The sequence below is a fragment of the Paenibacillus sp. sgz302164 genome, assembly GCF_056120505.1.
The window spans coordinates 1-56,340 of sequence record NZ_JBVYOL010000023.1 but is presented as its reverse complement, the minus strand read 5'-3'; the positions used below and the strand labels follow the sequence as shown (position 1 = coordinate 56,340).

Below are 56,340 nucleotides of genomic sequence, written 5' to 3'. Positions count from 1 at the left end.
CTCCGCCCCCTACCAAACAAACGTGCCAGAGCCACGTTGTCATAATTGTTCCCCCCTGCTGCGAAAAGATTGACCCAGCCGGCTTCCCAGCCAGGCCAGGGCGAGTCCCCCCCATAAGCTGACGTTAGTATACAGGAAAGCCTGCAGTACATGACCCGTCCGCAGCATATCGACCGTTTCGTAGCTAAAGGTGGAAAACGTCGTGAAAGAGCCGATGAACCCAACCGTAATTGAAGCCCGCAAACTGTCGGGCAGCATAAGCTTAGCGGCGAAGGCAAAAAAACCGAGCATCAGGCACCCCGCGAAATTGCACAGCAAAGTTCCCCATGGAAACGATTCCGGCAAAGCCGGATTCCATGAAAGTGAAATCGCGTAGCGGGTCAGCGCCCCCAAAATGCCGGCTATACCGATATAGACCGAAGTCAATCGAACTCCCCCCGTTTGTATCGAATTGGCATTTCCCGCGGTTTGACAACCAACCGCTTTCTTCCTATCATTAAAGCTAGGGTGGGACTTCTTCCCAGCTATTACGACATGCGGAGGTCTTACATGGATACGATTGTACCGTCCGAAATCAAAAAACGCCTGGAACAGGGCGAACAGCTTACGATTATCGATGTTCGCGAAGACGAGGAAGTTGCCGCAGGCATGATTCCCGGAGCGAAGCATATCCCTCTCGGCGAGCTGCCGGAAAGGCACGCCGAAATTCCGCAGGCTAGCGAAATTATTCTCGTATGCCGCAGCGGAAACCGCAGCGGCAAGGCGCTGGGCTACCTCGAATCGCTCGGATACAAAGGCCTTAAAAATATGACCGGCGGCATGCTGGAGTGGCCTAACTAGGAGTCTGTCCGACGGAGTTGGTTTAGTGCATACCTTCTACGTGGTTCATCGGACAGACTCCTAGGCGTTAACTTCGGTCGGCACCCTTAAGCCCTGCTTTTTCCATAATCAGATCGGCAATTAGATCGGGGTCCAGCTCGGAGGTATCGATCGCCAGATGCGCGAAATCGTAAGCGTGTCTGCGCTGCTCCAGCAGCGTATGAACCCGCTCTTCCAAATTGCCCTGCAGCAAAGGACGGCTTTGGTCGCTGCTCACTCTTTGAATAATTACTTCAGGAGAAGCTTTGAGCGCGACAACGAAGCCGTTTTGCTGCATGCAGGCCCGGTTTTTGCCGGCAAGCACGGCTCCGCCGCCGGTCGCCAAAATTTGATTGCTTTGCGATAATATATCGGATAATGCCTGACTCTCCAACTCCCGAAAGTACGGCTCTCCATGTATCCGAAACAGTTCAGACACCGTCGTCTGACTCTGCTGTTCGATGACGGTATCCGAATCGAGAAACGTCCAGCCCAAGCGTGCGGCGAGACTTTTTCCAACCGTCGATTTGCCTGTACCCATAAATCCTACCAGAACGATATTGCTCGTACTCACGCCAATCCCCTTTTCCGAATCGCTTTTTTGCGCAAACTTACCCAATATCATACCATAAACCGGGCTGCGATGAATACATGATGTCAAAAAAACATATAGTAATGTGAATATATTCCAGCATGAACAGTAAAGATGGAACTACAGACCATAAATCTGCAAGGAGAGATGGAGCTTTGAACGTAACTTCCACCTATACCAATCACACCAAAGGCAAACTGGAACAGATTTTACACCCCGGTTATCCGCTGTGCAAAGATGACGTCATCTGGATATTGGAGTTTATTAAGAAAAAAGTGGCTGAAGAAGACCCGCAAATGCTGGATCTTAGTCAACCACGCCTGATGAAAAATTTTCGTTATTTTGCTGAAGTCGCGATGATGCTCATTCACCGCCGCAACGGGTTCGACCAAGAAGCCGACCGCCTGAAAATGTGGCTGCGGGAAGCGGCATACGGCTTGCAGGAAGATACTTCAAAATAGCCCTGCAAGTGCGGCCCCTCTCCCCGCCGCCCGCCGATTAGTTCTCCATCCAGTTGAAATGGAAGGAGCCTTCTTTGTCCACACGCTGGAACGTATGTGCGCCGAAGTAATCGCGCTGCGCCTGCAGCAGGTTGGCAGGCAATCTTTCCGTGCGGTAGCTGTCGTAGTATGCAAGCGCGGAAGCGAACGCAGGCACTGCAATACCACGGGTTACAGCCTCAGCGACGACTTGTCTCCACGATTGTTGATATTTATCGACCACACCTTGGAAGTATGAATCCAGCAGCAAGTTTTTCAGCTCGGAATCGCGGTCGTACGCGTCCTTGATGTTTTGCAGGAATCTTGCGCGAATGATGCAGCCGCCTCTGAAGATCATTGCGATGCTGCCGTATTTCAGGTTCCAGTTGTACTCCTCGGAAGCGGCTCTCATCTGTGCGAAGCCTTGCGCGTAAGAGCAGATTTTGCTTGCGTACAGCGCCTGTCTAACCGCTTCGATAAACGCTTTGCGATCGCCGGTATAAGCTGGGGCCGCAGGTCCTTTCAGCACTTTGCTGGCCGCGACGCGCTCGGCTTTCATCGCCGAAATGAAGCGGGAGAAGACGGATTCCGTAATGATGGAAAGCGGAACGCCAAGATCCAGTGCGCTTTGGCTTGTCCATTTGCCCGTTCCTTTTTGGCCTGCGGAATCGAGAATGACGTCGACCATCGGCTTGCCGGTTTCCGGATCGTATTTCGTGAAAATATCTTTCGTAATTTCAATCAGATAGCTGTCCAGCTCTCCGTTATTCCACTCCGTGAAAATCTCGTGAAGCTCTTCCGTACTCACATTCAGCACGTCTTTCAACAGTTGGTAAGCTTCGCAAATCAGCTGCATGTCGCCGTACTCGATACCGTTGTGCACCATTTTCACATAGTGGCCGGCACCGTCGGGACCGATGTACGTACAGCAAGGATCGCCGCCCACTTTGGCGGAAATCGCCGTCAGAATAGGCTCGACAAGCTTATAAGCGTCCTCTTGGCCCCCTGGCATAATCGACGGCCCTTTCAATGCGCCCTCTTCGCCGCCGGAAACGCCTGTGCCGACAAAACGGATGCCGTGCGCTTCAAGCTCTTTGTTGCGGCGCTGCGTATCGGGGAAGAAAGCATTGCCTCCGTCGATCAAAATATCGCCTTTGGACAAATGAGGCAGCAGTTGGTTGATCGTATCGTCAGTAGGGCCGCCCGCTTTGACCATGATCAAAATTTTGCGCGGCACTTCCAGAGATTGCACAAATTCTTCAATGCTGTATGTACCTGTCAGTTTCTTGCCGGGCGCTTCTTCCAGAAGCTCTTTTGTTTTTTCCGGGGAACGGTTATAGACCGATACGCTGAAACCTCTGCTTTCAATGTTCAGCGCCAGGTTTTTCCCCATGACCGCAAGACCGACGACACCAATTTGTTGTTTGGACATGTCTCTCATACACCCTTCCGATTAAATATGTTTTAAATCGTCATCGCGCCAAAACCGCCATCCACTCTTAAGACAGCACCGGTTACGAAGCTGGATGCCTGCTCCGAAGCGAGGAATACGGCCGCTCCCTGCAGTTCTTCCGCTTCGCCGAAACGATTCATCGGCGTGTGCCGCATGATCGATTCCACCCGTTCCGGGGACAAGATCTTACGATTTTGCTCCGCTGGGAAAAAGCCCGGAATGATCGCATTGACACGCACCCGGCTCGGAGCGAACTCGCGGGCCAGATTTTGTGTAATATTGTTGACGGCCGCCTTGGAGGCTGAGTAAGTGAAAACACGGGAAAGCGGCGGATCGGAAGAAACGGACGATATGTTGATAATGCTTCCGCCCTCTCCTTGGTCGATCATATGTTTCCCGAACACCTGGCAGGCTAACACGACGCTTTTCAAATTAACCTCCATAATAGAATCCCATTCTTCCATGGAAATGTCAAAGAAAGGCGTAGCGCTGTTTTTGCCCGGACAATTCATCAAAATATCGACACGGCCGGTCCACGCCAAAACTTCCTTGAGCAGCAGCTCCAAATCTTCGCGTTTGGTGGCGTCCGCCGGAAAGCACTTCGCTTCTCCGCCGGAGCTTTCGATCCGCTGACGCACCTGCTCGCTCTTCTCCTGATTGCGGCCGACGACCGCGACTTTCGCGCCGTGTCCGCCCAGAGCTGTCGCCATGACGCCTCCAAGCGTGCTGTTTCCGCCGATGATTACGGCTGTTTTCCCAGTAAGATCAAATAAGTTCATTGTCTTTGCCCTCCTCAATAGTGAAAAGCTGTTTTATATTTTTGCAGGAGGGCTCAGGAGGTTCTGCTGTTGAAAAGCGGTAATCGCATCGAATTGATCTTTTAATTGATGATATACGCTTGTATAAATAGATGTCAATTGCTTATATACGCGATAATCGCTTTCATTCACCTCATGAGCCCTGCCTACCCGAATCCAGTTATGCGCATAGGACAAATCCTCGATTTCTCCCATCGCCAAAAGCCCCAGCAAAGCGGCTCCGATACCCGAGCTCTCGATCGAATCGGGCACGACGACCTGCGTGCCCGTCATATCGGCAAGCATCTGCCGCCAAAACGCCGAGCGCGCAAAGCCGCCAGATGCGCGGATTTCCGCGGCGGGTCCCATCAGCCCTTCCAGGGAAGCGGCTACGGAGTTGATGCTGAACATGACGCCTTCCAAAGCGGCGCGGATCATATGCTTTTTTTCGTGGCTGAGCGTCAGCCCGAAGTAAACACCACGCGCGTTCGCGTTCCAGTAAGGCGCCCGCTCTCCCGAAAGCAGCGGCAGGAAAAGCAGGCCGCCTGAGCCCGGCTGCACCTGAGCGGCCAGCTCGGTCAGCTTGTCGTATGGATCGCCGCCGCTCCGCCGGCCTTCCTCCGCTTCCAGCGTGGCCAGCTGGTCCCTGACCCAGCGGAACACAATGCCGCCGTTGTTGATCGGGCCGCCGACGACCCAGAAATTTTCGGTCAGGGCGTAGCAGAACAGCCTGCCCTCAGGATCGGTCACAGGCCGCGGCACGACGCTGCGGACGGCGCCGCTCGTGCCGATCGTAACCGCAACGACGCCCGGCTCGAAGGCGCCGACGCCCAGATTCGCCAGCACGCCGTCGGAAGCGCCGATAATAAACGGCGTCTCCGGCGACAGTCCCATCGCTTCGGCGTATTCCGCTTTCATCCCTTCCACCCGGTATGTCGTAGGCACAAGCTCAGACAGCTGCTCCCCCGTCACGCCCGCCAGCCCGAGCGCTTCCTCGTCCCAGTCCAGCCGTTCCAAATTGAACAGTCCCGTGGCGCTGGCGAGCGAGTGGTCGATCAGAAAACGGCCGAACAGCTTGGCGAAGACATATTCTTTAATGCCGACGAACTTGTATGTCCGGCTGACCAGTTCAGGCTCGTGGTCGCGAAACCACATCAATTTAAATAGCGGCGACATCGGATGAATCGGCGTGCCCGTCCGGGAATATACAGCTTGCCCCAGGCCGTTTCGCTTCAGCTCCTCCGCATAGCCGGCGCTGCGGTTATCGGCCCAGGTGATGCAGGGCGTAAGCGGCTCCGCCTGCCGGTCGACCGCAATAAAGCTGTGCATGGCAGAACTGAAAGAAACGCAGAGCACTTCCTCAGCGCGAATGCCCAGCTTGCTGACCACAGCTCCGATCCCTGTGACAACCGCATCGAAAATTTGCCGCGGATCCTGCTCCGCACGGTCGGGGGCAGGCGTAAACAGCGGGTATTCGATCGAATGCGATGCTCTCACCTTGCCCTCTCTGTCAATGATGAGCGTCTTCGTGCTGGTCGTGCCGATATCCGCCGCTAAAATATACGGCTTCGCTGCTGAAAGCTGACTCATTTGCTAATATTCCCTTCTGCGTCAAATACAAGATCGTAAGGCTCAGTCAGCACCTCGATATCGGGATGCCACTTCGCCTCTTCAAGCAAGTTGACCGAAATTTCGATTTCCCCCAAATGCAGGGTGTCCTGAATGCGAACAAGCTTGCACTTCATGTAATCCAAAATGTTGCATGTTTTAACCGCCGCTTTAATCGCATAGTAGTCGTTCTCGAGGGTAGTCGCCAGCTTCGTCGGCGCACACACGGTCGAAGTCAACCCATTCGCATAGGTCGCGGCCAAATCGGTCTTGTCGACAAGCCGCTGCGTCGTAAAATCGGCGGTTCCTACACCGTTGGCGTTCCCTTTTGTCTCCGGAGTAAGGTCCAGAACGACCATTTTGGCTACTTCCGGCCCGCCGTGCGCATAAGGCGTCGGGTAACGTCCGGTCACGTTCGGGTCCATGCCGTCGCCGCTGATGTTTTTGCCGATATAATCGATAAGAAGGACGTCAATTTCGTCAAATAAAATTTTCGGCAGCCGCGCCTTCGCTTCGACCAGCAGGCCTTCTTCTCTCGCCTCGATCTCGGCGGCTGGCAGCACCTCCACCCTGCACGTCTGATCGTAGGCGTTCTCGACAAGCGCTACGCCGAATACGATCGGCAGCTTGTCGATCATAATTCTCGCCATCGCCGGCACGTTCTCGGCCATGTACTTGAAGCCGAGCTGGTGGCACGCTTCGGCGCCTTTTTGCTTGCCCAGGCCGATCGCGATCATCTTCATGATGCCGCTTTCGATCCGTCCGCGAAACGCCGTATGCGGCTTCACGCGGTTAATGACGACGATCGCGTCCGCTTCCGAAGCGATGCTGTCCACATACACAGGCAGGCCGTTCGGCAGTTGGTCGATTTGCACGACTTCCATCGAGGAGCGGATCGGCGCTCCCATCGTTTCTTCGGAGATGCCCAGGTGATGCAGCACCTCCGCCTGGCCGGCCGCCGTCGCCCCGCCGTGGCTGCCCATGCAGGGCACGATGAACGGGTGCGCGCCGCGCTCTTTGATCGCATCGAGCGTCGTTTTGGTGAATCCCGCGATATTGGCGATTCCCCGGCTTCCGACGGCTACGGCGACCTGCTGTCCAGGCTGGATCGTGTCCAGCACTCCGCTCTCATACAGCTTGCCGCGGAGCTCGAGCTCCGGGTTTTCCAGCCGCGCGCCGTCGAATTTTTGACGGATTTTTACCATTTGCGGAATGGGTATGTCTTTTAATAATTCTCTTAATATGCTCATCCTTATTCCCCTCTCTTACGCCTTCTGCACCCTGCGAACGGATTCTCTCACAATCAGTTCGGTTTTTAAAAACAGCGCGGCGGTCTCGGACTGCTTGTGCTCGATCATGTCGATGATCCGGACGGCGCCTTCCTTGCTTATTTGTTCGATCGGTCTGCGAACGGTAGTGAGCGCCGGAGTCACGTAAGCCGCAAACTCCGTATCGTCAAAGCCGAGCACGGAAATGTCGTCAGGCACGCGCAGCCCAGCTTCCGATACAGCTTTCATAGCCCCGAGAGCCATCTGGTCGTTGCAGCAAAATACCGCCGTAGGACGCTCTTCCAGCTCAAGAAACCGCTTCATGGCTTGGTGACCGCTTTCCAGATCGTACAGCCCCGGAAACTTGTAATTCGGATTATCCGGAATCCGGTAATGCCGCATCGCCTTTTCAAAACCCGCCTGGCGGTTTTCCGCCGATTTAAAGCCTGCGCGCCCTTCGATCAAGGCAATGCGCTCATGCCCCTGCTCAATCAGATAGGAAACGGCATGAAAAGAGCCCTGCTCTTCATCGGAAAGCACGTTGAGCACGCCGGGAGTGTCGACCGGCCGGTTCAACACGACGATCGGGATGCCTTTGCCTGACGCGTGCTCGATCAATCGCTGATCGTCATCGCTTTGGCTGACTACGATAATGCCGTCGAAATTGCGGCGCGTAATCGTATGGAAGCTCGTGTAATCGTCAATCCCTTTGACGATCAATTGATACCGGTCCTGAATGACACTGTTCACCCCGCGAATCGCTTCATAAAAAAATCCGGCGGAAGTTCCCTGGCTAAGCGTCGTAAAAAAGAGCCCCAAATTATAAGACCGGTCCAGCACTAAACTTTTCGCGCTAAAATTCGGCGAATACCCCATCTGCTCAGCCATCGCGCGAATCCGTTCCTTCGTCTCCTCATTGATGAGCGGACTGTCGTTCAGCGCTCTGGAAACCGTCGTATGGGAAACGCCTGCAAGACGAGCAATATCTTTGATCGTAACGCTCATTCGCTCACCTCTGACTCCAGCATAGCACATCCATGCACACGTTAACAATACCTATTTCACGCGGAAAATTCCGCTGTTTCCCGGAATGCAAACAAGCGCCTGTCTCAAGTGGACCATGCGCTTATTGGGGCATGTTGAACGCAGGTGCCGTGCGCGACCGCGCCTCTCGCGAAGCCTGCGAAAGCGCTTGAAAGTGCACGCTTTACAGCCTGGCGAGCCGCCCGCTCGGAAAGCCGGCAAAAGCACTTGAAAGTGCACGCTTTACAGCCTGGCTTGAGCGCCAGCTCGGAAAGCCCGCGAAAGTGCTTGAAAGTGCAGGCTTTGCAGCCTGGCGAGCCGCCCCCGCTGGAAAACCTGCAAAAGTGCAGGCTTTTTCGATGGAAACGGCTCGTTTGGGCGAAAAGCCTGCAATTGTGCAGGAATTTCCGGGAAAATCGGGCCAAGCCCTGCATATTAACGGAAAAGCCTGCAGATTTGCAGAAATTTCCCACCGCAGGCGCATCAAAGAGCAAAAACCTGCACTTTTGCAGGTTTTCTGTGCCTAACCCACGAGGCACCGGCGCTCAAGCAGGGGAGCCTTCCGACTGAGCAAGTTTTCCCGCCCGCAGATGCGAATTTGCTATGGGCAAGTTCTCCCGCTCGCGGAGAAACCAATTGGCTATGAGCAGGTTTTCCCACTCCAGGAGATGCCGATTGGCTTTGGGCAGATATTCCCGCCCGCAGATGCCGATTTGCAGTGGACAGGTTTCCCCGCCCCCGCAGATGCGAATTTGCTGTAGGCAGGCTTTCCCACACGCAGATACAGATATGCTGCGGGCAAGCTTTCCCGCCCCCAGATGCGAATTTGCTGTAGGCAGGCTTCCCCACACGCAGATACAGATTTGCTCCCGGCAGGCGGACGCAGCCGGCTGCAGGTGGGCAACTTTCAGCGGGTCGCGGCTCATTTTTCAAACGCAAAAGGAGAACCCGCATCTTCCAGATACAGGCTCTCCCATCATGTGCTTCCTATATTCATCGTCACATCTCCAGCAAAATCATCTCTTGTCTCATTTCCGCAAGCTTCGCCTTGCTCTCCATCGCCGTCTTTTGATCGCCGGAAGCCATGGCGTCAAACAGCGTCGCCAGCTCGTAATCCATTTCCATGCGCAGGACCGGGATTCTCTCATCCGTTCGTTTGGATCGCAGCGCCTGCATCACTTCTTCCACCGTGACGACAGGTTCTTTTTGATACAGCACTTTATGCTCGATGCCGCTGATCTCCACCATGCGGATGATTTCGCCGAACATGATGTTTTCAATCAATATTTGTCTGTCTTTAAACCGCTTCACTACGGCATGCCCGCGGGTGTCCCCGATCAGCTTCTCCATCATTTCAGCAAGCTTCTCATCCTTAAAGGAGTAGTTCCCTACAATTTTATACTTCTCCCCGATTCGCTCGAATTTCAGCTTGATCAGTTTGCGTCCCGTACGAATCGATATGATGAACTGCAGTTCACTTTCATTCCAGTAGAGCGAATATCCTTCCTGAATAAGCGCTTTGATAAAATTCCGGATTAGCCGGCGATCAAATCGTAACTCTAGGTTGCAGTATTCTACTTCATGACTCTTGCTCACGGCAATCCCCTCCATATTTTATTGGCACGTCTTTGACTAAATATTCAGACAACTTATCCTCTTATCTTTATCTTATTATGAATTCTATGTTTTAGCAACTTGGATTATTGACATTTTTTTAAGGCAAAACGTACAAAAATTAATAAGGCCCGCCCGATAATCGGACAGGCCCGTTATTCAGCTTGCTTCCCCGCCGCCAGGCCGCAAAATCGCCGCCCTGACGCCAAACAAAATCAGGCAAACAGCGCCGGCACTCCCATGTGCAGCCGCATATCGCCGAGGGTTTGCCCGGAGGCTATTCGTTCAATGGCGTCAATGGCCCGCTTTTGCGGCATGAAATTCGAAAATCTTTTGCCTCCATATTCGGGCATAAAGCCGCCGATCAGCCGGGCTCGAGAGCACCCTGGTCCCGGTTGACATATTCGATCTAGACGGTCTTCGGTTTCGGTGCCCATATTTTGATACGCCGGGTCCGTCAATTAAGCTTGGAAGCCTGAATATCTTCTTTGGACGTGCTTCCTACGGTATACGCCTTGGAACTGTTAATTTCAATCGTCTTCGTCAGTTTGAGCTTGGTGCGGAAAAAATGCCCGTTCTCGCTCATTAAAAAGTCATACGTATTTTCTTCGGGGAGGGCATCGATAATAATCGGCGTCGTCGAATACGACACCTTGTTTATTTCGTAATTCCGGATGCCCTCGATGTAATCGGAAATGGCTTTGCGCTTAAGGTCGTCCTCCTCTTCGGTGAAGACAACCGGCTCCGGCACGTACGCAGGCTGCGGCGTTTCCTGCCACTTCGGTTTCAGTTCTTTTTCGTTCACGTAAAAATCCCCGGTATACTTCTCTTTGGCCAGATGAAGCCCGCCGACGTCAACGCCCATTCTTTTCACATCTTTTAACCGGTAAAAGTAGCCTTGATCCGTCATGTTGATCAAAACGGGATATTGTGCGCCCAAATAAGTGAAATATTGCGCATAAGGGCTCATCAGCACGATTTCAGTATACTGCGTATCGGTTCCGTCCGTTGTCTGCTCAGGGTATTTGCGGCTGTTGACGTAGATCGTTTTGTTGCTTTCCTTCCAATTTACGATCGCGCCCAAATACGTTCCCAATTCTTTCACCGGCAAGTAGCTCGTATTGTTATAAATCAAAGGGGGATTTGCCAGCGCCACCTGCTTCCCGTCTACGACAACTTGAAAATCCTTGCGCAAATAAGCGTCCACCCGCTCCAAAACATCCTGGGCATACACGCCCGCCGTAAAACAGGTGCCCATCAAAGTACCGACAACCGCAAATTTCGTCCATTTGCTTACTCTCATAGCATTAGCTTCTCCTGTCTGCAAAGTAATGAAATGTCTGGAAATAATTCGCCATAAATCGCCATTCTCCTGCTTTTTCCAACAAAATAGCTCCAAAACGCCAGTGACTTTCCCCGGGCAATGCTTCAAACGTCCCTGGAGTCTGACGGGTGAACTCTGTTGAAGTTATGTACAAAAGCAGCTCCGACTGCAGGGCTCCTATTGCTTGCGAAGCGGCCGCCAAGGCGCTCCGCGGCCTATGCATGAGCTATGTACGGATCATTGCAGGAATTGGCAATTTGCATTAGAATGAGTGAAAAAAGTGTCAACAGGAGAGGAATACACGATGAATTTCAGCGGATTTACGGAGCACGATTTCGATACATTTGCCATTGCCGGCCTGGACGGCCGAATGGAGGCCATTCGCGAGCGGGTTCAGCCCAAATTCAAGGCGCTGGGCGACTCCTTGTGCGAGGATCTGTCCCTGCTGTCCGGCACGGAGATGTTTTTGCATATAGCCAAGCACGCGCGGCGCACCGTCAATCCGCCTGTCGATACATGGCTGGCGATTTGCCCGAACAAACGGGGCTACAAGCAGGTGCCGCATTTTCAGGTCGGCCTGTTTGACGACCGGCTTTTCATTTGGCTCGCGCTCATTTACGAGCTTCCGAACAAAGACAAAATCGCCGAGCGTTATTTGGGGCAGCTGGACCGGCTGCAAAAAGAAGTGCCGAGCGATTTCGTATTGTCTTTCGATCATATGAAAAAAGATACGGTAGCCGTGTCGCAATTGGACCGCAGTGAATGGACAGCAGCGCTAAGCCGCTTCCGCGATGTGAAAAAGGCCGAGCTGCTGATCGGACGCAATCTTGCCGCGAGCGAACCGGTTCTGAAGCGGCCTGTCGAGCTGGAACAGCTGATCAAGCAAACTTTTGAAAGCCTCATTCCGCTCTACCGGACTGCCGTCCAAGCCTGACAAAATTTAAGTTAGATTAAGGTTCCATTCAAGTAAAATTTATCCTTTCTGTACAGACTAAGTGCTGTAATTCCGATTTCCGTACAGAAAGGAGGTATTCCGACCGATGAAACAAGCTTTTATGAAAAAGCTGATCGTCGGCTCCATCGCCTGCTCCGTGATGTTCGCCGCAAGCACGGTCTATGCCGAAGGCCGCACAGTCAGCGCGCAGACGGAAGCGGCCCCGGCTGCGAAGGCGGCGGGCGACGAGCGCAAAGATGAGACCGCACACCACAGGCACGGGAAAAAGTGGCCGATCGTGGAAGAGGCCGCTTCCTTGATCGGGGTCAATAAAGAAACCATGATCAAATTGCTGCAAAGCGGCAAAAGCATTGCCGAGGTGGCCGCGGCCAAAGGCATCAGCGAAGCCGATCTGACCGCCAAGCTGCAGACGCTGCGCTCCGGCAAAATCGATGCCGCGGTCAAGGACGGCAAGATGACGGCCGACCAGGGCGAGCATATGAAGCAAAAGCTCCCCGAGCATCTGAAATCCATCTTGAACGAGAAGCATTTGTTCGACAAGATGAACGATCACGGCAAATGGCACATGCACGGCATGATGAAGCCGGACTCCGAGAAGCTCGCCCTGTCGCTGGGGATGAGCCGGGAAGAGCTGAAATCCGAGCTTAAAGCCGGCAAATCGCTGGCCGAAATCGCCGCGGCCAAAGGCATTTCGAAGGACAAGCTCGTCCAAACGATCAAGGATCAGCTCACTCCTTCCATCGAGAAGATGATCAATTGCAAAAAAAATGACGGTCCCAAACAATAAGCCGCCGTTTACAACGGTTCTCCGCGTACCGATTCCGGGCTACCGCGGCGAACAAACAGGCTGCCCCGCAAGGTCCGACGACCGCGGGGCAGCCTTTCATTATGTCAATTCTTTTTTCACTCTTTCCAGCATGTATCTGCTGGATTCATCCGGCACATTGCCGTTGCCCTTCATCGCAGATGCCAGCCTGTTCGGCTGATACTTCAGCTCGTCCATAATCCGGTGAATTTTGCTCCTCGTCTTATCGCTGATACTGCCCGTGTTGTTGATGACTTTGGATACGGTAGCCTTCGAGACCCCTGTCGCTTTGGCAGTATCATAAATAGTTGGCTTCATCGCTGACACTTTCCTTTTCACTGGAACCTTCATTTTGTGCCAACATTGTACACCATTAAGCGGAAAAACTCTACGCCTTTCTAGGGAGCAGGTAAGAAATCGCCCTCCGGGCTGCGGGCATCGCGGCCACGCGGTACGCCTGCGGGCATCGCGGGCTCGCGTTATGGCTGCGGGCATGACGCTGAATGGGGCTGCATAACGTTAGCGATGCACATCTGCTTGCAACAGCTCGGCAAACGCCATTCTGGCCCCGAGCCATTGGGTTCAGCCCGCTGCAACACGCCCCTTTGTTGCCGCAGCCGGAAGGGGCCTGAACCGCTTAGAAATGCCAAAAAGCCTGCGAAAGTGCAGGCTTTATCTTTAAAAGTAGTTCATTTGGCTGAAAAGCCTGCAATTGTGCAGGAATTTTCGACTCAAACGGGTTTGAGCGCAGAAATGTGCTGAAATTCCTGCACATTTGCAGGAATTTCCCATTACGCGCGTCTTAACAAGCAAAAAGCTGCACTTTTGCAGGCTTTCTGCGCATAACCGAATAGATGCATCCGCTCTGGCGGGCGGGTTTTCCAACAGTCTGACTTTTGTGACTTTTGCAGACTTTCCCCCGCGCCGGCAACGGGCCGAGCCCGCCGATCGCGCCATTCGGGCCGCACAGGCCGGTAACGGGCCAGGCCCGCCGAACCGACCGCCCGAACGGCGGGCCGGCCGCACCGCGCGCCGCGGTGCTGCGCTACAGGCACGGCTTCCCCGGCTTCGCTACGCGGTCTGCCCCGCCGCCGCACGGCGGTCCAGCAGCACGAAGCGCTGCAAAAGCAACGTCGCGGCCAAGCACAGCACGCCGCCGATCAGGAACGGCAGCGCCCGGTCAAGCGCGAACACAGCCCCGCCCAGCAGCGGCCCCGCGATGCGGCCCAGACTGTCCATCGACGAGCTTAAGCCCGTCGCTACGCCCTGCCCGACCTTCGTCCGCTGCGTAATGAGCGAAGTGACACAAGGCCGGATCAGCGCATTGCCTGCGCCGAAGACGGACAAATACACCGCGGCGCTCACCACGCTTGTCGAGAACAGCAGCAGGAAGAACCCCGCTGCGGACAAAATGAGCCCGATCGCGATTACGCGCTGTTCGGCCCCTTTTTTCACCAGCCTCCGCACGACGCCGCCTTGAATCAGCGCCCCGACAATGCCGCTCGCCAGAAACATCATGCCGATGTCAAAAGGCGTCGCGCCGATTTTTTCCATTTGGAAATACTGCAATGTCGCTTCCAACCCGGCAAGCGTAAACGTAACGAAAAACGACAGCACATACAAATATTTGAGCGATCCGGCAAACGCCGTCCATCTGGAAACTTTGCTCTCCTTGGCCGCGGCGGCGCGTTGATCCGCAGGCAGCGATTCTTTCAAAACCATGTAAGCGAATACGAGAGAAACGAACGATAAACCGGCCGATGCGAAAAAAGGCAGCTCCAGCCCCCAGCGGCTCAAAATCCCGCCCAGCGCCGGTCCGAAAATGAATCCCAGCCCGATGGACATGCCGACCATCGCCATTCCTTTCGTCCGGTTCTCGGCTGTCGTAATGTCGGCGACATAGGCGACTGCGCAAGCGGTGGCCGCGCCGGAGAACAGTCCGCCCAAGATGCGGGATACGTACATGATCCACAGATGGCCGCCGGCAAAGCCGAATATTAAAAAGCTCACGCAAAAGCCGACCAAGCCGATCATGATGATAGGTCTGCGGCCGATGCGATCCGACATGGCTCCCCACACAGGAGACATGAGAAAAGACGCCGCCGAATAGACGGATAGCAGCAGCGCGTTGTGAAATTTGTCTCCTCCTGCCCCGACCACGACTTCCGGAAGTACGGGAATGATGATGCCGAAGCCAATGAATATCGTAATAAGCAGCAGGCTGATAATTCCGATTTGTTTATTCATGTTGCCAGTCTTCCTCCAATTGCAGCATTTTCCATTATCGTACCATACCTTTTTTTCCGATGGAAATGAACTTTTGAAGAACAAGCAAAATAATGAGAACCGAGCCGCTCAGCAAAAACGGCGCATGGTATCCGTAAATGTCCCACAGCTTGCCGGATACGATCGGTCCGATGATCATGCCGAGCCCTTCGATCGTCAGGAAAAATCCCCAAACCGCCCCTCTTTTCTCGGGAGGGATCGCCGATGCGATCAACGCGTTCCAGGAAGGAATGATCAGGGCGTAGCCGATGCCCAGCACGGCGACGAGAACATACAGCAGCCCCATCCCCCGCGCGTAGGTGAACAGCAGCAGGCTGGCTGCGCTCAGGGAAAAGCCCGCGACAAGAAAAGGGCGAATGCCGATGCGATCGACGAGCTTGCCCATCGGGATCAAAAAGAGCACGGTCACCGCCCCGCCGGCGATCAAAAACATGCTGTATTGAAACGAAGACAGCTTCAAAACTTCCCGCGCATACAGCGTCAAGATCGGCGTAAGGATGCCGAGCGCGAACGTCTGCGCGAACATCGCGGGAAACAGCAGCGGGCTGACCGTCATCGATTGCCTGACCTCGCGCATATAGGCCGCCGCTCTTTCCGGCCGGCTACCGCGATTAGCGGGCATGTGCGCCGCTCCTTCGCCCTTCTCCGGCGCTTGCCGCCCTCTCGCCGTCTTCCCTCCCGCCGCTGGTCTTCCGGGCAGCAGCAGGGCAACCAGTACGACTAGGGTCATGCAGCCGATAATTAATTGAAAGGCCGGACGGAAATTATGGTCCGCAATAAAAAAGTTGATCGCCACCGGACCGAGTCCGACGCCGGACAGCCAAGCCACATAGACGACGCTCATAATCGTTCCCTTCGCTTCGTCGCCGGCCACCTCCGTCGTACCTGTAATGACGCACGGCCACAGCGGAGCCGTGCCGAAGCCCAGCAGTGCGCAAGCCAGAATCGTCCAGATGTACGCGGACGTAGTCGCAATGAGCACGACGGAGACGAATGTCAGCAGGACTCCCGTCAGCATCACCGTCCGATAGCCGAATCGGTCGATGATCCATCCAACAGGGGTGCGCAGCACATTATCTCCAATATACTGGGCAGCGAGCGTCCAGCCGATAACGAAAGCGGAAGCGCCCAGGGCCGTTTTCATATAGACCGGCAAAATCGTCAGCAGCAGAGCGCCTTTCACAAATTCGACCACGAACATAATGATCAATAGTTCCAGTACAAACGGCGAAAACAAACGCTGTTTTTTCCATTTTTTCAAACTATTCATGGGATTGCCGCTCCTTCTCCCGACGTTTCCGATCTTTCCTGTTAGTTTTGCCGCAAGGCGTGCAAACTATTTTCAAAAATTTCACTTGCATGAAATCTCTATTTTGTTATACTCATTTTGTTTGTTGCAAAGATCGACAAGCAAATCCACTATAGAAGGGAAGCGATAATCAGGTGGACCATAACCGTACCCCCCTGTTCTCCGCACTGCTGGCGCATGCCGAGAAAAATCCGATTCAATTCCATATTCCTGGCCATAAAAAAGGAGTCGGCATGGACCCGGAATTTCGTTCCTTTATTGGGGACAATGCCCTGTCCATCGACCTCATCAATATAGCACCTCTGGATGACCTCCATCAACCGATGGGCGTGATCGAAGAAGCGCAAAAGCTTGCCGCCGACGCCTATGGGGCGGATCACACGTTCTTCTCCGTGCAAGGGACAAGCGGAGCCATTATGACGATGATTATGACCGTCTGCTCCGAAGGAGATAAAATTATTATTCCGCGCAACGTACATAAGTCCGTTCTTGCGGCTATTATTTTCGTCGGCGCGAAGCCGGTGTTCATTTCGCCTGCCCGCGACAAAAATCTCGGGATCGATCACGGCATTACGACCCGCTCCGTCCGCAGAGCGCTTGAAAAGCATCCTGACGCAAAAGCGGTACTCGTTATTAATCCTACTTACTATGGCGTCTGCACGAACTTGACCGAAATCGTAGAGCTCGTCCACAGCTACAACATGCCTGTTCTTGTGGATGAAGCGCACGGCGTGCTCATTCATTTTCACGACCAGCTTCCGGTGTCGGCCATGAAAGCGGGCGCGGATATGGCGGCGACCAGCGTGCACAAGCTCGGCGGCTCCATGACGCAAAGCTCCGTTTTGAACGTGCAGGGCAATCGCATCAATCCGAAGCGCATCCAGACGATCATCAGCATGCTGACTACAACTTCGACCTCCTATATTTTGCTCGGTTCGCTCGATACGTCGCGCAGACATTTGGCACTGAATGGCCGCTCCATGGCACAGCATGCGCTGGATCTTGCCCATTACGCGAGAAAGCAAATCAATGAAATTCCGGGTCTCTACTGCTTCGGCGACGAAATTTTGGGCGATGAAGCTACATTTAATTTCGATCCGACAAAAATAACGGTCCACGTCCGCAAGCTGGGAGTTACCGGCTTCGAAGTCGAGAACTGGCTCCGCGACAATTACAACATTGAAGTGGAAATGAGCGATATGTACAACATTCTTTGCCTGGTCACGCCGGGGGACACCAGAGAGAACATCGATTCTTTGATCGAGGCGCTGAGCAAGCTGTCCACCGTGCATGACGGCAGCGGCCACATCCATGAAGTAGTGGTCAAAATTCCGGCCATCCCGCAGCTGACCTTGACTCCAAGGGATGCGTTCTACGGGGAAACGGAAACGATTCCTTTCAAGGAAGCCGCCGACCGCATTATCGCGGAGTTCATTTACGTCTATCCGCCGGGCATCCCTATTCTTCTGCCGGGGGAAGTCATCACGCAGGAGCTGATCGATTACATCGTCGAGCACGTCGAAGTCGGTCTTCCCGTCAAGGGCCCGGAAGATCGCAGTGTGCAAAACGTCAAAGTCATCGTGGAGACGCAGGCCATTTTCTAAACGCGCGCAATCGTGCTGGATAAATATTGTAAAACCGTTTACATGGTGCTATGATGTTGTTGATGTGCTGATATGCTTATGACGCAAGTTTTCCTTCGGAAAACTCAAAGCATATGCTTACGACGCAAGTTTTCCTTCGGAAAACTCTTAGGAGGTCGCAAAACAATGGCTCAAAGCGCTTATATCAAGTTCGTGGCAGGCTCTGCCGTCTCCGCTCTTTCTTTGGACGAGGTCAAGGAGAAACTGCTTCATTACCGGGAACAGCTTGCCCTTACGGCGAAGCAGCTCGGCTGGGAATACGACGAGGCGGGATTTCCCTACACGATCGAAACGAAGCCGGAAGGCGACGGCAAATGGTTTTACCTCAAAGGAACGAATCCGCTGTACAAATATATCGTCGTCGGCGTCGGCAGCGAAGGCTCCCAGGACGAGGGGCGCCATTTTGTGCAGATCGTTTTGCCGGATAACGCGACTCATGGCGACAAAAGCAAAGGCAACGAATTCAGCAAATATTTGGGTCGTCAGTTGAAAGCCGAACTTCACTTGTTTAACGGAAGAATCATGTATTTTAACCCCCGGAAATGACGCAAACCGGCTGAATGTCAAGTGTCCAGGATATAATGAGAAACCCCCTTTCAGAACTCGCTCGCTCTGAAAGGGGGTTTTATGTATCGTTTTTACTCGTCAGCTTCTTGAGCTATAATTTCGTTGTAAATGGTAACGACACGTTCCCATTCCGCTTCGTCCTCGATATTGACGAGGTAAGCTTCATCGTCTTCTTCTTCGACACGGAAAATGACCCCGTCTGCCTCAGGATCGTTGCGATCCAACAATACGGCATAGGCCTGTTCTTGAGATTGGAAGGTGTACACCATCACCATCTCATGCTCTTTACCGTCCTCATCGGTGACGATAAAAATATCTTCCCCATGCTCATGATCGTGATCACAGTCTGGGCCGTGTACATGATCGTGTTTATGATCGCTCACAGGCAGAACCTCTCTTCATCAAATAATTGGTTTCCCAATCATGGTAACATTTTCGATAGGAGAGGTCAAACCACAGTTTGCGGACCCGCTCTTAATTGGACTGGATCTGCTTTTCCGAAACGACGTTGTAATCGGAAGAGCCTTCCTGCCGCATGGCAAACTTGACCAAATAGTTTCCGGACTCGTCAAACGAAACGTTGTACAAAGGAACTTTGAGCCAGAACGAATCCTTGACCTCCGTAATATCTTTGACCACAGGGTCTACCACGCTGTTCCCGCTCGGGGAGATGATCGATACCTGGACGGAATTGATGTTCGTTTTGAGGTTGTCAACCTGCGCGAAGACGATGATCATATCGGCTTTCTTGCCTTTCTCCACGACCCCAAAAGGCACGAACGACGAATCCTTCCGCACTTCCGTCGTAAAGAACATATGCACGTTCGGTTTGTACAAAGACACGGTCTTGTTCGTGTTGTCCCACTTCACCAGCGCTTGCAGCGACTGCGTCAGCGAGCGAAGCGGCAGAACCGTTTTGCCGTTAATAATGAGCGGCGGCACATCCGAATCGGAAAACTCTTCCGTTTTGTCGTTGACGACCAACCGCGCAATGCTGAATCCCTCATAATTCCCCCATATCGATGAGGCCACCACAGTAGCCGTACTAAGAATAAAAAACACCAGCATCAACGCAAATATACGCTGAACTTTCATCCCTTTCATCCCTCTTAACCCCTCCAGCTCTCGTTAGTAGTCTTCCTGTCTGCATCTTTATACTCCGGATGATGGGAAGAGTTGCGTCCGTTTTTATAAATTTGAAAAAAAAGCGAGAACCCGGTTCGTATACTCGGAAGGATAAAGCTTGTACGAGCCGACATGTCCGGCTTTTTCCGTAAGCCACAGCTGGGACGAGTGTCTGTTCCTGCTCCACATCGCCTCGCTATGGGTATAAGGAATAGCGCCGTCATTCCGGCTGTGGATGAACAAAATCGGCCTCGGGCTGACGCGGTCCACGGCTGCAAGCGCATCCACCCGCTCCGGGTCGATGCCCGTCATCCGCGGCAAAATCGTCAGTATGAGCGGGGTGAAAGGATAATGAGGAAGCTTCGACCAGACCGGCAAATTCGCCCGAAGGTAAGGTCGAAGCTGACTGAAGGGGCTATCGGCAACGACGCCCACAACGGAGTCCTCCTCCGCCGCTGCGAGGATAGAGGCGCTGCCTCCCATCGAGAAGCCGATCAGACCGATCGCACCCGGCACATGCCGCTTGGTCCAATCGATGGCGCCCAGCAGGTCCTGTTTTTCCAAAAAGCCCACGGTCGTCATCGAGCCTTCCGATAGCCCCGAGTTGCGGAAATCGAACATGAGAACGTGATAGCCGGCCTGTACGAGCGACCGGGCGAGAGCCAGCGCGGGAAGACTTTTTTCCAGCCGTGTCCCCGCGTATCCGTGGGCTAAAATGATCGTCATCCGGGCATCAGGCCACGAAGCCGGCAAAAACCATCCGCGCAGGTTCGCGTCTTTCGTTCTGCTTTCAAAGGCAATATCCTGAAACGACAGGCCGTATGCAGCCGGAGAATCGTCGACAGGCTTATGCGCGGGGTGTGTAAGACGCCACCCAACATGGGCGGAAATAGCGACGCTTCCCGCCGCAGCCAGGAGAAATAAACTTCCAATTGTCCACATCAACATGCCCGACTCTCAACACCTCATCAAAAAGCAATAAATTGTAGTACCATTTACCTAATGAATCATGTAAACTTACAATAAAAGTGGCAATTACTAGGAGGACTTACTGAAATGGCCTGTTCAACGAAACTCGACATGGAAATTGACCGTTTAAAAAAACAGCTGGTGGCAACCGCCGCCGCTTACAAATACAATCTTCACCATCCCCAAGTCATCGAAATCAGCCAAAAACTGGACAAGCTGATCGTCAAGCAGATGAAACAGATCGCCGCTTCATAAGCTTCCGCCGTTTTTAACGGTAAGCTTGCGGAATTGCATATACATGTAAATGCGCCATGGAAGCAGCATTCCGTATGCAAGCACGAAAAAAACAGCCCCCGTTTGATAAATCGTGATCCACTCTTCCACGTAACCGTGCAGCGCGAATCTGACCGCCAGCAGAACAAGCAATATCCCCACAAATGCCTTGGAGCGCTTCATATACACGTGGCCGTCCTGGACGTACATGTTCGACGTCTTGATTAACGGATAAGAGAAGAGCAGCGCGCCGACCAAAAAAGAAGCGATCCCCCATTCCACGGGAATTCTTGTGACCGGTGCAATGAACATCATAAACCCTGTGCTCATCCCGATCGGCGGCATGATGATTTTCATAGCGTTGACCGGCTTCGAAGAAGCCCGCATTCTGACCAGCATTACCATCAATGCCATGCCAAGAGACCCGAACAGGGATACAGCATGCAAATGAGAACTTAGTGCATAAGTCATCTGAAATCCCTCCAATCTGCTTTCCCTCCATTATAACATCGTCCCTTATTGTTCAAAAGTCATTTTACATAATGGTTGAAATTGTTCGAGCTCCCATGCTACATTAGAAAAAGAGGCTTTTTTGTCGAATATTGGAGGCGAATGAATGAGTTTGCAAATTCAAATGGTAGGCACCGGCAGTGCATTTGCAAAAAACTATTATAATACAAGTGCGCTGATCATTCACGATCGTCAGAAGGTGCTCATTGATTGCGGCTACTCGACTCCCCAATCGCTTTATCAGCTAGGGATTGCCCCGGACCAACTTGACGGGATTATCATTACACATATACATGCGGACCATGTTTTCGGTCTGGAAGAGATCGCTTTTCGTTTATTTTACGATTATAACAAGAAACGGATCAAGCTGTTTGTCACGCAGCCGGTCGCCGAAACGCTGTGGGAGCATACGCTCAAAGGCGGCATGTATAACCCGAGCGCGGGATGCGTCGGCCTATCGGACTATTTCGAAGTCGTGATCGTCGAAGCTTCCGTGCCAACCCCGATATTTCCCGGACTTCACATCGAAATGATACAGACACCGCACATACCGGATAAACCGAGTTATTCCATATTTATTAACCATCATGCTTTTTACAGCGCCGATATTCAATTTGACCGCAGCCTGATCGTGGACGAGGTCGTAGGCAGACGGAAGTGCACCGTTATTTTTCACGACTGCCAGCTTAGCGGGACGCCGATGATCCACGCTACGCTCGATCAATTGCTGACACTTCCGGACGACATTCAGCAGCGCATTTATTTGATGCATTACAACGACACCATGGAGAGTTACATCGGCAAAACAGGCCGTATGACATTTGTGCGCCAGCATCAAATCGTGAACTTATCCGAATAAAAACACCGCCTTCCAGCCATCCTATACAGAGGAGGCGATTGAAATGAACCCTTTTGACCCAACTTCGGCAAAAACCGGCGCTGCCGCGCAATCCGGCAAAGAGCAAGTCGTAGCCGTACGCAAAAACGGGGACGGCGACATCGTCCAACTGCAATTGTCGTCGGGAGCCGTCGTCGATTACAAACAGGCGCAGCAGATGGCCAAAGCCGGACAGATTGAACATGTCAACGTATTCAGGGGCCGGGACGGCGATGAACATTTGCGTTCGGACGCCGACGGCAATCCCGATAACAATTTGGACAATTTACCTACATTCTAGTTTGGTTTTAAAACAAGAATCCGCAGAGACTTCGGCTCGCGGGTTCTTTTTTTCGAGAAAATCCGCCTTTATTTACTAATATTTACTATCGTCATGCAGGTATTTACTTGTCTATAGAGAACATTACACATATTGCTCATCCGAATTCCCTGTTTTTAACATAATGTCATACATGCACTCAGGAGATGATATCGTGATCTTGAACTGTATTCTTTACGCTTATGCCGGTGTTATGTGCGTATATGCATTTGTGACAAATAGCGCCATTCATCCCGCTCCTGTTATTTTGTGCTGCGTTCTGTATATGTCGAGCCTGCATCTAAACAATCGGCATGCCGCCCTCCCCTGGGTTCGCCTGCTGTTAATAGGCGGCTTTCACTGGGCTGCACAGCAAAATATAGCGCTGGCGCTGTACCTGCTTTCCATGTCCCGGGATATTGGCAAGGAAGAGCGCAGGCGTGCGGCATGGCCGTTAGCAGCCGCTTATACAGTCGTTTATATGGCAATTGCCGCCAATATGACTGGCGCTTACGGTCCGGGCTTGCTCTGGTTGTTTGCCGTCAGCGGTTGTTTGCATTTCGCGTCCGCTTTTGCATTGACCCGCTCCAATCGATCCGCCGCGAAACAGACGGAGCTTCTGAGGAAAGAGCGGACAAGACTCTCGACGCGGGATTCCTTGACCGGGCTGTACAACTACGAGGAATGCCACCGCCGTCTGGAAGAGCTTGTTGCCGAAAAAAGCAGCCTGGCGCTCATTTTGATCGACTGCTATGACTTGAAGTCCATGAATACGGCGCGCGGTTTCCAGGCCGGCAACTTTATTTTAAAGCAAATCGCCGAGCTGCTGAAAATTTTGTTCTCTGACGCTCTGATCGTCGCCCGGTACGGAGGAGATGAGTTTGCGGTCGTCATGCCGCTGCAAGACGGCAACCACAAAAACAATGTCGCCTCCTACAAACTGCAGCTCGATTCGGAGCTTCCCAAGCTGACGGGCATCCAAATTACATACGGCATCGCTACCTATCCGTTTGAAGGACAGACGAAGGATGATCTGATACTTATGGCCGAGCACCATTTATTTTTGAAGAAACGGGAAGTGTGGCTAAAACGCGAGGAGCATATGCTGCGGTCGGAAAAGCTGCGGGTAGTGGGAGAATTGGCTTCCGGTATGGCCCACGAAATACGTAATCCGTTAACGACCATCCGCGGTTTTTTGCAAATTTCTAAAGCAAACGATTACAATATCGAAAGCTGGTACTCAATGATTATGGACGAAATCGATCGAATGAGTGAGCTTACGGCTGAATTTCTGCAGTTTTCCAAGCCGCATTCCACACAGTTCAGCATCCACTCGCTGCATGAGTGCGTAGCTCGGGTCGTTTCGCTGACGGAGTCTGAAGCCACCAGGCTGGGGCATATTTTAAGCTACAACATACCGGGCACGCCCGTATATGTCGTTATGGATCAGGATAAAATGATTCAGTTGATTCTCAATTTGGTGAAAAATGCATGCGAGGCCATCACGGAAAACGGCTTGATCCGGCTGCAGCTCACTGCCGACCAGAAGCATGCGACACTCGTCGTAGAGGACAACGGGCCTGGCATTCCGAGCGATTTGCAGGAAAAAATATTTCATCCTTTTTACACGACAAAAGAAAGCGGTACAGGGCTTGGCTTGTCCATCTGCTACAAAATTGTCCAGGATCACGAAGGGACCCTGGAAGTGGAGAGCCAGGTCGGCCAAGGCACCCGCTTTATTATTACATTCCCGCTCGCTTCGAATCAAAGCGCTCCGCTGGACCACGCCGCTTATATTTAAAGCGGCTTTTGCATGCTGACGTGCGGGATGCCGGCATCGTCAAACGGCTCGGGCGAAACGACATGATAGCCCAGCGACGCATAAAAGCCCTCCGCCTGGCATTGGGCATCCAGCATCGCGGAGACGCACCCCAGCTCTTTCGCGTGCTCTTCCATCGCAAGGACAAGCTCCTTGCCCAGGCCTTTGCCGCGGTGTTCCGCAAGAACAGCAATCCGCTGCAATTTGGCGATTCCTTCCGCATACATATACCAACGCGCTGTCGCGGCAGCTTGTCCACCTTCGAGAAGAAGAAAATGATGGCTTGCTTCGTGAGACTCGTCCTTCTCATCCATTTCCAAATGTTTGGGAACCTGCTGTTCCTCTACAAATACTTTCATCCGGATATCGAAACAGGACTGCAGTTGTTCCTTGTTCGTTACGTGAATCGTTTCTGTCATGTGACGCACCTTCCTTTCCAAAGTCCAGCTTATCTCATTGCCGGGACTGCCGCAAGCGGCGATTTCGCCGCCGGTTTAGATTCTGTCCCCACTTTTTGATACAATGAGAGTATGAGCTTGCAAAAAGGAGTTTTGTCAATGAATATAGCCTTCTTCCTACTACCCAAATCTGAAGTTATTACGACTACTATGCAGACAACGCTGCGTCAAATTCTGGAACGCATGGAATACCATCGGTACACGGCAGTTCCGATCCTCTCCGAGAACGGCCACTACGTCGGGACCGTTACAGAAGGCGACTTGCTCTGGTTTCTCAAAAATTCCGAAGGCATCGGCTTCGAGAACGCTCACCGGCACCTCCTGCAGGAAGTGCCGCTGCGAATGAACAACAAACCGGTTCATATCCACGCGGATATGGAAGATTTAATCGAACTGGCCAAAGTGCAAAACTTCGTTCCTGTCGTCGATGACGCGGATAAATTTATCGGCATCGTGCGCAGAAGCGATATCATCGAATATTGCGCCAAACAGATGTTCAGATCTCCTTCTGCCGCGGCAGAGCATTAAAGCTAATGAAGCCGGCCTCCCAAGTCGGCTTTGTTTTTATTTTTGCATATTGCGGTCACCAAAAAAACGTATGTAATAATGGCAATCGATATAATTGGATAAGAATGATAGGTTTTTTACTGAGTGGAAAGCAGGATGTGCGAGGAATGAAACAACGACGGACAGCGAAAGAATGGTTGCCGCTGAGGAACAATGCAGAAGAAAAGAAGCCCGATTCCGCAGCTGCAGCTTCGATATGACGGCATCTTATTGAGGAAATTTCACCGGTTCAGACGGCATCGGCTTGGCGAAGGGCTGTACAGGCGGCGTCGGAATGTCGCTGTTGTCCGATTCTTCTTCCTCACTCAGCCACCGCCCGAAATCGGCCATATGCAGCCCTAACTGGTTTATTACTTTACTGATATCCATTTCTCTCATGATCCGCACCTCGTTTAATGGTTTGTCTATTCTCTTTTTCTACCCTATACTTTAACCATCATTCCAGCTCCTGTAAATAAGTGCATATTGTCGAAACTCCTAAAAAATAAATCAATCCAATATAAAGAAATCTTGATCGAATACTTGCCATTTCGACAAAAAGAACCGCGCAGGCGGTTCCTTTGTCTTATTGCAATTGGCCGGAAGACGAATTTTTGGATGAAACAAATTCACTGGCCCAATCGACCATGCCGTTCATCAGGGTGAGCACCAAATTTACGGCGTCCTTCTCCGTCATCGCCCCGCTGGACTGGTTGCAAACGTATTGCGCCGTCTTTTGCTCCAATTTTTCCACAAGATCTTTAATTTTCAGCAGCTCGTACGCCAAATCCGACACCTGGTTTCCGCCGCCGTTCCTTTGATTCGATTGCTGATTTTGTTGATTTTGCTGGTTTTGCTGATTTTGTTGGTTTGACTGATTCTGCTGGTCCTGACAACCGGCCTGATCTTGCGACTGGCTGTTGTTACCTGACGCTTGCTGCTGCCCGCCGCTGTTTTGATCCTGATTTTGCCCGTTCTGCGAGTCCTGTCCGCTGTTTTGTAACATTTTTTTCATCTGCTCCAGTTCGATAAGCATCATATCATTTTGCTTGGTCAGTTCGTCCATTTGCAGCTTCAAGTCTTGAGTTTTGATCATTATCATAATCGCCCCTTTGCTTATTTCACAACGCCGCAGGCGACTCGTTTGCCCGAATTGCCTGATGGGTCTGTAATGAAATCATCGACCTGCTCATGGATAATCAAGCTTGTACCGCCGGGCTTCAAGAGCGAGTTAGGCTTGTCCTGAGGAAGAACGACCAACTTTGTCGTTACGTCCATTTGGCCGTTTCCCTGCGCATCCACCGCCAAATTTGGCAGATCGCCTACGTGCGTTCCCTTGGGATTCAGGAATCCATGTTCTTTCTTATACGTATTGAAATGGGCGCCAGCGGTAGTAAATTCCGGAGTTTCGCACACGCCGTTCTCATGAATATGAAAACCGTGCATACCCGGTTTCAATCCGCTGACCTGAAGCTGAATCCGAACTCCATCCGCTACGGACTGCAGCTTCACCGAACCGATCTTTTGCCCGGTCGTTCCGATCATGGACACCTGAATTTCAGCGGGCTGCCCCGCCTCCTTGACAGAAACACTTTTCACACTCTGGCAACCGCTTATCGTAAGCAGCATGGCACTTGCGGCCAACAATAATTTTGTCGAATTCACGGACGATTGACCTCCTGCGTCTTGGGATTTGCAAAAACTACACTTAGGATGCGCAAGTGAATCCGACAGTAAACATCAAACGGATACAATTTTTCAAAAAAAAATCCGCAATCTTTTCGATTGCAGACTACTGTGGGGCTATATGTTATAAAATGGTCATCAGCTTGGCGATCGTTTGCAAATTTTCCAGCTTGCGCTTGTAAAAATGGAATTCGACCTTGGCATGCTCTACCGCGGCTTCCACGCGTAAAACCTGCTCCTGCAAATCTTTGGTATACGGCCACATCTCGGCTTGGCGCTGCTGCTCGTTCTTCCCGTTCACCAAGCCTTCGCCGATCACTTCGCACTCTTTGGCAAGCAGCCGATGCTTCGCCCAGGCCAATTCCGTTACGGCATCCGTATAGATCGCTTCCGCCTGTTTCAGCAATTCAGGCACAAGCTGCAATTCCAAAATAACATCCGACCGATTCATAAAGGTTCCTCCTTGCCGGCTGACTCACGCTTTATTAAAAGATAGGAATCCGGAATTTATCGCCCTGTGAAGAATACACAATCGCTTCCGAGCCCAGAAGGTCGATCTTCACCAGCGACTCCCGAATCCTGCCGATCGTTATTTTGTTGGACCCTAACGCCTTGATTAACCTCGGAAGGAGCTTTCGGTCGGTGCCAATCAACCTCACTGGAACTTTCCTCTGATTAAAAAAAATAATCACATTGTTCACGCACGAACCATCTCCTTATATATCTTTTGACTTTCTATGTATATGTGCACGCCTTATTTTTATGAGCGGGAGCGAAGGCAATCGGTTCCGTCAGTTCTGCGCGGAAAAATTATTGTGATTGCTCGTATAAATAGTCTGAACATTCAAAACAATAAAGGCGTACCATAAAAAAGGAGATGATGATCAATGGCAACTAACAACGCTTTAGTCGTACAACAAGCAAAGGCAGCATTGGATCAACTGAAGTACGAAGTCGCTCAGGAAATTGGTGTTCCGCTCTCTCCGACTGGCTACAACGGCAACCTGGCCACACGCGATGCCGGAGCAATCGGCGGCAACATTACCAAGCGTCTGGTGCAAATTGCCGAGCAACAGCTTTCCGGCTTCAAACGCTAATCCTTTGATGTAGGAGCAAGCAAAGCATAGAAGGACTGTCTCCCCTTGCGGGGCGGACAGTCCTTTGCAATGCAAATTCGGCGCTTTATTCCCGCCGGCCGTGGGCTTGTTCGGCCATTTGCTTTATATATGCGTTCCGCTTTTGCAAAAAACCGGCCATATACCGCTTCAAAAACATCATGTCCGCCAGCTTGCCGAGCACCCCGAGCGGCGAGGTGTAATCAAACACATCGGTCATGATCGTTCCCGCTCCGCTATCCGCAAACTCATGCGAATGCCGGAAACGCTGAAAAGCTCCTCTGACCATCTCGTCCACAAAACGGTGCGGCTTGTCGAACTCCGTAATTTTGGCCGTCAACCGCTGCCTGATGCCAAAATGAACGGCTTCCCAAGTGACCGTCTCCCTCAACTCGATAAGACCGCTCGTCACACCGGCTACCGCCCTCTCCTTCGTCTGCGATGCGGACTTGGCATGAATATCGATACTTCTCGCCAAATCAAAACAAATCTCTTTCGGAGCGTTAATGTACAGCTCGATTCGAATTACAGGCATGTCGGTTCCCCCAGTCAGCATCCATTATAGCATTTTCCGGGAAGCATTCGTGCCCGACTCCTAATTCAAAAATTTCTTCTGTTTGGCTTTTTCTCCGGCTTTCTCGTGCTCGTAAACGGACAATCCGAACATAACCATCGAAATCGCGAACATGACACAGACCAGTACAAGGCTCATCCAAAAGTAATGATGAATTTCAAGATATACCATCGTGGGTATCGTCGCCATTAGACACGCATACAAAACGATATTTAGTTTCTTCGAACGTCCTCGTTTCATCGCAATTCAGCCTCCTTCCGTATCGCAAGACAAAGTCACCTATTCGACTATTTTTTGGATCCGCAGTTTGGCCAGAAGCAGATTGTGATCCGCTCTCAGACTGTTAATGTCCAGCGCGGAAGAATCATTGACAACCTTGCTCGGTATCGATAAGCCTTGATTTCCGATAAAAGTTCTGCGCATTACATAGATCGATGTATCGTCCGTAACAAAACCGTTCTGCACATCGGCCCCGACCTGATTGCCAATGAACGAAATTTTCGTATCCGTGTAGGCGTAATACAATTGATACCCTGCAAATACGAAAGCATTCGTGCAGTTCGATATTACATTGTCCGAATAAGTTTGATTGAATAATTTATTGCCGTAAAAAGCTGTCCCGCAATCGCTGATCGTATTGTCGGCATAAGAACATAGCAGCTGCTCGTTGTTAGACACGCCCACATCGAATCCCGAAATCGTATTGCCGGAAATGCTGCATCTGGATGCGTTGGCTCCCCCGGATGCGGCTAAATGAATGGCCGTCGATCTCCTTTGGGTATTCCTGAACGTATTGCCGGTTATCGTAACGTTATAGGAACCGCTGATGCAGTTAATGACACTGTACGGCGTACCGTCGGCAAACGAGTATCCGCACTCCTCGAAGACGTTGCCGGAAACCGTGATGCCGTTGGATGAGTTCTGTATGTGGACAGCCTCTTTATGAATCCCGTAAAACACGTTGCCGGTTATCGTCATGCTTCCGCCGCCCGCTACACCGATTGCAAATCCGGCGCTCGCGCTTACGTTGGACAACAAATCAAAATAATTGCCCACGATGGAAATATTCGAGAAATCGGCCAAATTAATTTCAATATAATCGTATCCCCCGTTAAAAAACGAGCACCCTTGGACGAGCAGTCCTCTGCCCCGGGCACTATTGTTCAGCAAAATGCCGTATCCGACATTACCGAACTTGCACTGAAGAATTGAAATGCCGTTCACAAAAGTCGTCGAACCGTTATTGATGGCGACACCCTGCGTACCGTCTAAAAAGCACACATTCGAAATGGTCAGCACGGAAGTCCCCCCGGCAATATAAATGCCGATTTCTCCGGACGTATTTAACTGAAAAGTCAAATTGGAAACGGTTGACAAGCTCCCATTCGTAATCACCACCGCAGAGCCGGCAAAACTCGAAGAAGCTTTAAGAATCGAAAGCTCCCCTTCCCCTACCAGCGAAATATTGGACGGAATGGTGATCGCGCTTGTCACTAAAAATACCCCGTTCGGCACATAAACGGTTCCTCCTCCTGCCGCTGCGGCCGCGCTGATGGCATCCATGATTTTTACCGTTTGATCCGAATTTCCGTCTCCTACCGCCCCATAATTCGTAATATCGTACTTGAACATTGGCATCACCTCCCCGCCTTCTGCGGTCCTGTTATTTCGCTTCACTTCTTCATATGTTCCAAGATATGAAAATAGCACCGCCCCAAGCCGATCCGTTTGACGGAGCAACGCCCATTCGGATACGGATGGCACGGCGGCCACTATCATGACGGACACTACCATGGCGGCGGACATCACCGCGAGACTTCCAAATAAACCGCCGGCCCAAAGTGAAAACTTGGAAAATTCATCTCATTTTAAGGTAGCATTCATAATTGAATGCTACATTTCTTTTGTAGTACATATTGAGAGCCGGAGTGATCGAAAAATGAGTAGTATCAGGAAAAAATCAGCCGCTGTTTTAGCCGCGGCAGCATTGCTGTTAGGCGGCAGCTCCACCTTATTAAGCGGCAATGCGTATGCCCAGACGACGGCCAAGCATACCGTTCACACCAAAAACGTTGCGCAAAATTATGCTCGATGGTCAACCGCTCAACTGGTTGCCAACTCCGCTTCCGTTTTAAAAACAGACGAAAAAACGATCTACGCCGAATTAGCCAAACACGTTACGTTGGCCAAAATTGCTAAAGAGAAAGGCGTTTCGGAACAAACGTTCGAACAAAAGCTCATCGACATTGCCGACAACGAAATTGACGCGGCAGCCAAGAAGGGCACGATCAAAGCGGCTGACACGGCCAAAACCAAACAAAAAATCGGGAAATTCATCAAAAACCAAATTTTCAACAACAAGCTGTACACCGTCAAACATACTGCCACGACCAAAAAATCCAAAACTTCCTGATACGCCCGGGGCCGCTCTCAAGCAGCCCCTTTTGTTATGTTACGGGGACGTTTTTTTATTTCAATAGATGAAAAAAATTGCAATTTTGTTTATTTTCAAACAGAATTCATTTTGAAAATCTGCTAATATTCGAATAAAAGGGGGGACATTTATGATACAAATCATTTGTTTGCTGATAGCCGTATTATTTATAATTGGTATTTCTATTGGTGATGACAACGAGCAAAATGAACCTCCGGACCGGTTTATTTCAAATACAGCTGACTCCTAGCTACGCCTACATCGAAACTACGAATTGAGCTTACATAAGAAACAAATAAGCTGAGCTGCAAAACATGCCTTCTGACTTCCGGGTCAGGAGGTTTTATTTTGTGCTGCTGTTGTTTGGAACAGTTGAATCTACCGCTAGTAATGTTATTTTTTGGTAAACATATTGTAATATAATCCCTTATTTTATATGCTTTTATTGTATTACAAACCAAACATATATTGTGGAGGGATTATTTATGAAAAATGTAAAATCATTCGTACTATCCGTTGCTGTCGCCGCTTCGCTGTTCACAGTCGCTTCGGCCGCCTCTGCTCACCCGCTGGTTAATTTGCACAACTACAGCACATTCAACACATATAAAGCAGCATTGGAGAAGCAATATGCAATTGATGGAAACAATGCCCACGATCAATGGGAGCTTGACGAGCAATATAGACATTACAGAGCCGATATTGCGATTGCGACCCCTTATTACAACGGCTTGGGAACCGGAACCCCCCGCTTGGATCTTTTAAACTATTCCAGCTATCAAGCTTATAAAACCGAATTGGATAGAGTAGTTATCGAAGATTGGAATCATGCTTATGACCAATGGGAGCTTGACCGGATCTATTCCCAATATCAAGCCGACAGCGAATCCGCAAAAATTTATTTCGGAGTGTAATCCGGCATATCTAAAAGCAGACAAAGCCGAAAGCCCTTAGAAATCAAGGGTTTCGGCTTTTAAGGCTGTACGATAATGGATGGGATGCTGAACAATAAGTTTACAAGCAGAGTTTTGCCATGTTATGTTATATTTAAATTACTAACAGGAGGCTAAACGGATGAAGGACAACCAATTAAACCGCATGGAAGAAATGCTGGGAACACTAATCAAAATGGTTGGGGAAAATAACAACAGGCTGAAGACGCTTGAGGACAAAACTGATCGGTTCGAGAGCAAAGCCGATACGCTGGGGTCGGATATGCAAGAAGTCAAAAGCATTGTCAAAGAACTGATGCAAGGACAAGAAAGGCAAGATCGCATTCTTGAAATGCTCTCCGTAAAATCCATTGAAACGGACTCATATATTCGGGATTTTAAACGAAAAATGTAGTGAAGCTCACTCATCCAATATCGAGTGAGCTTTTATTTTGGCCGAAAAGAGCATTCTTGACCAAATCTTGACCATGGAACCGATTTTTGCAATCATTTACAAGTAGACAAAGTCTCAGAAATGCAAAAAACCCTTGATAATCAAGGGTTTTTCTATATGACCTGTAGTGGGCTCGAACCACTGACCCCCACCCTGTCAAGATGGTGCTCTCCCAGCTGAGCTAACAAGTCGTTTCAGTGACAAGTAGTAATATATCAAGAATTTATCTAATTGTCAACAACTTTTCTAAACTTTTTTTATTCATTCATTTTAGCTGCATGTCAGGCTGAAATATCCATCCCCCTCTTCACCCTCCAATTGCTCTTTGCGAGGGACCACGTCCATGTGCACAAGGGCAGCGTCCACAAAAACGGCGCATACGGGAGATAGCTTTCCGCCGGCACGCCAAGAATCGTACCGCATACGATGGCCAGCATGTTCCAAGGGATGATGGCGGCGAAAACGAGGCTTGAATCCGCGACGACACGGGCGAGCTGGCTGCGGGGAAACCGCAGCTCCCAAATCGGCAGCAGGCTGCGTCCGGTCATCATGATCGGCAACGTTTGCGTGCAGGATATGAGGCTAAGCACTAGTCCGAAAAGAGATGCCCGCAGCGTGGCAACGAAGAGTGAGGACGTGGTGCCGAGCAGCTTTTGCATGTATGGCTGCAGAGCTTGATTCGCTTCGAGGATGCCGTTGTACGCACCGGCAAGCGCAATAAGAATCATCAGCTCGATCATGCCTGACAGCCCTTTTGTTTGCAGGGAAGTAAACGCACCGGAATGGTATCCGTCCCACAAAACGCGAATCCATTCGTTCCACTGAATATGCTGAAAAATAGTACCGGCGGCAACTGCAGCCGCGATCGAACAAATAAAGGCATTCCTCGTTCGGATACGGAACAAAATGGATCCTAAAAGAATAAGCACAGGCAGCAGCAGCCACAAGCTATAGGCAAATCCGCCGCGAAACTGCTCCTGCAAGGCGGATACGCCGCTTTTGTGCCAGCCTCCGTTCAAATCATGCGCCACGAAAAAGACGGCCGACAATCCAATCGCACCGACTGTGGTCGGGAGCAATGCTTTGAATTGCCTTTTCACAGCCACGCCTGTGGAAGCCGCCGTCAGCTGATGGGCGCTGGAAAACGGCGACGTCCTGTCGCCCACGAACGCTCCGGATACGAGCGCGCCGGCGATGAGAGGAAGCGGAATTTGCAGCACGGCGCCCAACCCCATGAGCGGGATTCCGACGGAGCTTAGCGTTCCTGTAGACGTTCCCAGGAGCATAGAGATAATCAAGGAAACCACAAACGCAAATGTGACGAAAAAAGCCGGATCGATGAGCGAAATCCCCCCGTCGATCATAAACGGAATCGTACCGCTGGCAGTCCAGGCAGGGATAATCAAACCGACTAAAGCAAGAATCCATATCACTTCTCTGGTATGCTGTATCCCTTTCAACATTTGGGATGCGGTAGATCGAACGGTATTGCCTGCCCGCAGGCTATAAAAAATCAAAGTAAAAAGCCCCAACATAAATCCAAGGGCTAGAGGAATTTGAAGCGCATAGGCAGCTGCTAATCCGATGATCGTCACACTTACAGTAAATACCAGCCGGCCCGCAGTCAGCATCGCCCTGCCCCCCCTACTCCTTATTCTTTTTGGCCCAGTATGCTGCGAACTGCCTTTTTGGTCTCGGCTATAGCCAGCCGAAGCGGCGCAGTCTCACCCTGAAAAGGATGGACGGCCCCGAAGGTATGATCGCCATCCGGCACCTTTATCCATTGAACGCCGGGATTTCGCTCCACAAGCCGGGCGGAGCCGCCGATTCGTTTATCCCCGTCTTCAGTGCCCTGGATCAAAAAGATCGGAATCGCCGCGCCGCCAATTCGGCCAACCAGATCGTACCGTTCCTTTTCCCGCTCCATATCCTCCAAAATTTCCAGATCAAGCGGCATAAGCTGCTTCGTTCGGCCATTCATCGTATATGTACGGCCATTTGCCCGCATTTCCGCTATATTTTCCTCGGTCAACAAGTTGACGTCCGTAATGCCGTTCCAACTGATCACACCCGCAACAAAACTCGAATGATCCAATCCATAGATAAGACATTCCCCGCCTCCCCGGCTGTGCCCGAGCAAAATAATCGGACGCGCCGCACGCGCACCGGAGAATGTTTCGATTTCATGCCTGTCAAACAAGACGGTTTCCGCTCTGTTTTCGTTCATTGTCTGCAAAAATACGCTGGAACCGATCAAACGGACCATCGCATCAAGATCTTCAAGATTTTTTGAATACGTGGCTTTTGCGAATTTTTCAAGCTCTGTGAACTCAAGCAGATCGGCTCCGACTCCGTTATGGGAATAATTCATCGATACAACGTCCACTTGCTCCGCCAGCTCGGCTGCCGCAAACGGAAACATCCCCCAATCCTTGAAGCCTTTGTATCCGTGGCAGATCACAAGGGTCGCCTTGGCCGGCTGCACGGTTGCAGGATAAAAATCCGCGCGAATCGTCCGATTTTCTCCCATATTCAATTGAAAAGGCTGCTTTGCCGTCATTCTCATCTTCCTTTCGATAGGGTTCCAAAGAACGCCTTCAACACTCCATGTTTTCGTATATTTTACCACAATCTGTTCAGGAGAGAATATGTCCGGGCGCAAAATGGATTTGCTTTTGAGTTCATATTTTCGGCGTATCCAGCAAAAACTTCATTGTAGAGTATGAGCAGTCACTTTTCCTCAAGAGGAGGCCCCTATCCATGCACCGAAAGGCATTATGCCGCCGGTTTTTCAGGCTAACAAGCGTTTTTGCGATGATTCAGCTGTTGTCGTGCCTGCATGTTTCGCTCCTTGCAGCCGAACCGGATGGAGCCGTCCAGGCCGCGGAACCGGCAAACGCCGGACAAATTCATCTCAGCGTTAAAGCTGCGCCGCAAGCGAGGTATGAAACAACTGCGGATTTTAAAGATAAAAAAATGATTCGTGAATTGGAAAAAGGGACAGCGGGGGCCGCCTATGAAGAAGCGCTGCCGCCCGATACCGTGCTAACTTATGTGCAAAAGGGGCAAACGAAAACGTTCGGTGTTACGCCTGAGGGAGAGGTCATTGAGCTTGCGGGTAAAATGAAGCTGGCCGTAAGCGGCCGCGTGCAAAAAGACTTGAAAAACCAGGTGCAGTCGCTAAGAGCCAAGCACTATGGCGAAATGCTCCCCTGGGAGGAGGCCAGCCGGGTGCTGCCCAAATACAGCAGCTTCACGATTACCGACGTGGAATCGGGTCTGAGCTTCCAGGGGCAGCGCCGCGCCGGAAGCAGCCACGCGGACGTGCAGCCGCTGACGAAGACCGACTCCGCGACGCTCAAACGCATCTACGGCGGCGCCTGGAGCTGGAACCGGAGGGCCGTTCTGGTGAAGCTGAACGGCCGCACGCTGGCCGCCTCCATGCACGGCATGCCGCACGGCGGCGACGGTATTCCCGGAAATGACTTCAAGGGTCATTTCTGCATCCATTTTCTCGGGAGCGTGACACACGGCTCCCGCTCCATTGATCCTGCGCACCAGGTCATGGTGCACAGAGCCGCCGGCTTGCTGACGGAGTACATCAGCAAGCTCTCGCCCTGGCAGCTGATCGACGTCTGGATCGCTGCCGCCAATCAAGGCGACCTGCAGCTGCTGCAGGCCGCCACAGGGCAAGAACAGGCGGTGCATGTGCGCAGCATGCACCGCCTGTCGAAATTCCCGGAGCTGGATACGTCCCAGCTCCTCGAACTTGAAACCGCGGTCGATGTTTCGGCTACGCCGGAACGCGCGACCGCGCCGAAAACGAGGCGAATTCTGTTTCGCCTCGAAAGAGCCTCCACCGATGCGCGTTGGTACATCCGCATCGCTAAAATCACTTGACGGCCGCCACTCAGCTTGCGCGGCCGAACACGAACGCCGGAGCGCGGCAATAAGCGCGCTCCGGCGTTCGAAAAAAAACAAAAAACCCTTGCTCTGCAAAGGGTTTCAGCTATGGGCCCAGAGGGACTCGAACCCCCGACCAATCGGTTATGAGCCGACCGCTCTAACCAACTGAGCTATAGGCCCGTATGAAAGATTTGGTTGCGGGGGCAGGATTTGAACCTGCGGCCTTCGGGTTATGAGCCCGACGAGCTACCGGGCTGCTCCACCCCGCGTCGTTATTGCCGCTAATAGCGACAAAATTAAATATACACTAAATGCAAATGGAAAGTCAAGGATTTTTTTACCGTACAGAACTGCTTTACAAAGTGCTGTACCTGACGCCGAAACGCCCTTTTTTCGATTTGTATACCTCGACTTCCTGAGGGCATTCGTATCCGTAAATCCACCAGTCTTCTTCCATACGCTTGGCCAAACAGCCGGCCTGGAATTTGGAATCGTACAATTTTGCCCAATACACCCAACGCATGTACAATCACTCCGTCTGTTAAGTATCAATAATCCTATCATAACCAAAACGGGCCATCCTTATGAGCGTCTTGTAATTTCATGGATACAGGTGTTAGAAGCGGCAGGAAAGCGGTATAATAGGTATATGCTAGTTCTTAGGAGGGGTGTTCATGAACTGTGGAATCGCCGTTTTTCCGTCCAAAGAAGTGCAAGACGCTGCGAACAGCTACAGGAAGCGCTACGATCCTCACTATAATTTGATTCAGCCCCATCTTACCCTCCGCGACAAAGAGGTGTGGGATGAGCAAAAGCTTGCCGCCGCCGCGGCGCATCTTGAGGAGAAGACGAAAGCGGCAGCTCCCTTTGAGCTGCATTTCAACCGGTTCTCTTCTTTTTATCCCGTCAACCATGTCATTTATTTAGCGCTTGCCGATACGCAGCCGATGATCGACTTGCGGAATGCCATTTGTACGGAGCTGCTCGCCGAACCCGACAAACCTTATTTGTACAACCCTCATTTGACGATCGGGCAAATGCTGGGCGCCGACGAGCTGCACGATGTCCTGTCCAGTTTGAGACATACCCCCGTCGATTTGCGCTCCAAAGTGGATCGCATTCACCTCCTGTTTCAAACGGAGAACGAAGCCTGGACCGTTTATCAAACATTTTTGCTTCGCGGATGACTAGAAACTGTCGAGGGGCAACCCTTTCTTCAATTGTCAGATCAAAACAAGTCGGGCAGCGGGTTAAATTGATCCCTTTGCTCGACTTGTTTGCTTTAGCGCTGCCTCTTCAAGTTAAATTTGACCAAGTCAAACACTCTCTCCACTCCATCATCAACTCACACCCTTCCTCCTTTGCACACAGTCTCTCACGAGCCTGCCCGCTTAGAGATACTTAACAGCGACCAATATTCCCCAGCCCTCTATGATGGAACGGTATGGCTTAGCCCGAAAAATCTGAGAGAGTGAGAATGTTAAAAATTGCCCTCCACCAGAGCAGTACATCAACCTGAATGCACGGGGAAAACCTGCAAAAGTGCAGTTTTTTGCTCGTTGGTGCGCTGATAGTGAAAAATTCCTGCAATTGTGCAGGAATTTCGCCGCGAACATGGGCTCGGAATCAAACTCGTCGAAAATTCCTGTACAATCGCAGGCTTTTCTCTAAAACGGGCCGGTTTCCCGGAAAAAGCCTGCACTTTTGCAGGCTTTCCAAGCGCAGCGAAGCCATTGGTGCCATTGATGTCAACCATGCGCCAGCGCCCGATTGTTGGCCCCGTCCATCCAACTCAAAAAAAAGAAGAGACCGCCCCTCCGGCAGCCTAAAAGCCGCTTGAGGGACAGCCCCATTGTATGAGTACGTATTATTGCTTGAAAACAGTGAGCAAACGTTTGGCGGTGCGGTTCGTTTCTGTAGTGAATACTTCGTAAACTTTGACCGTCAGCGGGAAATCGAGCTGTCCAGAGTTGACGTTCAGGGCAATCGTGTTCATTCCGTTATACAATCGGCCCGAGCCTGCCAGTGGTTTTACCGCGCTTCCTACCGGATTGCCGACATTATCGTAAAGATCGAACTGAAGGCTGGAACTGCTTTCGTCTACGGTAACCTGTTTATTTTGTTCAATACCCAGATCAAGCTTCAGCTTGTAGTTGTAAATATTGGCAGAACCTTGGAAAAGAGCTGTTATCGACCAGTCTCTGATTTTCAAGTCATAAGGATACACCTTCAGCTCATTGTCTGAAGATTCTTTTTGAACAGGCACTTTAGCCGTTGCAAGCAGCGATTTGTAGACGGTATCCCCGTTCGTTTGCCCGCTGTACAGATTCATTCTAAGCCCCTCGCCTGTTTCGGAAGCCGGCAGCGCGAATGCGTAACTGACGACATAGGACGCTTTGGGAACAACAGTCTGTGCGGTATTTTTTTGTCTGCTGCCCGCATAGGAGAAGCCGTCTTTGCTGACCAACTCCGCTTGAATTGCCGGAATCGGGATCGGCCGGTCGCTGTTGTTGGTCAGTTTGAATTTAGCCACAGCCGTGTTAAATCCGTCGTCTTCATTGCTTGTCACATGCAGTTCTTCCAGCGAAACATCGACATTGGAAGGAACATATTTGTTCGTAGAGTCCAGCTTCACGGGCGTTCCCAGCGTATAGTTAGGAGCCGGGATCAAGTTTTGCGCGGCAGCCCCGGTTGGAAGCAAAATGTTGATGCGGCCTACGCGGTACGATTCCTCTCCCGCAGCGGTCGTGTATTTCTCCGGCGTTACTACATTCAGGCTTGTAAATTCGGTATCCAGATCCGTCGGAATAACGACGTGGACATATTTTTTCTCTCCCGCTTCCAGAGAAACGGACGTTTCCGCTCTGTTGCCGGAATAAACGCTTTTCTCGGTTTTGCCGTCCAGCGCGAACACCGGAACGTTTTGACGCTCGGAAGTCGGGTTCGACGCTTCGATTTGAACGACGGCGGTAACCCCTTTGGCCGTTACCTCTTTATGGATATCGATCGGCCGGAAGACGACAGGAGAACGCAATGACGGCAAAGTGAACGTTTCTCCCCATTTCAGAACCGCCGTTTGATTCGTAATTTTGCTGTCGATTCCGTTCCAAACCATCGAAGTGTCGAGCGGTACGCTCAGCAGCGTCGTTTCTTTTTTCGGATACACTTCCATATCCACGTCCACCCAGCTGATATTGGTCAGTGCCGCGTCGTCGCTCCGTTCGACAACCGACATAAAACTAAGCTCCTGGTCGCTTTTGCCCGGGATCGATTTCGGGTTTTTCGCGCTCGGCTCCAGCGTATATTCCACGCCGTCAGCCATGCGGACACGCAGCTCAAAGTCCGGCACGCGGGTTACTTTGGCACCCGTATTTTTCAAGCGGATGACGGCGCCAAGCTTCGTCGTGTCGGACGTATGTTCATTCAGCAAGCTCTTGATCTCCACTTCGACGGAGGCGGCCAGCGGGTAGCTCGCGATCGCAGCCGTATAGGGCGCGCTTGCGGCACCGGCGGCATCCGCGCCTTCTGCGGCCCATGCCGGATAAGATGCTGTCGAAAGAAGCGCAGCCGAAAGTACGAGTGTTGCCAATGTTTTTTTCATAGACTTATTCACGTTGGTTTCCTCCTGAGAGTATTAGTTAGCGACCTGCACTTTATCTTGATCCTTCAGTTGATGTTGGCCCGAGGTCACGAGAATTTCGTTTTCTTTGACACCGGACAAGATCTCCTGATTCGTTTCATTCAAGCGACCAAGCTCCACTTTCCGCTTTTGCACGGTATCGCCGTTCAAAATATAAACGAAGTTGTCTCCGCCTTCCCGAACGATGCTCAGCGTCGGCACGACAGTCACCACTTGCTCGTCATCTTTGGTCAGCTCCACCTGGGCTTTGGCCCCGGGCTTCAACTTGCCGTCAGGGTTAGGAACTTCCAGCTCCAGATCGTAAGCTTTGGTTTGGCCGTTAATGACATCGGACAAATACGCGATTTTGGCGCTCGCTTTCTCGGTTACGCCCGGTACATAATAGATAAGCTCCGTTTTGCCTCTTACCAGATTTGCCGACGCTTCGGTCAGCTGGGATTTGATTTTAACCGGGTCTGTTTGCTGCACTTCTCCGCCCCGGTATCCGACCGTTACGCTCTGGCCTACGACCACGGTCAAATCCGTCAATACGCCGGATACCGGAGCCTTGACGTCCATATTTTCGATCGTTCTTTCCAAAGTTCTGCTGTTGATTTCCGCTGAGTCCAGCTGCCTTTGGGCCGTTTCCAAAGCGTCCGTATCCTGCAGTGTCTTCAATTGTCTGCGCAAGCTTTCCAGGGCACGTTTAGCCTTGTCAAGCGCGCTTTCGGCAGCGTCCAACTGCGATTTGGTAGCTTGGCCCAGGTCGTATTCGTTGCGTGTCTTGTTATAAGCCTTCTCGGCGTCGCTGACGCCCGTTTCGCTTGTCGCGATATTGTCTTTCATATCCGCGATGGCGTTGGAACTCGTTTTTTGTGCCGAGGAAACACCCTGCTGCGCTCCTTTGAGGGTTATGGCGTTCAAATCTTTTTGAAGCAGCGTGTCCGTCGGATCAAGCCGGAACAGGATGTCGCCCTTTTCGACTTTGTCTCCGCGTTTCTTCAAAACTTCAATGACTTCGCCCGATCCTTTCGTCACGACATCCAACTGGACGGAGGAAACGATATCCCCGACTTGTTCGACCGGATCGCCGATTTTTTGCTTTGTAATTTTCGCTGTTTTTACCGTCTTTATTTGCTGCTCCTGAGCGGTTTTATCGGCTGGGCCGGCAGCCGGAGCGGCTGAGCAGCCTGCGGCGATCGCCGCGCTAAGCGCGACGACCCCGAATAATTTGGTGCTTCGCTTCAAAGATAGGAACTGACGTTTCATGTTTAATTCTCCTTTTCCCCTGTTAGCTTAGTGCGCAGCCGATGCTGCTTGCTCCGCTTTGGCGGAATCCGATTTCGCTTTTTTGCCGAACAAACGGCCCATTCTTCCTTTGAATCCGTATATGACCTCATACACGATGGGCACGATGACAAGCGTCAGCAGTGTCGAGGTTGTCAGACCGCCGATTACAACTACTGCCAAACCTTTCGAAATAATCGTTCCTTTCGATAAACCGAGCGCTAACGGCAGCAAAGCGATAATCGTCGCTCCCGCCGTCATAATAATGGGGCGCAGCCGCGTCATGCCGGCTTCAATAAGCGCATCGCGCATCGAGTAATCTTGCTCCCTGAGCTGCTGGACCCGGTCTACTAACACGATAGCGTTCGTAACAACGATACCGATCAGCATCAGGAAACCGATGAGCGAAGTAATGTTGACGGATTCTCCCGTAAGCAGCAGCCCCAGCAGTCCCCCGATTGCGGCCAAAGGCAGTGAGAACAAAATGGCGAACGGCGCGCTCGCGTTCCCGAAGGCAAGCACCATGACGAGATACACGATAAAGATCGAAGCTCCCATGGCTACAAACATTTCCATAAAGCTCTTGTTGATATCGTTCGAGACGCCTTTCACCTCACGGCTTACGCCGGATGGCAGCTCAATTTTGGCCAGTTCAGCGGACACTTTATTGCTGACTCCGCCTTTATCGGTGCTGTCAATTTTGGCGGAAACATTGAGCACTTGTTCCTGGCCTTCGCGGCTGATGCCGATAGGCGCATCGATTTGTTTGATTTTTGCCACTTCATTCAATTCAATGGTTTGGCCGGAAGCCGTCTTCAGCAGGAACTCTCCCATTTTGTCGACCGAATTTTTGTAAATCGGATTCAACATCACTTTCGTCTCGTACGTGACGTTGTTAAATTTCATATCTCCCAGTTTCTCTTCGGCAATCCAACTATTGACAACCTGCAAAATTTGCGCGGCGGACAGACCGTACAAGCGGGCCTTGTTTTGGTCCACCGTAATTTCCACCTCGGTTTTGGAATCGCTCAGGCTGTCTTTAACGTCGGTAAGCTCCGGAAACTCTTTCATTTTCTGTTTAATCGATTCTGCGGCTTGCTTGAGATACAGCTGATCTTCGCCTTTGAGCGAGTAGGAGAAATCGGAACTGCTCCCGCCCCCGCCCCCCATCGAGATCAGTTCCATATTGACCTCGGAGCCCGCAGGTAGAAGCTTCATTATTTCCTGCTTGTATTTTTTCACGCCTTCTTTGGCATTGATCGTAGCGTTGAACTCCGTAAACATCGTAGCGCGGTATGCGTATTTATCATTGCTCATGTTGTAGCCGACGAGCGCTTCGTTATATTTGAAAACGGGATTGCCCTTGTCATCTTTGGCCGCTTTGAGCATCGTCTCGATTTCTTTGGACTTCTCGTTCATCATATCCAGCGACGTCTCGCGCGGCAGTTTCAATTGAATGTACGCCTGCCGGTCGCTTTCGCTCTCAGGCATGAACGACATCGCCAAATGCGGAGTGATCAGGACCATGGAAAGCACGAAGATTAATCCGGCGATCAGCAGCGTTTTGATGCGGTTGTTCAGCGACCAAACCAGCGCATTTTTGTAGCGCAGCGTTATGCCGCCGACCTTGCTCTCGTCGTGATGCGGAATCTTTTTGCTTTTGAGCACCATCAGCTTGGCGAGCATCGGGATCACGGTCAGCGCGACGAGCAGCGACGACATTAATGCGCAGACCAGCGTGATCGCAAACGGGCGGAACACTTCGCCCACAACGCCGCTGACGAAAGCGATCGGGCCGAATACGCCGACGGTCGTGATGGTGGAGGAAGTAATCGCAGCGGACACTTGCTGGGTGGCCAGCCTGATGACCGACTCGTTGCGCTCGTGCGCCTTTTGCAGCTGGCTGTATATGTTTTCAATAACGACGATGCTGTCGTCCACGACCCGGCCAACGGCAATCGCCATGCCCCCCAGCGTCATAATGTTAAGGGAGATGCCGAGCGGGGCCATCAACAGCAAAGTGACGAGAATGGACAGCGGAATGGAGACAAGTACGATCAGCGTCATGCGAATATTACGCAAGAAGAGCAAAATCATAAGCGATGCCAGAACGGCACCCATGCCGCCTTCCTGCACCATGCCGTGAACGGATTCCTTAATGGATGTGGCGCCGTTCAAAACAACGTGGAATTTGACGCCGGGGATCGACTTCTCCCAGCCTTTCATCAGCTTATCCGCGCTGTCTGCAAACTCAACGGCATTTGCCGCTTTCGTTTTGTACAACAGAACGCCGATCGCCGGTTTATCGTCCAGGCGGGCGATAAATTTGGACTCGCTGATCGCCTCGACTTTGGCAAGCTGCTTCAGCAAAAGCGTGTCGCCCGATTTCGTCGTAATTTTCAGATTGTCCAGGTTGTAGATCGTATCCAGCTCGCCTTTGACGCGAACCATCTGCGTGTTTCCGTTAAAATCGACCGTGCCCGCAGGACTCGACACGAGCGACGCTTTCACCAAGGCGGATACATCCGACGGTGACATCCCGTAGTTGTTGATCGCCGCCGCATCCAGCTTGATTGTCAGGACGGCGTCCTGGTTGCCGACGGAATCGACGTGGTCGATGCCTTTCAGGCTGTTAAAACCGGGCAGGATCGTATCTTTGTAGGCTTTATCCAGCTCGGTTTGATTCATCCCGTTTTCGCCGTAGACGGCCATATAATAGACCGGTTCGGAAGCGAATCCCGCCGTCTGCACCTTCGGCTTTTCCGCGCTTTGCGGCAGCTGTACGTTGGAGATTAAACTTTCGATATCCTGCTTGACTTTCTCCGGATCTTTGTTTTGTTCAAGCTCCAGCACGACTTGCGAATAATTGTCCTGGGAACTGGAGGTCAAAGTTTTCAATCCGTCGACGCCCGCGACCGCTTTTTCGATCGGTTTGGTAATTTCTTCGAGCACATCTTTAGGAGGCGCCGTGTATGTAGTACTTACAAAGACGACCGGGAATGTGATGTCCGGCATGCTTTCGACCTTGAGCGTTGTGGTAGCGTAAGTGCCTCCCACAAGCAATAACAGCATAATAATAAATACCGCCGCTACATTTTTCATCGAAAAATCTGTTAATTTGATCATCCCTCACTACTCCTCCGTTACTTGCTTATGACGCAGCAGCTTAAATACACATGACTTCATCATAAACGGTAAATCTTAACAAAAAATAAAACAAGATTGAAATTTTTTGTGATTTTTTCCCGGCATTTGCCTCCTCTCCACCCGCATCCCTCTTTATCTGCATGAAAACGCGAATATTTTCCAATTCACATGGCTTCATTATATATTCGTTTTTTGTTGAAAAAAAGGTGAATTAAGTCATATGTATGGTCATAAATTCGGTCATATGACGAACGCGGTCTCTATGACTTTATGTGACTGCTTCTTACGTCTTTCGAATCCGTTTCGGCAAAAAAGCGAAGCTCGTAAGCTTCGCTTTCATCTGTCAAACAGCATGTTTGTATTATTCCGATACGACAAACCAGTCGATATCCTGACTGCCGAGAAGCCTCCGCTGCCCGTCAATCTCGTCAAACAGACTCAGTTTGTACTTTTTCAAGAAAGTAGATTTATAGATGAGATCCTTGTCGGTCATGCTGATTTCAAAGTTCATGTGCTTGCCGAGCTTTAATTTCGTATTGGCCGTATCGGGCGTGTCCCCGTCAACCGGGTCGATTTCCTTCGCTTCGAACGATTTTTCAAAGCCTTTTCTGTCGCTGCCATCCTCGAATACGAGGACAAGCTTATGTCCCTCCATATTCGTCTCCATCAATAAATCCTTAGTTATTTCGTAATTGAAAGTCATTTTAAACGTGCTCTCGTTGACTTGCGTGCCGATATGGTCCAAAGTAATCGTATACGGATATAAGCTCATGCCCTTAAGCGTCGTTTTCGCATCCTTCAGCTCGTCCGGAAGCCAGAATGATACCGGATTGACGTAGGAGTCAGGCTTTTTGTCCCCTTCCGTCAATTGGCCTTCCGTGATCGAATCCCCGATGACCAGGTTCATGTTGGCGATCTGGAAGCCTTTGGGAATTTGTGCGGATACATTGATCAGCGCTTTTCCGTTCGGGCTTATTTTATTTTTGATCTCCGAAACTTTCGCCGGGAAAACGGTGCCGTCCTGCGCTTTAAAATGAGCGACAAGCTTGGAAACGTTCGTGTATCGCTTCTCGGCGTTCGAAGCCTCCAATTGAGCCGTATACAGAAAGCCCGTATTGCCGCTGTAAGTTTGAATGCTGCGGATTTTATAGTTGGTTTTGCGGCCCGCGGCGCTAACCGCATAAGATTCTCCCAAGCCAATGTGCGGAATAGCCTGAAGTTCCGCCTGCGTCGAAAATTCCAGCACATCCGTCAAATCGCCGCTGCTGCCGCTGTCCGTGTTCGTCGTAGTGGTCGATGAAGTCGTTGTCGTACCGCTGTCTTTCTCCTGCAGCACCAGCTTGATTTTCGAAAACTCGTACGTATAAGGCACTTTGCCGGCAATCTGGAGATTGACCTTCGCGCCTGCGCCGAGCCCGATTACTTTGGCTGTCTGGACAAGCTTGGCCTCTACTTTGACCGCATCGTCCAGCTTGAAGTAGCCGGATAAATTCGGGATCGGCAATGATTCGTCGCCCTTATTGCTCAGCGTCAAATCCGCCGTCAAAATATCCTGGTCTTCCCAGGGGAGCCGGTACAGTCCGTTCAATTGCGCCGCATAAACGCCGGATTTGCTCGTGAACGAATACTCTTTGCCGACCGAGCCGCCGTCCTGCTTCGACACAGCCGGAAGCTGGAATGCCGCTACGGAAACGTTCAGCTTCAAATCGGCATTCGTTTCCGCGATGGCAAGCTGCCAGCCGTCCGTGGATACGGCGATCGGGATGGACCCGGACAGCTGCACTTCTTTAATCTCCTTGGGGTTGATTTTAAGATCTTTGACGCCCTTGGCCTCAAGCGGGTAAAGAAGCCCGTCCGCGGTACGGATCGAAAATAAGTAGGCGGGAAGAGTAACCGAGTGACTCCCTACATTTTCCAAATTGAGATATACCGTCGGAACGTAATATTTCTCGTTTTTATTGCTGACGAATTTCTTGATCGAGCCCTTCACATCGTTGCCGCCCACGGAAATGACCGCAGACCCGTCAGCGGGAGTCACGTCGGTATAATGATCCGGAACGGCAACTTCGCCCAGCACTCTTTCAAAATTCGGCTGGCTGAAATCCCATTTGATGAACTGCACGATCAAATCCTGCAGCTTGGTAGTGGCGTTCACATTCGCATAAAACGTAAGGTCGACCGTAGATCCGGCAGCGACGCGGTTTTTGTCCTTGTCGGCGGGAAGCAGCCGGGCCGAGAACTGGTTGCCGGATTTGCTTTTCAAGCGAACCCAATAATCGATAAACTGCAGCTCGCTGCTGCCGTCATTATGAATCGTCACCGTAAAGGTAGCCAATTTACCGCTTTGATCCGGAAGTACATGAATTTGTTTTAATTCGAAGTAGCTGCTTCCGGTAATCGCTACCGTTCCGATCGCTGAAACGGCCGGCGCGGGCTCGCTGTCGGCCCACGCCGGATTCACCGGTCCAAGAACAAGTGTTGCGGAAAGTGCTATTGCTGCGAATCGGGTGTAGCGTAATCTGCTGCTCATCGTCCTGTTATCCTCCCTGCGTTTTGCGCCCGCAAAACATTCTTCGTTAGCTTTAGCTCAAGCATCGATTTTTTGCGCCAGTGTTAACCGATAGGTACGGCTTGGGCCCCCGACGCACCCGGCGTGATTGGAGCGTTCGGGTTGTCTTTCATTTTTTGCAGCATCGCATCCCCTTGCGTCTGCCATTCTTTGAGCGCCTCGCGCGCGGTCGTCTTGCCTTGCAGCACGTTCATGAATTGCTGGCGGCCGATATCCCGCACCATGTAAATGTTCGGTTTTTCCTGGTAAATTTTCGACGTATTTTCCATAGGAGCCGGAGTCACTTTATAGAATGCTTCCATATGGAAGTCTTCTCCGTCCTTCGGTTTCAAATATTTGCTCCGGGATACAAGCTGATACGAGCTGTGCGATTTCAGCTTCGCCCAATCGTCGCCGTTAATAAACTGGATGAATTTCCAGGCATCTTCCGGATTTTGCGCTTTGGCGTTGATCCCCATAATGCCGTTCATATAGATGGAACCCCCTACGCCTTTCGCCTCAGGGTGCGAAGGAACCGTCACCACATCCCAATCGACCGGAGTGAAGTTTTTGTAACTTGCCGCATTTTTCTTCGCATTGACCAACTGCTGAACTTGACCGTAGTTAATAATGCCCATGGCAAGCCGTCCCGACATGAAGTCGTCGTAAGAGAACGGATTTTCCTGGTCGAACTGGCGGTTCATCGGTTTTTGCGGATCAAAAATTTCCGGGAATACGTTGTCCTTTTGCAGCTGCGCCATCTTCGTCCATACTTTTTCCCACTGATCCGTATCTACGGTCATTTTTTCGCCCTTGTCGTCAAACATTTTCAGCTGCAGCGGAGCTGTGTAAACATCGAGGCCGTAAAACAGGTCCATCTGCGATTGGGTATAGAATGAGAAGCCATCAATCCGTTTATCTCCGTCTACTTTGTGTACCCGCTTCGCCGTATCGAACACTTCATCCCAAGTCATGTCGTCCTTCGGAAAATCGACGCCCGCGTCCCCGAAAATTTTCTTGTTATAAATGAGAGCGGAGGAGCTGAAATTCGGAGACAAGGCGTACAGCTTGCCGCCGCCCGCGCTTTTAATGCCCTCGATAACAGCGGGAACAATGCCCGTCGTATCGAATTTGTCCTTCGTGATCAGCGGATCGAGCTGCGTCAGCAGGTTGCTTTCGATCACTTCGGGAAGCTGCTCGTACCCGAGCATGACCAGATCAGGCGGATTGTCTCCCTGCATGACCTCCTTCAGCTTTTCCAGCGGGTCCGGCATTTTCTCGCCTGCCTCCGGGCCTCTCATGCGGTATTTCTCGTCCATCGTCGGGATAATTTCGATTTTGATATTCGGGTTCGCAAACTCGAAAATTTCCGTAAACTGCTGGCGGAAATATTCTTCGTCGTATCCGTAGCTGGTTGCGATTTTCAGCACCCGCTCTGTTTTCGTATCGCCTGTATTGCCTTTGCTGCACGCTACCGCGAGCGGAGCAACCATAGCAAGAGTTAACGTAAGGGACAGCATCTTGCGATTAATGCTTTTCATTTGAATTTACCTCCAACAATTGTTTGTGTTCGGCGTCGTTCCCGGCGCCTTCGGAATTGCTTTGCTTAGCAGATTGCTCTGCGCCTGCCTCTTCCGTCAAGCTTCTCGGAGCTTTGATCATAATTTTCTCACCGTCAAACTCCATAGTCGCCTTGCCGGCGATTTGCAGCGCCTCCAGGTACTGTTTGGGCACCTGAAGCCGACCGACCCGGTCGAGCACGACATACTCCTCGTGCGCTTGCCGGTTAAGCGCGGAATGGCCGGGAGCCGCACCTTCCCACGAGGCAATAAGCGGATTGCGGGCAATGAACTCCGTGCTGGTCATCCCGTCCCGGATCGCGACGACTCTTCCGACTTTTCCGGCTACGGACATGTCGTGAGTGACGATGACAATTGTAACTCCCAGTTCTTCATTCATCTTTTGAAAAATCGACAGAATCATATCCGCCGTCTTCGTATCGACCGAGCCTGTCGGTTCATCCGCAAGCAGCAGCTTCGGCTTGTTGGCCAGCGATATCGCGATCGCTACGCGCTGCTGCTCGCCGCCTGAAAGCTGCTGCAGCTTGTTGTCCATCCGGTGCCCGAGGCCGACCCATTCCAGCAGCTGTTTCGCATAAGCGCGATCGTACTTGCCGCTGAGCATCATCGGCATTTCGACATTTTCCAGCGCCGTCAGGTACGAAATCAGGTTTCGGGCATTGTTTTGCCAAATGAAGCCGACCGTGTTGCGCTTGTATTCGACGAGCTGTTTGTCGGTTATTTTCAGCAAATCCCAATCGCCGACTTTCACCTGGCCTGCGGAAGGGCGGTCCAGCCCGCCCAAGATGTTCAGCAGCGTGGATTTCCCGCTTCCGCTGTTGCCGATAATCGCCATCAACTCGCCGGTATCGATTTGGATATTAAGCCCCTGCAGAGCGACCACTTCGATATCGTCGGTTTTGTAAATTTTGACCAAGCCTTCGCATGTGATCATCTGCTATTTCTCCTCTCCGAGCTTCACGGCTTGATGGACGCGCAATCTGCGAATGTTCATGAAAAGCAGCGCTCCGCCGGTAAGCATCATAAAGGCTACGACAAAGTAAAGCTGGTAGGTGTCCTTGGAATCGAAAACGACCCGAAACGGAGGCACCTGCGTTTTGATATTTTCCGTTGTTTGCAAAAACGGCAGGAAGAAGTAGCTCGTCAGCTTGCCGATTCCGATGCCCAGGGCAATCGACAGCCCGGCCGTAAAGCCCTGCTCCAGCAGCAGCATGCCTGTCAGCTGCTTGCGCGATAGGCCCATAGCCCGCAAAACGCCGAACTGCACGACCCTGCTTGAGAGGTTGAAAAACCAGTATAAAATGTAACCGATCAGCGAAACCGTCACGGAAACGAGAAAGCCCAGACTCAGAATGCCGAACACACCGCCGCGGGCGGGATGTTTTTTTTGCGTGATCAGCTCGTTGCGGACGTCTTTGACGGAGGCGATCTCGATTTTTTTAGCCTGCAGCGCGTTCACAATCGGCGTCACTTTCGCATCCGGCTTCATCTTCAACCACACTTCATAAGGAACGATCGGCGCCTGATCATATAAATAGTCGAGATTCACAATAAAGAACGGCGTCTGATCCGGATATTGGCTCGGCCAGTAAGGCACGATGCCGACAACGACGAATTCGACCGGCTGCTGCTGAATCGAGATCGTAATCAGATCGCCTTCCTTCAGCGCGTATTTGCTCGCGTAGTTGGAAGGGATAATGACCGCTTGCTCATAGGTGCCCAGCAGGTTCAAATATGTGTTCGGATGCGCCGGGAACAAATCGGAGCGGAACCAGGCGACCTTGGCAAAATCGGTATTGTCGATGCCCATGACCATTCCCTGCCCGGTGGATTTGCCGGATACGACGACATTTGCTTTCGTTTGCAGCACCCGTGCGGCCGACTCTACCCCTTCCAGATCGCGGAAAATTTGAAAGGGCGGTTCGACGTAGCGAATTTTGGAAGGCGTCTGCTCGCCGGGATTGCCCGGCTGCCCTCCGCCTGAACCGCCGCCCTGGCCTCCTTGCCCGCCCTTATTGCCTTGGCCCTGGCCTGAACCGGAACCGCCGCCCGAGCCTTTGCCGCCGTTTTTATCGGCGTTCGGGTCCTTCGGGACATCGTCGGAGAAGCCTTCCCACACGGTTTGCAGCACGACGTCCGTGCCGTATTGGTACTGCGTCCGCTCCGTCGAGTTCAGATCGATCGTTCTGGCGGCCGAGGAGTTGTAGACGCCGAGGCCGAGCGTGAGAACGAGAAGCAGCATGAGCGGATAGTAAGCTTTGGCGGATCGGGACAACTGCGCGAGCGTCAAATAAAGCGGCACGGGCAGAAACCTTCTGCCAAGCCAGCCGAACAGACGCAGCAGCCACGGGAAAATCCGCAGGAAGAACAAGCCGAGCGAAAAGATCGAGAGCGCCGGCACGAAAAACAGCAGCGGATGCACCTGCAGCTGATCCGTCGTCAGCCCCGTCTGCGCTGTAAGCAGCTGCCGCTGATCGAACAAATAAAATCCGTAGCCGACAACACCCAGAAGCACAATATCGAGGAACCACCGCTGCCATAACGGCGCCCGGTCGGACCTTGCAAGCTGCTGTTTGTAATTCACGATGGAAGCGCGGGCAAACATGATCGCCGGAATGACGCTGGCCATAATCGCGATGACGACGGCAAGGCCGCCGTACAGCATCGCTTCAGTGGTGAATCCGACCGGAATCGATTTGCGGTCGACGAACGTCAGGAAGCCGCTGGACGATCCGATGCTTTTGGCCATAAACCAGCCGATCAGCGGTCCGACGATCAGGGCGATCACACCAAGCGCCAACCCTTCCAGCAAGTAGATGCCGATAATTTGCCTTGTCGATCCTCCCCGGCTGCGAAGCACCGCAATGACGCTGCGCTGCCGGTCGAGCGATTGTCTGGCGTTCATAACGATATAATAGAAAACCATCGCGATCATCGGGGCCGCCAGCGTAAACAGTAAAATTTGCATCTGCACGCTCTGCGCTTTAAATTCGGCCAAAATCGGCTGAAAAGACACGTCCACCTTCGTATTTTTCAGCTTTTGGTACAAATTGATATCGAGCCGTTCGAGCCGGTTGCCGAGCGGGGCCAGTTGGCTCGTTTGAATGTTGCTCAAATCGAACGCATAGTACCAGTTGGCCAGCTGCAGCGGAATTTTCTTTTCCGCAAGCAGCGTTTTTGCGAAATAGTCCTCGCTGACGATTAAGGAATTGACCATCCCTTCCAGCCCTTGAAACCAATAGGGGTCGTTCTCGTTTTTCGGCTTGAAGGAACCGACGATCTTCACCTTGAGCAGCGTACTTCCGCCGGCCCCGGATACGGAGTAATTGAATATATCTCCGACGTGCAGATCGTTGCGGTACATCGCTTCATCGAGCACGACGGCTTCCACAACCCCGCCTTCCGCCTTGTCCGCAGCCATCTGTCCGACCGCCCATTCGACATGGTCGTTCAGTCCGCCCAGCGTAGCGATCGACATTTGCCGGCGCTTGCTCGGGTCTACCTTCGACGGATCGGCGGGGGTCAAGGCCGAGCCTTTAATCGAATAGCTTCTTGCAAAAGCGTCGACCGGGAAGCCGATATCTTTCGGAATTTGATCCTGTATGTATGCATTGACGTCTTTCAGCTCATCGATCCCTGCACGGTCGGAGCCGACCGCCTGATAACGCATTAATAGCGAGCCTGCGGGAAGACCGCTGCTTTTCTCCTGCAGCGACTTGGCGACGACGCGTTTCAGCGAGCCGTCCGCATACATCGGAATGCTCGTCGTGAAAGCGACCGCCATCACGAGGCCGAGCCAGGTGCTGAGCGTCAGCCAGCGGGTATTCCACATTTTACGGAACAAAAATCGCAGCATCGGCATCACATCATCGACCTACTACTTTCTGTCCCGGCGTAAGGCCTTTTACAATCTCCACATCCGTCGAAGTTTGCTGGCCGATCTCTACGTCCACTTCCTTCTTGTTGCCCTGGCTGTCAACGACCTGCACATAGTTGCGTCCGGAATAGGAACGAAGCGCAGCCGGCGGAATCGTGACCACATTTTCTTTTCTTTGCGTAACAATGGTCACGCTCAGAGGCGTTCCGCGGTTCAGCCCTTGCGGAAATTCATCCAGCTCTACGACCAGATAGTTGTCGATCGTATCCTTCTGATTGCCTTCGCCGCCGGAAAAGCCGCCGCCGTTGTTATTATTGTTGTTTGCTTGCGGATTCGGAAGCTGCTTCACCTTGCCTTTGTGCTGGCCTGCGGAATTGATATCCACCAAAGCCTCCATACCGATGGCAACTTTCTTCGCGTCATCCGCGCTAATACTGGCTGCTACCGTCAATTGGCTTAAGTCGGCGATGGTCGCGACGGATTCGTCCGATTTGACCGTGTCGCCTTTCTTCGAAGTTACGCTGACGATCGTGCCGCTGAACGGAGCGAGCAGCTTCGCCTTGCTGACCTGCGTCTCCAGCTTGCTGAGATCCTCGCGTTTCAGTTCAAAATCGATCTTCGCCTGCTCGATCGCCTCCGGCGTCATTTCATCGGCCTTGCGCAGCGTTTCGATCATCGTTAGCTCATCGCGCCTCGTTTCGAGCCGTTTGCGCTTCAAGCTGCTGTCCAGCTCCGACACGTCCAGTTCGGCGATCGGCTGCCCCGCTTCAACGGAATCCCCGCTTTTCACGAGGACGGCGCTGATCCGTTTGGCGTTCATATCTTCCGAGAAAAATAATTTCTCCTCCTTCAATGCCATCATACGGCCGCTTCCCCGGACTTTCGTTTCGAGCGTAGTCGTCTTCACTTCGTACTCGGGCTTTTTGGAAAGCTTGGGAGGGTTGATCGTCGGCAGCGCCTCCTCTTCCTGCTCCTTGGGCAGGAGCGAACAGCCGGAAGTCAGAATCAATGTTGAACATAAAAGCATTGCAGCTATGGGCTTCATCTTCCGGTTACGAGACGAATTTCCCGTCAACCATTTCGTAAACATGATCGGCAACCTCCAAGATCGTAGGGTCATGAGTCGTCATACAAATCGTTACCTGCTCCGTCGCGATAATGCTGCGGAATACGGACATGATCTGCGCGCCCATTTGGGAATCCAGTTCTGCGGTCGGCTCATCCGCCAAAATGAGCGAGGGCCGGTGCGCAATCGCTTTGGCAATAGCGACGCGCTGCTGTTCGCCGCCGGACAGCTCGAACGGGCGGTGATGCATCCGTTTGCCGAGTCCGACCAGTTCCAGACAGTGCGTCACGCGCTGCTTCCATTGCGAACGGGGCACGCCCGCCATGCGCAGCGCCAGCTCCACATTTTCCCAAGCGGACAATAATGGCATCAGGGCAAACGACTGAAAAATGAAGCCGATTTCCTTGCGGCGGATCATCGTTCGCTCATCGTCGCGCAGGCTGTGAAAAGGCTGTCCCTGAAAAAGGATTTCGCCCTCATTCGGCTGATCCAGCCCGCCGATCAAATTCAGCAGCGTCGTTTTGCCCGACCCGGACCGTCCCTTCAGCATCACCAGCTGTGTGGGCAGAAGCTGCATTTCAATGCCTTTGAGCACATGCAGCTTCTGGTTCCCGACTTGAAAAGAACGCTCCACGCGATGAACGGTAAGCAGCGGTTCCCCCGATCGTTCGGGATTGGAAGGCGATTGTTCTGGAAGCGGACTATGTGCGGATTTGCTGCGAAACCAGCTTGCCAATGCTCAAACCTCCCTTTCATTTACAGACTGTATGATAAAATAGACGGCGCATCGTTTTAAAAAGTTTCACTGAAACTGAAAATTTACTGAAAGAATACAGAGTGCTTTGGAAAGGCCGTATTTTGCGGGAGCGCAGCTCTCTTATCTGCTAATCTCGAAAAATAGTTCCCAGAAAAAAAATTAAAATAATAATAGAAATAAAAGTGAACAAAAAGGAAACGACTACTCCTTTCAAAAACGAAAGGCCGTTTGAAGCGGCGCCGCGGCTCAGCTCTTTGACCCCGACGACGATTAATGACGCCAGCATGACTCTTGTAGCGAATCTCAACACTTTCAGCGCGTATTCGCCAAATGATAGAGTCGCTACCGTGTAGCCGCTCATGTACGTAACCGACTCCGTATTCGAAAAATAAGCGATGGCCAGCGACAAGCCCAATAAAAAGCTGTACAAAGCTGTTTTGAGCAGTTTTTTCTCTATGGTTGTTCCCCCCTTTTTGCGCGCATACGCTCAACAAACGGATTATACCATAATATGGTATCTCATGCACCTCTTTACTATTGAGAGATACGTGATAAAAAACCTCTACAATATAAAAAAACCTCCACAATATATGGCTTATATGGGATATGAGGCGGCTTGCAGCCCCAGGCTAGGGGAAAACCTGCAGAAGTGCAGGCTTTTTCCATAAAAATGGCCTTTTTGGCGAAAAACCCACTAGCTTTGCAAAGAAGCTAACATCAAATGGATTAAAATGGACAAATTTCTTTTCGAGTTATTAGATACTTATTTTTCCATTCGTTACTTCCGGCAAATGAGCTAAAAAGTCGATGGCCTCTTGAGCAAGGGGGTGTTACCATTTTCAGGGAATCTATCATTTATTGGTTGAATTCGTTAGTCAGCACGAACTTTTGCGCCACGTGCTTCTTTGGGGAGTTTCTTGAGCGTCCTCGCTTCGGCTTCTTCTGACGGCCTTTTGAAGGCTTCGTCGGTTTCCGGAACAAGGCGTCAAGCAGTTTCTCCCAACTCTTGGCCATGTACTGACGCATCAGCTTCAGCACTCTGCAGAGTCCATGCTTTGTTCCCGTTTGGAGCTTCACCAAGACACACAAGGCGTGGGCGATGAGTGCTATATAAATTTGGTTCCATACAGCAGAAGGCTTGTTGCTGTACAGTTTAGCGAGTCGCAAGTACTGCTTCATCCATTTGAAGAATAACTCCACGTCCCAGCGGGCGCGATAGATATCCGCGATCTCCTGTGCCGTTAGGTCCCAGCGGCTTGTGATCAAGCGGTACGTATGGTTTTTGTCGTCCTTGAACTCCACCAAACGCAGCCTCATGGTCTGATCAGGCTTGTTCGGAACAGTCATGAGGACATCCGCATCCAGCAGTAAATGAGCTTCCTCTGTCGGGAGTGCACGTTTCTCCAAGATCTGAGTTTTACTGTTCTTCTGAACGCGAGCGACAAAGAGGATACCTGCTTCGAGCCACTTCTTGTAGTGAGCGTAGTTGATGTATCCGCGATCCATCACGTACGTTGTTCCTTGCTCGGTAACCAGTTCGATCGCAACTTCTTTATCCGCCACGGCTCCCGTCGACAACACGACTTTACTCGGAATCGCCAGATCCGNCCTGCTTCGAGCCACTTCTTGTAGTGAGCGTAGTTGATGTATCCGCGATCCATCACGTACGTTGTTCCTTGCTCGGTAACCAGTTCGATCGCAACTTCTTTATCCGCCACGGCTCCCGTCGACAACACGACTTTACTCGGAATCGCCAGATCCGGCCATTGTGTGCTTAGGCTCAGGTGCAGCTTTACCTGATTCTTTTCTTGGTCGACAAACGCCCACTTGCCAAAATGACTCGAGAGTGTGATCGAAGAGGAATCGATGATGGATAGGGGG

Annotated in this window: 60 protein-coding genes and 3 tRNA genes (1 of these 63 only partly in view); 18 read left to right on the top strand and 45 right to left on the bottom strand. The window is 51.6% G+C overall.

Features of this window, described 5'->3' with window-relative positions; translation table 11 throughout:
• Nucleotides 1-43, bottom strand: the start of a protein-coding gene (crcB, locus tag AC0LWT_RS29860) for a fluoride efflux transporter CrcB (RefSeq protein ID WP_474684926.1). 317 nt of this gene lie to the left of the window's left edge; the window shows 43 of its 360 coding nt (coding positions 1-43); its start codon is at nt 41-43; its stop codon lies off the left edge, out of view.
• The gene (gene crcB / locus AC0LWT_RS29855; RefSeq protein WP_474684925.1) at nt 40-426 is read right to left on the bottom strand and encodes a fluoride efflux transporter CrcB; all 387 of its coding nucleotides are present in this window, start codon (nt 424-426) and stop codon (nt 40-42) included. The genes crcB (AC0LWT_RS29860) and crcB (AC0LWT_RS29855) overlap by 4 nt, the downstream gene beginning before the upstream one ends.
• 123 nt (nt 427-549) lie before the next feature.
• On the opposite strand from crcB (AC0LWT_RS29855), the gene AC0LWT_RS29850 reads away from it, so the two are divergent.
• Nucleotides 550-840 carry a rhodanese-like domain-containing protein gene (locus tag AC0LWT_RS29850; RefSeq protein WP_474684924.1) on the top strand — a complete coding sequence of 97 codons (291 nt, stop codon included), beginning with the start codon at nt 550-552 and terminating at the stop codon, nt 838-840.
• A gap of 67 nt (nt 841-907) precedes the next feature.
• On the opposite strand, the gene AC0LWT_RS29845 is transcribed toward AC0LWT_RS29850, so the two are convergent.
• Nucleotides 908-1,432, bottom strand: coding sequence for a shikimate kinase (locus AC0LWT_RS29845; RefSeq protein ID WP_474684923.1), 525 nt, complete (start codon nt 1,430-1,432; stop codon nt 908-910).
• 173 nt (nt 1,433-1,605) lie between these two features.
• Here AC0LWT_RS29845 and AC0LWT_RS29840 point away from each other — a divergent pair, with 173 nt between their 5' ends.
• The gene (locus AC0LWT_RS29840) at nt 1,606-1,911 is read left to right on the top strand and encodes a hypothetical protein (protein ID WP_474684922.1); all 306 of its coding nucleotides are present in this window, start codon (nt 1,606-1,608) and stop codon (nt 1,909-1,911) included.
• Between the two features lie 37 nt (nt 1,912-1,948).
• Here the strand turns inward: AC0LWT_RS29840 and gndA are convergent, their stop codons facing one another.
• From gndA to AC0LWT_RS29815, 5 genes are read right to left on the bottom strand one after another with little or no spacing between them, the layout of a single operon-like run.
• The gene (gene gndA / locus AC0LWT_RS29835) at nt 1,949-3,361 is read right to left on the bottom strand and encodes an NADP-dependent phosphogluconate dehydrogenase (RefSeq protein WP_474684921.1); all 1,413 of its coding nucleotides are present in this window, start codon (nt 3,359-3,361) and stop codon (nt 1,949-1,951) included.
• 32 nt (nt 3,362-3,393) lie between these two features.
• Nucleotides 3,394-4,161: an SDR family oxidoreductase gene (locus tag AC0LWT_RS29830; RefSeq protein WP_474684920.1), complete on the bottom strand. Its 768-nt coding sequence runs from the start codon at nt 4,159-4,161 to the stop codon at nt 3,394-3,396.
• 33 nt (nt 4,162-4,194) lie between these two features.
• Complete coding sequence (gene gntK / locus AC0LWT_RS29825; protein ID WP_474684919.1) at nt 4,195-5,769, bottom strand: gluconokinase; 1,575 nt, start codon at nt 5,767-5,769, stop codon at nt 4,195-4,197.
• A complete protein-coding gene (locus AC0LWT_RS29820; RefSeq protein ID WP_474684918.1) occupies nt 5,766-7,037 on the bottom strand; it encodes a nickel pincer cofactor-dependent isomerase, group 22 in 1,272 nt (423 codons plus the stop codon). Before AC0LWT_RS29820 ends, gntK begins: the two co-directional genes overlap by 4 nt.
• 15 nt (nt 7,038-7,052) lie before the next feature.
• On the bottom strand, nt 7,053-8,060 hold the full coding sequence (locus tag AC0LWT_RS29815) for a LacI family DNA-binding transcriptional regulator (protein ID WP_474684917.1): 1,008 nt from the start codon (nt 8,058-8,060) through the stop codon (nt 7,053-7,055).
• Nucleotides 8,061-8,362: 302 nt separating this feature from the next.
• On the opposite strand from AC0LWT_RS29815, the gene AC0LWT_RS29810 reads away from it, so the two are divergent.
• Nucleotides 8,363-8,605 carry a hypothetical protein gene (locus AC0LWT_RS29810; protein WP_474684916.1) on the top strand — a complete coding sequence of 81 codons (243 nt, stop codon included), beginning with the start codon at nt 8,363-8,365 and terminating at the stop codon, nt 8,603-8,605.
• A gap of 472 nt (nt 8,606-9,077) precedes the next feature.
• Here AC0LWT_RS29810 and AC0LWT_RS29805 read toward each other — a convergent pair whose 3' ends face one another.
• Both AC0LWT_RS29805 and AC0LWT_RS29800 read right to left on the bottom strand, forming a co-directional pair.
• Complete coding sequence (locus AC0LWT_RS29805) at nt 9,078-9,674, bottom strand: hypothetical protein (protein WP_474684915.1); 597 nt, start codon at nt 9,672-9,674, stop codon at nt 9,078-9,080.
• A 475-nt stretch (nt 9,675-10,149) separates the two neighbouring features.
• Entirely contained in the window at nt 10,150-10,995 is an 846-nt protein-coding gene (locus tag AC0LWT_RS29800; RefSeq protein WP_474684914.1) for a stalk domain-containing protein, read from the bottom strand.
• Nucleotides 10,996-11,320: 325 nt separating this feature from the next.
• Between AC0LWT_RS29800 and AC0LWT_RS29795 the strand changes: the two genes are divergently transcribed.
• Together AC0LWT_RS29795 and AC0LWT_RS29790 are read left to right on the top strand one after the other, a co-directional pair.
• On the top strand, nt 11,321-11,950 hold the full coding sequence (locus AC0LWT_RS29795; protein ID WP_474684913.1) for a YktB family protein: 630 nt from the start codon (nt 11,321-11,323) through the stop codon (nt 11,948-11,950).
• A 106-nt stretch (nt 11,951-12,056) separates the two neighbouring features.
• Nucleotides 12,057-12,758, top strand: a complete 702-nt coding sequence (locus tag AC0LWT_RS29790; RefSeq protein WP_474684912.1) for a hypothetical protein — start codon at nt 12,057-12,059, stop codon at nt 12,756-12,758.
• A 99-nt stretch (nt 12,759-12,857) separates the two neighbouring features.
• On the opposite strand, the gene AC0LWT_RS29785 is transcribed toward AC0LWT_RS29790, so the two are convergent.
• The 3 genes from AC0LWT_RS29785 to AC0LWT_RS29775 all read right to left on the bottom strand — a co-directional run bounded on the left by AC0LWT_RS29785 (nt 12,858) and on the right by AC0LWT_RS29775 (nt 16,332).
• The gene (locus tag AC0LWT_RS29785; protein ID WP_474684911.1) at nt 12,858-13,094 is read right to left on the bottom strand and encodes a LacI family DNA-binding transcriptional regulator; all 237 of its coding nucleotides are present in this window, start codon (nt 13,092-13,094) and stop codon (nt 12,858-12,860) included.
• Nucleotides 13,095-13,847: 753 nt separating this feature from the next.
• Complete coding sequence (locus tag AC0LWT_RS29780) at nt 13,848-15,023, bottom strand: MFS transporter (RefSeq protein WP_474684910.1); 1,176 nt, start codon at nt 15,021-15,023, stop codon at nt 13,848-13,850.
• 34 nt (nt 15,024-15,057) lie between these two features.
• A complete protein-coding gene (locus AC0LWT_RS29775) occupies nt 15,058-16,332 on the bottom strand; it encodes an MFS transporter (RefSeq protein ID WP_474684909.1) in 1,275 nt (424 codons plus the stop codon).
• Nucleotides 16,333-16,505: 173 nt separating this feature from the next.
• Here AC0LWT_RS29775 and AC0LWT_RS29770 point away from each other — a divergent pair, with 173 nt between their 5' ends.
• A complete protein-coding gene (locus AC0LWT_RS29770; RefSeq protein ID WP_474684908.1) occupies nt 16,506-17,975 on the top strand; it encodes an aminotransferase class I/II-fold pyridoxal phosphate-dependent enzyme in 1,470 nt (489 codons plus the stop codon).
• Nucleotides 17,976-18,140: 165 nt separating this feature from the next.
• On the top strand, nt 18,141-18,560 hold the full coding sequence (locus tag AC0LWT_RS29765; protein ID WP_474684907.1) for a DUF1885 family protein: 420 nt from the start codon (nt 18,141-18,143) through the stop codon (nt 18,558-18,560).
• 92 nt (nt 18,561-18,652) lie between these two features.
• Here AC0LWT_RS29765 and AC0LWT_RS29760 read toward each other — a convergent pair whose 3' ends face one another.
• The 3 genes from AC0LWT_RS29760 to AC0LWT_RS29750 all read right to left on the bottom strand — a co-directional run bounded on the left by AC0LWT_RS29760 (nt 18,653) and on the right by AC0LWT_RS29750 (nt 20,654).
• Entirely contained in the window at nt 18,653-18,964 is a 312-nt protein-coding gene (locus AC0LWT_RS29760; protein WP_474684906.1) for a DUF1292 domain-containing protein, read from the bottom strand.
• Between the two features lie 91 nt (nt 18,965-19,055).
• Nucleotides 19,056-19,685: a stalk domain-containing protein gene (locus AC0LWT_RS29755; RefSeq protein ID WP_474684905.1), complete on the bottom strand. Its 630-nt coding sequence runs from the start codon at nt 19,683-19,685 to the stop codon at nt 19,056-19,058.
• A gap of 84 nt (nt 19,686-19,769) precedes the next feature.
• Nucleotides 19,770-20,654 (bottom strand): alpha/beta hydrolase, encoded by an 885-nt coding sequence (locus AC0LWT_RS29750; RefSeq protein WP_474684904.1) that lies wholly within the window; start codon nt 20,652-20,654, stop codon nt 19,770-19,772.
• A 108-nt stretch (nt 20,655-20,762) separates the two neighbouring features.
• Between AC0LWT_RS29750 and AC0LWT_RS29745 the strand changes: the two genes are divergently transcribed.
• A complete protein-coding gene (locus AC0LWT_RS29745; protein WP_474684903.1) occupies nt 20,763-20,930 on the top strand; it encodes an aspartyl-phosphate phosphatase Spo0E family protein in 168 nt (55 codons plus the stop codon).
• Here AC0LWT_RS29745 and AC0LWT_RS29740 read toward each other — a convergent pair.
• Nucleotides 20,925-21,419: a CcdC family protein gene (locus tag AC0LWT_RS29740; RefSeq protein ID WP_474684902.1), complete on the bottom strand. Its 495-nt coding sequence runs from the start codon at nt 21,417-21,419 to the stop codon at nt 20,925-20,927. The two genes, AC0LWT_RS29745 and AC0LWT_RS29740, sit on opposite strands and share 6 nt — an antisense overlap.
• A 145-nt stretch (nt 21,420-21,564) precedes the next feature.
• Here AC0LWT_RS29740 and AC0LWT_RS29735 point away from each other — a divergent pair, with 145 nt between their 5' ends.
• The 3 genes from AC0LWT_RS29735 (at nt 21,565) to AC0LWT_RS29725 (ending at nt 24,455) form a co-directional block, all read left to right on the top strand.
• A complete protein-coding gene (locus AC0LWT_RS29735; RefSeq protein WP_474684901.1) occupies nt 21,565-22,317 on the top strand; it encodes an MBL fold metallo-hydrolase in 753 nt (250 codons plus the stop codon).
• 43 nt (nt 22,318-22,360) lie between these two features.
• Complete coding sequence (locus AC0LWT_RS29730; protein WP_474684900.1) at nt 22,361-22,636, top strand: DUF3892 domain-containing protein; 276 nt, start codon at nt 22,361-22,363, stop codon at nt 22,634-22,636.
• Between the two features lie 193 nt (nt 22,637-22,829).
• Nucleotides 22,830-24,455: an ATP-binding protein gene (locus AC0LWT_RS29725; RefSeq protein WP_474684899.1), complete on the top strand. Its 1,626-nt coding sequence runs from the start codon at nt 22,830-22,832 to the stop codon at nt 24,453-24,455.
• On the opposite strand, the gene AC0LWT_RS29720 is transcribed toward AC0LWT_RS29725, so the two are convergent.
• Entirely contained in the window at nt 24,452-24,892 is a 441-nt protein-coding gene (locus AC0LWT_RS29720; RefSeq protein WP_474684898.1) for a GNAT family N-acetyltransferase, read from the bottom strand. The genes AC0LWT_RS29725 and AC0LWT_RS29720 overlap by 4 nt on opposite strands.
• 138 nt (nt 24,893-25,030) lie before the next feature.
• Here AC0LWT_RS29720 and AC0LWT_RS29715 point away from each other — a divergent pair, with 138 nt between their 5' ends.
• Nucleotides 25,031-25,459 (top strand): CBS domain-containing protein, encoded by a 429-nt coding sequence (locus tag AC0LWT_RS29715; RefSeq protein ID WP_474684897.1) that lies wholly within the window; start codon nt 25,031-25,033, stop codon nt 25,457-25,459.
• A gap of 246 nt (nt 25,460-25,705) precedes the next feature.
• On the opposite strand, the gene AC0LWT_RS29710 is transcribed toward AC0LWT_RS29715, so the two are convergent.
• The 5 genes from AC0LWT_RS29710 to AC0LWT_RS29690 form a co-directional block, all read right to left on the bottom strand.
• Nucleotides 25,706-25,876, bottom strand: a complete 171-nt coding sequence (locus tag AC0LWT_RS29710) for a hypothetical protein (RefSeq protein ID WP_474684896.1) — start codon at nt 25,874-25,876, stop codon at nt 25,706-25,708.
• 187 nt (nt 25,877-26,063) lie between these two features.
• On the bottom strand, nt 26,064-26,573 hold the full coding sequence (locus tag AC0LWT_RS29705; RefSeq protein WP_474684895.1) for a hypothetical protein: 510 nt from the start codon (nt 26,571-26,573) through the stop codon (nt 26,064-26,066).
• Nucleotides 26,574-26,593: 20 nt separating this feature from the next.
• On the bottom strand, nt 26,594-27,142 hold the full coding sequence (locus AC0LWT_RS29700) for a superoxide dismutase family protein (protein WP_474684894.1): 549 nt from the start codon (nt 27,140-27,142) through the stop codon (nt 26,594-26,596).
• Nucleotides 27,143-27,287: 145 nt separating this feature from the next.
• The gene (locus AC0LWT_RS29695) at nt 27,288-27,614 is read right to left on the bottom strand and encodes a hypothetical protein (protein ID WP_474684893.1); all 327 of its coding nucleotides are present in this window, start codon (nt 27,612-27,614) and stop codon (nt 27,288-27,290) included.
• Nucleotides 27,615-27,648: 34 nt separating this feature from the next.
• Nucleotides 27,649-27,864 (bottom strand): hypothetical protein, encoded by a 216-nt coding sequence (locus AC0LWT_RS29690; RefSeq protein WP_474684892.1) that lies wholly within the window; start codon nt 27,862-27,864, stop codon nt 27,649-27,651.
• Nucleotides 27,865-28,050: 186 nt separating this feature from the next.
• Here AC0LWT_RS29690 and AC0LWT_RS29685 point away from each other — a divergent pair, with 186 nt between their 5' ends.
• On the top strand, nt 28,051-28,260 hold the full coding sequence (locus AC0LWT_RS29685) for an alpha/beta-type small acid-soluble spore protein (protein ID WP_474684891.1): 210 nt from the start codon (nt 28,051-28,053) through the stop codon (nt 28,258-28,260).
• Between the two features lie 85 nt (nt 28,261-28,345).
• Here AC0LWT_RS29685 and AC0LWT_RS29680 read toward each other — a convergent pair whose 3' ends face one another.
• The 3 genes from AC0LWT_RS29680 to AC0LWT_RS29670 are packed head-to-tail and all read right to left on the bottom strand — an operon-like array spanning nt 28,346 to nt 30,484.
• The gene (locus tag AC0LWT_RS29680) at nt 28,346-28,813 is read right to left on the bottom strand and encodes an SRPBCC family protein (protein WP_474684890.1); all 468 of its coding nucleotides are present in this window, start codon (nt 28,811-28,813) and stop codon (nt 28,346-28,348) included.
• A 60-nt stretch (nt 28,814-28,873) separates the two neighbouring features.
• Entirely contained in the window at nt 28,874-29,092 is a 219-nt protein-coding gene (locus AC0LWT_RS29675) for a hypothetical protein (RefSeq protein WP_474684889.1), read from the bottom strand.
• A gap of 39 nt (nt 29,093-29,131) precedes the next feature.
• Entirely contained in the window at nt 29,132-30,484 is a 1,353-nt protein-coding gene (locus tag AC0LWT_RS29670) for a right-handed parallel beta-helix repeat-containing protein (protein WP_474684888.1), read from the bottom strand.
• 307 nt (nt 30,485-30,791) lie between these two features.
• On the opposite strand from AC0LWT_RS29670, the gene AC0LWT_RS29665 reads away from it, so the two are divergent.
• From AC0LWT_RS29665 to AC0LWT_RS29655, 3 genes are all read left to right on the top strand, one after another.
• The gene (locus tag AC0LWT_RS29665; RefSeq protein WP_474684887.1) at nt 30,792-31,265 is read left to right on the top strand and encodes a hypothetical protein; all 474 of its coding nucleotides are present in this window, start codon (nt 30,792-30,794) and stop codon (nt 31,263-31,265) included.
• 506 nt (nt 31,266-31,771) lie between these two features.
• Entirely contained in the window at nt 31,772-32,200 is a 429-nt protein-coding gene (locus AC0LWT_RS29660) for a hypothetical protein (protein WP_474684886.1), read from the top strand.
• 160 nt (nt 32,201-32,360) lie between these two features.
• On the top strand, nt 32,361-32,633 hold the full coding sequence (locus AC0LWT_RS29655; protein WP_474684885.1) for a hypothetical protein: 273 nt from the start codon (nt 32,361-32,363) through the stop codon (nt 32,631-32,633).
• Nucleotides 32,634-32,790: 157 nt separating this feature from the next.
• Here AC0LWT_RS29655 and AC0LWT_RS29650 read toward each other — a convergent pair.
• The 3 genes from AC0LWT_RS29650 to AC0LWT_RS29640 form a co-directional block, all read right to left on the bottom strand.
• A tRNA-Val gene (locus AC0LWT_RS29650) sits at nt 32,791-32,863 on the bottom strand.
• 90 nt (nt 32,864-32,953) lie between these two features.
• Nucleotides 32,954-34,303 (bottom strand): Na+/H+ antiporter NhaC family protein, encoded by a 1,350-nt coding sequence (locus AC0LWT_RS29645; protein ID WP_474684884.1) that lies wholly within the window; start codon nt 34,301-34,303, stop codon nt 32,954-32,956.
• Nucleotides 34,304-34,323: 20 nt separating this feature from the next.
• Entirely contained in the window at nt 34,324-35,232 is a 909-nt protein-coding gene (locus AC0LWT_RS29640) for an alpha/beta hydrolase family protein (protein WP_474684883.1), read from the bottom strand.
• Nucleotides 35,233-35,432: 200 nt separating this feature from the next.
• Between AC0LWT_RS29640 and AC0LWT_RS29635 the strand changes: the two genes are divergently transcribed.
• The gene (locus AC0LWT_RS29635) at nt 35,433-36,572 is read left to right on the top strand and encodes a hypothetical protein (protein WP_474684882.1); all 1,140 of its coding nucleotides are present in this window, start codon (nt 35,433-35,435) and stop codon (nt 36,570-36,572) included.
• Between the two features lie 112 nt (nt 36,573-36,684).
• Here the strand turns inward: AC0LWT_RS29635 and AC0LWT_RS29630 are convergent.
• From AC0LWT_RS29630 to AC0LWT_RS29620, 3 genes are all read right to left on the bottom strand, one after another.
• Nucleotides 36,685-36,758, bottom strand: a tRNA-Ile gene (locus AC0LWT_RS29630).
• Between the two features lie 12 nt (nt 36,759-36,770).
• Nucleotides 36,771-36,847 (bottom strand) — tRNA-Met (locus tag AC0LWT_RS29625).
• An 86-nt stretch (nt 36,848-36,933) separates the two neighbouring features.
• Nucleotides 36,934-37,101 (bottom strand): hypothetical protein, encoded by a 168-nt coding sequence (locus AC0LWT_RS29620; RefSeq protein ID WP_474684881.1) that lies wholly within the window; start codon nt 37,099-37,101, stop codon nt 36,934-36,936.
• Between the two features lie 151 nt (nt 37,102-37,252).
• On the opposite strand from AC0LWT_RS29620, the gene AC0LWT_RS29615 reads away from it, so the two are divergent.
• Entirely contained in the window at nt 37,253-37,765 is a 513-nt protein-coding gene (locus tag AC0LWT_RS29615) for a 2'-5' RNA ligase family protein (protein ID WP_474684880.1), read from the top strand.
• Between the two features lie 323 nt (nt 37,766-38,088).
• On the opposite strand, the gene AC0LWT_RS29610 is transcribed toward AC0LWT_RS29615, so the two are convergent.
• From AC0LWT_RS29610 to AC0LWT_RS29550, 13 genes are all read right to left on the bottom strand, one after another.
• Complete coding sequence (locus AC0LWT_RS29610) at nt 38,089-38,334, bottom strand: hypothetical protein (RefSeq protein ID WP_474684879.1); 246 nt, start codon at nt 38,332-38,334, stop codon at nt 38,089-38,091.
• Between the two features lie 111 nt (nt 38,335-38,445).
• The gene (locus AC0LWT_RS29605) at nt 38,446-40,191 is read right to left on the bottom strand and encodes a hypothetical protein (RefSeq protein WP_474684878.1); all 1,746 of its coding nucleotides are present in this window, start codon (nt 40,189-40,191) and stop codon (nt 38,446-38,448) included.
• 21 nt (nt 40,192-40,212) lie between these two features.
• Nucleotides 40,213-41,466 carry an efflux RND transporter periplasmic adaptor subunit gene (locus AC0LWT_RS29600; protein ID WP_474684877.1) on the bottom strand — a complete coding sequence of 418 codons (1,254 nt, stop codon included), beginning with the start codon at nt 41,464-41,466 and terminating at the stop codon, nt 40,213-40,215.
• 27 nt (nt 41,467-41,493) lie between these two features.
• Nucleotides 41,494-44,610, bottom strand: a complete 3,117-nt coding sequence (locus AC0LWT_RS29595) for an efflux RND transporter permease subunit (protein WP_474684876.1) — start codon at nt 44,608-44,610, stop codon at nt 41,494-41,496.
• Between the two features lie 382 nt (nt 44,611-44,992).
• Complete coding sequence (locus AC0LWT_RS29590; protein WP_474684875.1) at nt 44,993-47,161, bottom strand: hypothetical protein; 2,169 nt, start codon at nt 47,159-47,161, stop codon at nt 44,993-44,995.
• Nucleotides 47,162-47,244: 83 nt separating this feature from the next.
• Nucleotides 47,245-48,720: an ABC transporter substrate-binding protein gene (locus tag AC0LWT_RS29585; RefSeq protein WP_474684874.1), complete on the bottom strand. Its 1,476-nt coding sequence runs from the start codon at nt 48,718-48,720 to the stop codon at nt 47,245-47,247.
• Entirely contained in the window at nt 48,707-49,693 is a 987-nt protein-coding gene (locus AC0LWT_RS29580) for an ABC transporter ATP-binding protein (protein ID WP_474684873.1), read from the bottom strand. Before AC0LWT_RS29580 ends, AC0LWT_RS29585 begins: the two co-directional genes overlap by 14 nt.
• A gap of 3 nt (nt 49,694-49,696) precedes the next feature.
• Entirely contained in the window at nt 49,697-52,621 is a 2,925-nt protein-coding gene (locus tag AC0LWT_RS29575) for an ABC transporter permease (protein ID WP_474684872.1), read from the bottom strand.
• Between the two features lie 4 nt (nt 52,622-52,625).
• Nucleotides 52,626-53,726: an efflux RND transporter periplasmic adaptor subunit gene (locus AC0LWT_RS29570; protein WP_474684871.1), complete on the bottom strand. Its 1,101-nt coding sequence runs from the start codon at nt 53,724-53,726 to the stop codon at nt 52,626-52,628.
• Nucleotides 53,689-54,354 carry an ABC transporter ATP-binding protein gene (locus AC0LWT_RS29565; protein ID WP_474684981.1) on the bottom strand — a complete coding sequence of 222 codons (666 nt, stop codon included), beginning with the start codon at nt 54,352-54,354 and terminating at the stop codon, nt 53,689-53,691. Before AC0LWT_RS29565 ends, AC0LWT_RS29570 begins: the two co-directional genes overlap by 38 nt.
• Before the next feature lie 232 nt (nt 54,355-54,586).
• Nucleotides 54,587-54,889, bottom strand: coding sequence for a hypothetical protein (locus tag AC0LWT_RS29560; protein WP_474684870.1), 303 nt, complete (start codon nt 54,887-54,889; stop codon nt 54,587-54,589).
• 425 nt (nt 54,890-55,314) lie between these two features.
• Nucleotides 55,315-56,022: an IS4 family transposase gene (locus AC0LWT_RS29555; RefSeq protein WP_474684869.1), complete on the bottom strand. Its 708-nt coding sequence runs from the start codon at nt 56,020-56,022 to the stop codon at nt 55,315-55,317.
• Nucleotides 55,965-56,312 (bottom strand): transposase, encoded by a 348-nt coding sequence (locus AC0LWT_RS29550; protein WP_474684980.1) that lies wholly within the window; start codon nt 56,310-56,312, stop codon nt 55,965-55,967. The genes AC0LWT_RS29555 and AC0LWT_RS29550 overlap by 58 nt, the downstream gene beginning before the upstream one ends.
• Between the last annotated feature and the right edge of the window lie 28 nt (nt 56,313-56,340).

Coding starts and splice junctions, on each gene's coding strand:
- AC0LWT_RS29765 (WP_474684907.1), top strand. CDS start 18,141: ATGGCTCAAAGCGCTTATATCAAGTTCGTGGCAGGCTCTGCCGTCTCC.
- AC0LWT_RS29720 (WP_474684898.1), bottom strand. CDS start 24,892: ATGACAGAAACGATTCACGTAACGAACAAGGAACAACTGCAGTCCTGT.
- gntK (WP_474684919.1), bottom strand. CDS start 5,769: ATGAGTCAGCTTTCAGCAGCGAAGCCGTATATTTTAGCGGCGGATATC.
- AC0LWT_RS29850 (WP_474684924.1), top strand. CDS start 550: ATGGATACGATTGTACCGTCCGAAATCAAAAAACGCCTGGAACAGGGC.
- AC0LWT_RS29780 (WP_474684910.1), bottom strand. CDS start 15,023: ATGAATAAACAAATCGGAATTATCAGCCTGCTGCTTATTACGATATTC.
- AC0LWT_RS29745 (WP_474684903.1), top strand. CDS start 20,763: ATGGCCTGTTCAACGAAACTCGACATGGAAATTGACCGTTTAAAAAAA.
- AC0LWT_RS29815 (WP_474684917.1), bottom strand. CDS start 8,060: ATGAGCGTTACGATCAAAGATATTGCTCGTCTTGCAGGCGTTTCCCAT.
- AC0LWT_RS29790 (WP_474684912.1), top strand. CDS start 12,057: ATGAAACAAGCTTTTATGAAAAAGCTGATCGTCGGCTCCATCGCCTGC.
- AC0LWT_RS29645 (WP_474684884.1), bottom strand. CDS start 34,303: ATGCTGACTGCGGGCCGGCTGGTATTTACTGTAAGTGTGACGATCATC.
- AC0LWT_RS29590 (WP_474684875.1), bottom strand. CDS start 47,161: ATGAGCAGCAGATTACGCTACACCCGATTCGCAGCAATAGCACTTTCC.
- AC0LWT_RS29740 (WP_474684902.1), bottom strand. CDS start 21,419: ATGACTTATGCACTAAGTTCTCATTTGCATGCTGTATCCCTGTTCGGG.
- AC0LWT_RS29600 (WP_474684877.1), bottom strand. CDS start 41,466: ATGAAACGTCAGTTCCTATCTTTGAAGCGAAGCACCAAATTATTCGGG.
- AC0LWT_RS29685 (WP_474684891.1), top strand. CDS start 28,051: ATGGCAACTAACAACGCTTTAGTCGTACAACAAGCAAAGGCAGCATTG.
- AC0LWT_RS29610 (WP_474684879.1), bottom strand. CDS start 38,334: ATGGTTGACATCAATGGCACCAATGGCTTCGCTGCGCTTGGAAAGCCT.
- AC0LWT_RS29715 (WP_474684897.1), top strand. CDS start 25,031: ATGAATATAGCCTTCTTCCTACTACCCAAATCTGAAGTTATTACGACT.
- AC0LWT_RS29665 (WP_474684887.1), top strand. CDS start 30,792: ATGAGTAGTATCAGGAAAAAATCAGCCGCTGTTTTAGCCGCGGCAGCA.
- AC0LWT_RS29580 (WP_474684873.1), bottom strand. CDS start 49,693: ATGATCACATGCGAAGGCTTGGTCAAAATTTACAAAACCGACGATATC.
- AC0LWT_RS29575 (WP_474684872.1), bottom strand. CDS start 52,621: ATGCCGATGCTGCGATTTTTGTTCCGTAAAATGTGGAATACCCGCTGG.
- AC0LWT_RS29820 (WP_474684918.1), bottom strand. CDS start 7,037: ATGAGCATATTAAGAGAATTATTAAAAGACATACCCATTCCGCAAATG.
- AC0LWT_RS29585 (WP_474684874.1), bottom strand. CDS start 48,720: ATGAAAAGCATTAATCGCAAGATGCTGTCCCTTACGTTAACTCTTGCT.
- AC0LWT_RS29830 (WP_474684920.1), bottom strand. CDS start 4,161: ATGAACTTATTTGATCTTACTGGGAAAACAGCCGTAATCATCGGCGGA.
- AC0LWT_RS29705 (WP_474684895.1), bottom strand. CDS start 26,573: ATGATCAAAACTCAAGACTTGAAGCTGCAAATGGACGAACTGACCAAG.
- AC0LWT_RS29640 (WP_474684883.1), bottom strand. CDS start 35,232: ATGACGGCAAAGCAGCCTTTTCAATTGAATATGGGAGAAAATCGGACG.
- AC0LWT_RS29795 (WP_474684913.1), top strand. CDS start 11,321: ATGAATTTCAGCGGATTTACGGAGCACGATTTCGATACATTTGCCATT.
- AC0LWT_RS29615 (WP_474684880.1), top strand. CDS start 37,253: ATGAACTGTGGAATCGCCGTTTTTCCGTCCAAAGAAGTGCAAGACGCT.
- AC0LWT_RS29785 (WP_474684911.1), bottom strand. CDS start 13,094: ATGAAGCCAACTATTTATGATACTGCCAAAGCGACAGGGGTCTCGAAG.
- AC0LWT_RS29695 (WP_474684893.1), bottom strand. CDS start 27,614: ATGAATCGGTCGGATGTTATTTTGGAATTGCAGCTTGTGCCTGAATTG.
- AC0LWT_RS29595 (WP_474684876.1), bottom strand. CDS start 44,610: ATGATCAAATTAACAGATTTTTCGATGAAAAATGTAGCGGCGGTATTT.
- AC0LWT_RS29620 (WP_474684881.1), bottom strand. CDS start 37,101: ATGCGTTGGGTGTATTGGGCAAAATTGTACGATTCCAAATTCCAGGCC.
- AC0LWT_RS29775 (WP_474684909.1), bottom strand. CDS start 16,332: ATGAATAGTTTGAAAAAATGGAAAAAACAGCGTTTGTTTTCGCCGTTT.
- AC0LWT_RS29680 (WP_474684890.1), bottom strand. CDS start 28,813: ATGCCTGTAATTCGAATCGAGCTGTACATTAACGCTCCGAAAGAGATT.
- AC0LWT_RS29750 (WP_474684904.1), bottom strand. CDS start 20,654: ATGTTGATGTGGACAATTGGAAGTTTATTTCTCCTGGCTGCGGCGGGA.
- AC0LWT_RS29730 (WP_474684900.1), top strand. CDS start 22,361: ATGAACCCTTTTGACCCAACTTCGGCAAAAACCGGCGCTGCCGCGCAA.
- AC0LWT_RS29660 (WP_474684886.1), top strand. CDS start 31,772: ATGAAAAATGTAAAATCATTCGTACTATCCGTTGCTGTCGCCGCTTCG.
- AC0LWT_RS29710 (WP_474684896.1), bottom strand. CDS start 25,876: ATGAGAGAAATGGATATCAGTAAAGTAATAAACCAGTTAGGGCTGCAT.
- AC0LWT_RS29635 (WP_474684882.1), top strand. CDS start 35,433: ATGCACCGAAAGGCATTATGCCGCCGGTTTTTCAGGCTAACAAGCGTT.
- gndA (WP_474684921.1), bottom strand. CDS start 3,361: ATGTCCAAACAACAAATTGGTGTCGTCGGTCTTGCGGTCATGGGGAAA.
- AC0LWT_RS29655 (WP_474684885.1), top strand. CDS start 32,361: ATGAAGGACAACCAATTAAACCGCATGGAAGAAATGCTGGGAACACTA.
- AC0LWT_RS29570 (WP_474684871.1), bottom strand. CDS start 53,726: ATGTTTACGAAATGGTTGACGGGAAATTCGTCTCGTAACCGGAAGATG.
- AC0LWT_RS29675 (WP_474684889.1), bottom strand. CDS start 29,092: ATGAAACGAGGACGTTCGAAGAAACTAAATATCGTTTTGTATGCGTGT.
- AC0LWT_RS29800 (WP_474684914.1), bottom strand. CDS start 10,995: ATGAGAGTAAGCAAATGGACGAAATTTGCGGTTGTCGGTACTTTGATG.
- AC0LWT_RS29670 (WP_474684888.1), bottom strand. CDS start 30,484: ATGTTCAAGTACGATATTACGAATTATGGGGCGGTAGGAGACGGAAAT.
- AC0LWT_RS29735 (WP_474684901.1), top strand. CDS start 21,565: ATGAGTTTGCAAATTCAAATGGTAGGCACCGGCAGTGCATTTGCAAAA.
- AC0LWT_RS29755 (WP_474684905.1), bottom strand. CDS start 19,685: ATGAAAGGGATGAAAGTTCAGCGTATATTTGCGTTGATGCTGGTGTTT.